The 43204-nt window shown below is 37.5% G+C and carries 37 protein-coding genes and 1 other RNA gene (1 of these 38 only partly in view); 25 read left to right on the top strand and 13 right to left on the bottom strand.

The genetic code is table 11. The features are described 5' to 3' along the window. Positions 1-33: 33 nt before the first annotated feature. Together AC2SLL_RS06880 and AC2SLL_RS06875 are read right to left on the bottom strand one after the other, a co-directional pair. Complete coding sequence (locus AC2SLL_RS06880) at positions 34-873, bottom strand: IS3 family transposase (RefSeq protein WP_486530951.1); 840 nt, start codon at positions 871-873, stop codon at positions 34-36. Then, positions 861-1379 carry a helix-turn-helix domain-containing protein gene (locus AC2SLL_RS06875; protein WP_486530417.1) on the bottom strand — a complete coding sequence of 173 codons (519 nt, stop codon included), beginning with the start codon at positions 1377-1379 and terminating at the stop codon, positions 861-863. Before AC2SLL_RS06875 ends, AC2SLL_RS06880 begins: the two co-directional genes overlap by 13 nt. A gap of 271 nt (positions 1380-1650) precedes the next feature. On the opposite strand from AC2SLL_RS06875, the gene AC2SLL_RS06870 reads away from it, so the two are divergent. The 3 genes from AC2SLL_RS06870 (at position 1651) to AC2SLL_RS06860 (ending at position 4172) form a co-directional block, all read left to right on the top strand. Continuing rightward, positions 1651-2292, top strand: a complete 642-nt coding sequence (locus AC2SLL_RS06870) for a peroxiredoxin (RefSeq protein ID WP_486530940.1) — start codon at positions 1651-1653, stop codon at positions 2290-2292. Between the two features lie 341 nt (positions 2293-2633). Then, positions 2634-3269, top strand: a complete 636-nt coding sequence (locus tag AC2SLL_RS06865) for a glutathione S-transferase family protein (RefSeq protein WP_486530939.1) — start codon at positions 2634-2636, stop codon at positions 3267-3269. 72 nt (positions 3270-3341) lie between these two features. Next, positions 3342-4172 (top strand): META domain-containing protein, encoded by an 831-nt coding sequence (locus AC2SLL_RS06860; protein ID WP_486530938.1) that lies wholly within the window; start codon positions 3342-3344, stop codon positions 4170-4172. A gap of 8 nt (positions 4173-4180) precedes the next feature. Here AC2SLL_RS06860 and ruvC read toward each other — a convergent pair whose 3' ends face one another. Next, positions 4181-4765: a crossover junction endodeoxyribonuclease RuvC gene (gene ruvC / locus AC2SLL_RS06855; protein WP_486530937.1), complete on the bottom strand. Its 585-nt coding sequence runs from the start codon at positions 4763-4765 to the stop codon at positions 4181-4183. Between the two features lie 239 nt (positions 4766-5004). Between ruvC and AC2SLL_RS06850 the strand changes: the two genes are divergently transcribed. Beyond that, entirely contained in the window at positions 5005-5640 is a 636-nt protein-coding gene (locus tag AC2SLL_RS06850) for an FxsA family protein (RefSeq protein WP_486530936.1), read from the top strand. 231 nt (positions 5641-5871) lie between these two features. Here AC2SLL_RS06850 and ssrS read toward each other — a convergent pair. Beyond that, positions 5872-6066: non-coding RNA, 6S RNA (ssrS, locus tag AC2SLL_RS06845), on the bottom strand. A 540-nt stretch (positions 6067-6606) separates the two neighbouring features. Between ssrS and gpmI the strand changes: the two genes are divergently transcribed. Both gpmI and AC2SLL_RS06835 read left to right on the top strand, forming a co-directional pair. Next, entirely contained in the window at positions 6607-8202 is a 1596-nt protein-coding gene (gpmI, locus tag AC2SLL_RS06840) for a 2,3-bisphosphoglycerate-independent phosphoglycerate mutase (protein WP_486530950.1), read from the top strand. A gap of 125 nt (positions 8203-8327) precedes the next feature. Further along, a complete protein-coding gene (locus AC2SLL_RS06835; RefSeq protein WP_486530935.1) occupies positions 8328-9923 on the top strand; it encodes a S41 family peptidase in 1596 nt (531 codons plus the stop codon). Positions 9924-9943: 20 nt separating this feature from the next. Here the strand turns inward: AC2SLL_RS06835 and AC2SLL_RS06830 are convergent, their stop codons facing one another. From AC2SLL_RS06830 to AC2SLL_RS06820, 3 genes are all read right to left on the bottom strand, one after another. Then, the gene (locus AC2SLL_RS06830; RefSeq protein ID WP_486530934.1) at positions 9944-11662 is read right to left on the bottom strand and encodes a sigma 54-interacting transcriptional regulator; all 1719 of its coding nucleotides are present in this window, start codon (positions 11660-11662) and stop codon (positions 9944-9946) included. An 88-nt stretch (positions 11663-11750) separates the two neighbouring features. Further along, positions 11751-13481 carry a sensor histidine kinase gene (locus tag AC2SLL_RS06825; RefSeq protein WP_486530933.1) on the bottom strand — a complete coding sequence of 577 codons (1731 nt, stop codon included), beginning with the start codon at positions 13479-13481 and terminating at the stop codon, positions 11751-11753. Positions 13482-13596: 115 nt separating this feature from the next. Next, a complete protein-coding gene (locus tag AC2SLL_RS06820) occupies positions 13597-14232 on the bottom strand; it encodes a response regulator (RefSeq protein WP_486530932.1) in 636 nt (211 codons plus the stop codon). Between the two features lie 372 nt (positions 14233-14604). Between AC2SLL_RS06820 and AC2SLL_RS06815 the strand changes: the two genes are divergently transcribed. Beyond that, on the top strand, positions 14605-15627 hold the full coding sequence (locus AC2SLL_RS06815; protein ID WP_486530931.1) for a serine hydrolase: 1023 nt from the start codon (positions 14605-14607) through the stop codon (positions 15625-15627). Between the two features lie 116 nt (positions 15628-15743). Here the strand turns inward: AC2SLL_RS06815 and AC2SLL_RS06810 are convergent, their stop codons facing one another. Beyond that, entirely contained in the window at positions 15744-16073 is a 330-nt protein-coding gene (locus AC2SLL_RS06810) for a TraR/DksA family transcriptional regulator (protein WP_486530930.1), read from the bottom strand. A 546-nt stretch (positions 16074-16619) separates the two neighbouring features. On the opposite strand from AC2SLL_RS06810, the gene AC2SLL_RS06805 reads away from it, so the two are divergent. From AC2SLL_RS06805 to ruvA, 3 genes are all read left to right on the top strand, one after another. Beyond that, positions 16620-17825 carry a phosphoglycerate kinase gene (locus AC2SLL_RS06805; RefSeq protein WP_486530929.1) on the top strand — a complete coding sequence of 402 codons (1206 nt, stop codon included), beginning with the start codon at positions 16620-16622 and terminating at the stop codon, positions 17823-17825. Positions 17826-17967: 142 nt separating this feature from the next. Beyond that, the gene (locus AC2SLL_RS06800; RefSeq protein WP_486530928.1) at positions 17968-18456 is read left to right on the top strand and encodes a hypothetical protein; all 489 of its coding nucleotides are present in this window, start codon (positions 17968-17970) and stop codon (positions 18454-18456) included. 276 nt (positions 18457-18732) lie between these two features. Then, complete coding sequence (gene ruvA / locus AC2SLL_RS06795; RefSeq protein ID WP_486530927.1) at positions 18733-19371, top strand: Holliday junction branch migration protein RuvA; 639 nt, start codon at positions 18733-18735, stop codon at positions 19369-19371. 261 nt (positions 19372-19632) lie between these two features. Here the strand turns inward: ruvA and AC2SLL_RS06790 are convergent, their stop codons facing one another. Both AC2SLL_RS06790 and AC2SLL_RS06785 read right to left on the bottom strand, forming a co-directional pair. Then, a complete protein-coding gene (locus AC2SLL_RS06790) occupies positions 19633-20820 on the bottom strand; it encodes an acetylornithine/succinylornithine family transaminase (protein WP_486530926.1) in 1188 nt (395 codons plus the stop codon). A gap of 41 nt (positions 20821-20861) precedes the next feature. Next, complete coding sequence (locus AC2SLL_RS06785; RefSeq protein ID WP_486530925.1) at positions 20862-21053, bottom strand: DNA gyrase inhibitor YacG; 192 nt, start codon at positions 21051-21053, stop codon at positions 20862-20864. 390 nt (positions 21054-21443) lie between these two features. Here AC2SLL_RS06785 and AC2SLL_RS06780 point away from each other — a divergent pair, with 390 nt between their 5' ends. Together AC2SLL_RS06780 and AC2SLL_RS06775 are read left to right on the top strand one after the other, a co-directional pair. Further along, complete coding sequence (locus AC2SLL_RS06780) at positions 21444-22280, top strand: class I SAM-dependent methyltransferase (protein ID WP_486530924.1); 837 nt, start codon at positions 21444-21446, stop codon at positions 22278-22280. A gap of 57 nt (positions 22281-22337) precedes the next feature. Continuing rightward, the gene (locus AC2SLL_RS06775; RefSeq protein ID WP_486530923.1) at positions 22338-22835 is read left to right on the top strand and encodes a GIY-YIG nuclease family protein; all 498 of its coding nucleotides are present in this window, start codon (positions 22338-22340) and stop codon (positions 22833-22835) included. 118 nt (positions 22836-22953) lie between these two features. Here AC2SLL_RS06775 and AC2SLL_RS06770 read toward each other — a convergent pair whose 3' ends face one another. Continuing rightward, on the bottom strand, positions 22954-24384 hold the full coding sequence (locus tag AC2SLL_RS06770; RefSeq protein WP_486530922.1) for an ABC1 kinase family protein: 1431 nt from the start codon (positions 24382-24384) through the stop codon (positions 22954-22956). Between the two features lie 203 nt (positions 24385-24587). Then, positions 24588-25868: a phosphoribosylamine--glycine ligase gene (gene purD, locus AC2SLL_RS06765; RefSeq protein WP_486530921.1), complete on the bottom strand. Its 1281-nt coding sequence runs from the start codon at positions 25866-25868 to the stop codon at positions 24588-24590. A 414-nt stretch (positions 25869-26282) separates the two neighbouring features. On the opposite strand from purD, the gene AC2SLL_RS06760 reads away from it, so the two are divergent. From AC2SLL_RS06760 to zapE, 12 genes are all read left to right on the top strand, one after another. Beyond that, on the top strand, positions 26283-26489 hold the full coding sequence (locus tag AC2SLL_RS06760) for a DUF2905 domain-containing protein (RefSeq protein ID WP_486530920.1): 207 nt from the start codon (positions 26283-26285) through the stop codon (positions 26487-26489). Between the two features lie 358 nt (positions 26490-26847). Then, entirely contained in the window at positions 26848-27603 is a 756-nt protein-coding gene (locus tag AC2SLL_RS06755; RefSeq protein WP_486530919.1) for a methionine ABC transporter ATP-binding protein, read from the top strand. A gap of 2 nt (positions 27604-27605) precedes the next feature. After that, on the top strand, positions 27606-28289 hold the full coding sequence (locus AC2SLL_RS06750; RefSeq protein WP_486530918.1) for a methionine ABC transporter permease: 684 nt from the start codon (positions 27606-27608) through the stop codon (positions 28287-28289). A 206-nt stretch (positions 28290-28495) separates the two neighbouring features. Continuing rightward, positions 28496-29380 (top strand): MetQ/NlpA family ABC transporter substrate-binding protein, encoded by an 885-nt coding sequence (locus AC2SLL_RS06745; RefSeq protein ID WP_486530917.1) that lies wholly within the window; start codon positions 28496-28498, stop codon positions 29378-29380. A 537-nt stretch (positions 29381-29917) separates the two neighbouring features. Then, on the top strand, positions 29918-30793 hold the full coding sequence (locus tag AC2SLL_RS06740; protein WP_486530916.1) for a hypothetical protein: 876 nt from the start codon (positions 29918-29920) through the stop codon (positions 30791-30793). Positions 30794-31065: 272 nt separating this feature from the next. After that, on the top strand, positions 31066-32226 hold the full coding sequence (gene serC, locus AC2SLL_RS06735) for a 3-phosphoserine/phosphohydroxythreonine transaminase (RefSeq protein ID WP_486530949.1): 1161 nt from the start codon (positions 31066-31068) through the stop codon (positions 32224-32226). Between the two features lie 52 nt (positions 32227-32278). After that, the gene (locus AC2SLL_RS06730; protein WP_486530915.1) at positions 32279-34129 is read left to right on the top strand and encodes an extracellular solute-binding protein; all 1851 of its coding nucleotides are present in this window, start codon (positions 32279-32281) and stop codon (positions 34127-34129) included. 82 nt (positions 34130-34211) lie between these two features. After that, entirely contained in the window at positions 34212-34991 is a 780-nt protein-coding gene (gene gloB / locus AC2SLL_RS06725) for a hydroxyacylglutathione hydrolase (protein WP_486530914.1), read from the top strand. A gap of 205 nt (positions 34992-35196) precedes the next feature. Next, a complete protein-coding gene (locus AC2SLL_RS06720) occupies positions 35197-36267 on the top strand; it encodes a microcin C ABC transporter permease YejB (RefSeq protein ID WP_486530913.1) in 1071 nt (356 codons plus the stop codon). Between the two features lie 3 nt (positions 36268-36270). Next, positions 36271-37317, top strand: a complete 1047-nt coding sequence (locus AC2SLL_RS06715) for an ABC transporter permease (protein WP_486530912.1) — start codon at positions 36271-36273, stop codon at positions 37315-37317. Positions 37318-37429: 112 nt separating this feature from the next. Next, positions 37430-38095 carry an alpha/beta hydrolase gene (locus AC2SLL_RS06710; protein ID WP_486530911.1) on the top strand — a complete coding sequence of 222 codons (666 nt, stop codon included), beginning with the start codon at positions 37430-37432 and terminating at the stop codon, positions 38093-38095. Positions 38096-38459: 364 nt separating this feature from the next. After that, on the top strand, positions 38460-39575 hold the full coding sequence (gene zapE, locus AC2SLL_RS06705; RefSeq protein WP_486530948.1) for a cell division protein ZapE: 1116 nt from the start codon (positions 38460-38462) through the stop codon (positions 39573-39575). On the opposite strand, the gene AC2SLL_RS06700 is transcribed toward zapE, so the two are convergent. Further along, entirely contained in the window at positions 39572-40072 is a 501-nt protein-coding gene (locus AC2SLL_RS06700) for a hypothetical protein (RefSeq protein WP_486530910.1), read from the bottom strand. The two genes, zapE and AC2SLL_RS06700, sit on opposite strands and share 4 nt — an antisense overlap. A gap of 1042 nt (positions 40073-41114) precedes the next feature. On the opposite strand from AC2SLL_RS06700, the gene aceE reads away from it, so the two are divergent. Further along, a protein-coding gene (aceE, locus tag AC2SLL_RS06695) for a pyruvate dehydrogenase (acetyl-transferring), homodimeric type (RefSeq protein WP_486530909.1) crosses the window boundary here: on the top strand, positions 41115-43204 show its 5' portion. The gene runs 736 nt beyond the window's last position; 2090 of the gene's 2826 nt are visible here — the first part of the coding sequence; its start codon is at positions 41115-41117; its stop codon lies beyond the right edge, outside the window.

The raw sequence follows: 43204 nt of genomic DNA, 5'->3' as shown, positions 1-43204 counted from the left end.
TGAACTGACCCCCAAAAGTTGGACGGTTTAAGTCTATCTCAAGGACTGAATTCTGTACTTCACAGGACTCAGTCCTTTAAGTTTAAGCTGAATACGCTCATGATTGTAATAATGAATGTACTCATGAATTTGCTTTTCTAGTTCATCAATAGTTTTAGGCTTTTCAATATAGATGGTCTCACACTTCAGTGTGCCAAAGAAGCTCTCCATTAACGCATTATCTATGCAGTTGCCTTTTCTACTCATGCTTTGTCTTATCTTATGCTTTTTAAGCGTCTTTCTAAAAGGCTTCATTTGATAATGCCAGCCTTGATCAGAGTGAAGCATTAACTTTTTATGACGACTTGTTTTCGTCTTATCTAGCGCAAAATCTAGCATTTTACTTACCACATCATAGGTTGGTCTTTTAGATAAGGTATAACTGACTATTTCATTATTATAGCAATCAAGAATCGGAGATAGATATAATTTATTGTCACCCACCTTAAACTCAGTAATGTCTGTTAACCAGCGTTTATTGGGTTTACCAGCATGGAAGCGACGCTTTAAATAGTTCTTTGCTATTTTTCCCTGTTGACCTTTATAGGATCGATACTTCTTTCTTCTGATCTTCGCATTAAGATTTAACTGCTTCATAAGCTTGGCAATAAGCTTATGGTTATGATGCATGCCTAACTGCTTTAATGCGGCTGTGATTCTACGATAGCCATACCGACCTTTATGTTGGTAATATAGCTCGATGATACGCTGCTTTAAATCAGCGTATTTGTCTTCAGCATCAAACTGACACCTATGGTAATAAAAGACACTTTTAGGCATATCAGCTATCTTAAGTAAAGCTGATATGCAATATTTATCCCTTAGTCCTTCGATGAGCCTTGCTTTGTCTCGGCTTGTTCCCTCTCCCTGAGCAAGGCATCGAGCTTTTTTAGGTAGGCATTCTCCGCACGAAGATATTCATTCTCACGTTTCAGCTCTGCTAATATCTTTTCATCATCTGGTTTGTCTGTGATAAATGGTTTGCTCATGGCCGCTCTACCTTTACGTTTAGATATGAGTCCAGACATACCCTGTAGTCGATAAGCTTTGTGCCACTGGCTGATTAAAGCTGGTGAGCTGATGTTATACCTTAGAGCAACTTCCAATTGACTTAGGCCTTGGGTAAGCATCGTTGTTAGTACGTTAAGTTTAAACTCACTACTGTATTTGGCTTTGCTTGTCTTTGGCTTAATAGCCTTTATACCACCGCTTTGATATTGCTTGACCCATTTACTTACAAATCTTGGATTCACTTTAAACTTCTTTGCTGTGGCATGACCGGTATGTCCTTGCTTATAGTATCCTATGACTTTGATCTTAAAATCTAGATTGTAACGCATAAAAATACCCCATAAGTTGTGTCCAACTTTTGGGGGTCAGTTCAAAAATGAGGCTCTTTTTATGTGAGATACTTTTTGTATTAGATTCATCATGAAAATGCTATAAGTCATATTATATTTACATTTGCCCATGGTCTAAAAAGAATTGTTTTGTTAGTATAACTATAAGTGAGTGAACTAAGAGTGCGAGATTTAAGTTGACCGCACAGTGATGTGTATCTAATAATCAAAAACAGTAATAAAATCATAAATTAAATAAGGAATAAAAACTATGGCACATTTACGTTTAGGCGATACTGCTCCAAACTTTGACGCTCAAACCACAGATGGGGATATTAATTTTTATGAGTGGGCAGGCGATAACTGGGTAGTATTCTTTTCTCATCCAGCAGATTTTACACCGGTATGTACAACTGAACTTGGCCGTGCAGCTGCCTTAAATGGCGAGTTTCAAAAACGCAATGTCAAGCCGCTTTGTATCTCAGTAGATAGTTTAGAAGATCATAAAGCATGGGCAAGTGATATTAGCGAAACTCAGGGTAGTCAAATGAACTTTCCAATTGTTGCTGATCCTGAAAAGAAAGTTGCTGAATTATATGATATGATCCACCCCAATGTAGCATCAACACATACTGTTCGTAGCGTATTTTTGATTGATCCAGCTAAAAAAATTCGTTTGATCTTAACGTATCCTGCTAGTACTGGTCGTAACTTTGATGAAATCATCCGAGTTATCGATGCCATCCAACTGTCTGATGAATATAATATTGCCACACCAGTAGATTGGAAAGATGGAGACGATGTTATTATTCCACCAAGCATTAAAACTGAAGATATTTCAGAAAAAAACTATCCCAAAGGTTTTACTGAAATAAAGCCGTATTTACGTACCACACCCCAGCCTAATAGATAAGGCTAGATGTATCAACTTGCTAAATTAACCCGTTGGCTATTGTAAATATATATGCCTTAGCCAAATGATTTAAAGCCTTACAACATTCGTTGTAAGGCTTTTTTATATCCGTCAATTCACGATAATTTTAAGATGTATAGATGTATAATAGATAAGTAAAAGGGTATTTTTATTTAACTAATAAAAAAACAATGACACTATGGCAGAACAAAACTTTATATCGCAATTTCTGCTCAATTTGATATTATAAAAATGATGTATAGGTAATGACCTATAAAGTCTTATCATTGAGAAAAATATGTTTAAGAACATTAGCGGTTAGACAACTAAAGGAATTAGTTATGAAAAAATTATATTTAGCAAGGAAAGCGCCAAACCCACGTAAAGTTGTTATTTTGATGCAGTCAAAGGGCATTGATATCGACAATTTGGATGACTTAGAAGTTATTGACATTGATATGTCTAAAGACGAGCAATTAACAGAAGAGTTTGCAAAAATTAATCCGTTGAAACTACTACCTGTCTTAGTTTTAGATGATGGCACGGTGCTAAATGACTCACAAGCAATCTGTGAATACTTAGATCGAGTCTATGGGGAGCGTTCGGTAATGGGGAATGATGTTGTGCAAAGAGCACAAGTATGCTCGATGCGCCGAATTGCTGAGCTTGAGGTATTATACAACTATATGCTCGCATTTCAGCATAGCCATCCTTCAAAAGCTGCACGAGTTGACCAAGTACCTGAGTTTGCAATTAAGTCAGTTGAGCGAGGCATTAAAGCTCTTCCATACTTTGACAACGTACTAAAACAAAATAATTATTTAGTCAATAACCAACTAACTTATGCCGATATAGTTCTATATATTGCATTAGATTTTGGGCGTTTATTAAAGGTTGATCCTAACGCACACGGCGAGGGTATTTCTCGTTTCTATAAAGCTATGAATGAGCGATTTGGGTTTAAAAAAACCGCTTAAAATTAAGAACAAAGTATATGCAACTCTGCGTATTTACCTGTTTTAATGAATTTATCCTTATAAGGAGAATCAATGTTACTGCTTCGAACTCTGCCACTATCTGCGATGATGAGTGCTTTTATCCTCATTGGGTGTCAATCTAATAACACAATGACCGATCATAATGCTTATACTTCACCTAATATTAAAAACAGTGCTGAGACTAAAGCTATCATTAGCAATAAAGGCTTATCGAATTATAGATGGCAATTGGTAAGCGCAATTGATAGCAATAAAAATAATTTGACTAAGCTGGTAAATATTAAAGATAAGGTTGAATTAAGCTTCAATGTTAATGATAGCCAACGCAATGTTAATTTTGGCGTTGGTTGTAATTCGATGAGTGGTCACTATACGCTGAAAGATAATGAGTTAACGATAAGTGAGGTTATAAGCACTCAAATGTTATGTGAAACTGATATTGATGCAGCTGAAAACATATTGGCAAAGTCTATGTATGGAGCAAGTCAGTTAACCCTCACGGCTAATGACGTGCCTCTGCTAACTCAAATAACCAATAATGGATCTGTTTTAGTTTGGAAAGGTGTATTAACCCCAGAGGCTAAATATGGGGTAAAGCCAGAAATTGTATATTGGCAGATTGCCTCTCAAACACAGCCGTGTCCTAGTAATACTACTCAGACATGCCTAAAGGTTAGACCTATTGTTTATAACCAACAAGGTATTAAAACAACGCAAGGTAAGTGGCGTTTATTTAACAGAAAAATCGAGGGCTATACTCACAATAACACTCTTGATCAGATATTACGGCTAAAACGTTTTACTATTGATCCGGTTGACGTTAAAGGAAAGCAGAGTGTATATGTTTTTGATAGGGTTGTAGAAAGTGGACTCGTTGAATAATTGAAGTATTAACGTAGATTAATTAAGTCTTCTTCATTTAAACGCCAACGCCCTTTCTTTTTGGAAGAACTACGACTGCGTATGGTCGATCCTGTCAGTAGTTTATTCATTGAGTGACTAGAGTGAGCGTGACAAATAGCGCAAGCAAGTCCATCTGCAGCATCTGCTTGTGGGGTAATATCCAATTTTAAAATGCGGCAAACCATCTCCTGAACTTGTTGTTTGTCAGCGGCACCATAGCCACAAACAGCTTGCTTGATTTGTCTAGCGGTATATTCAGATACTTCTAAATCTAGTGATACTAATGCAGCGATAGCTGCTCCACGAGCTTGGCCAAGCTTTAGCGCAGAGTCGGGGTTATCTGCCATAAATACTTTTTCAACAGCTGTGTTAATAGATTCGTCTGTATATTTAAGGTGGTGTTCGGTAATGCGTACAATGCCATTGAAAATACGCTTTAAACGTTCTGGCATCTCTTTAGTCTCAGTACGTATTGTTCCTGAATCAAGGTAGCGTAGTGTATCGCCCTTTTGATGAATGATGCCATAACCCGTCATGCGTGAACCCGGATCTATTCCAATAATAATTGCCATATCTATTTCGTACCAATGTAATTTGTACTAATGTAAAGTGAATACTTATCATGCACACATTTTCACAAAGCCCTTTCATAAGGCTTATAAATTTTATTTAATGATATTAAGAATAAATTTAAAAAGTTTATATTTATAAAATTTGATCATATGATTTGATAGTATAGCAAGCTATCCCCATATACATAGGCACAAATCAAATTATTTAAATTTTTAAAGATAGAACAGGGATATAAGTTATGGGTGCAGTTGTTGGCATTGCCATTGTATGGTTTATTATTGAAATGCTTTTATGGTACTTAGTTGCCCAATTTATTAGTGGCTGGTGGGTATTTATATGGTTTATTGTAGCCGCAGTTATTGGTATCTCTTTGCTTCGCCGTGGCATGACGACACTCAATCCAATGGCTCAGCAAATGAAGACTGGTGGCATGATGAATCCGGCAATGCGCCCACCAGAGCAGACATTGATGAAAACCATAGCGATGGCTGTGGCTGGTATTTTGTTGTTAATCCCAGGATTACTGTCAGACATGTTGGCACTTTTAGTAATTTTGCCTCCGATACAGAAAAAGTTGAAAGACATGGCAAATAACTATGTCATGAATAATCAGCAAAAAATGATGGAGATGATGGCAAAACAAATGGGTGGGCAGAGCCCCTTTGGCGGTATGAATAATGCGGGTAATCATTCACAAAACCCTTTTAGTAAAGCGAATCCTAATCCTTTTGGAGAACAGACTCCATTTGGTAATAAATCTGGATCTAAAAGCCCATTTGGGAGTGTGTTCAAGCAAAGTACGACGGTAGATGGGACTGCAAAAACAGTGGTCAAAGATGTTAAAAAAATCCAGAAGCCCGCTAATGATGAGTAGTTGCTGAAAGGTTTTTTTAGAATAAAAGAAGCCCTTTCAATATTGAAAGGGCTTCTTTTATATGATCTAACTCAGTTATACAATCTAGCGACAAGAAAATAAATTATTAGCTGAAAGTATTGAATGACTAGGATAAGTAGATTGATGAGGTAGTTTTATTTGCAGTAATATTGTTATTAATAATAACTATTATCATGAAATAAAAGTAGGTCAACTAAAAGATAATAAAAAAGTAAGACCGAAGTGCCGCTGTAAGATGGGTACCCATGAACCGTGAAGTTCAGGGCGGACACGTCATTGCCTCCGTAGGTTTCCTGAAACACTGTAAACAGTGCAGGTATACGCATGAAGACAATAGGTAGCGTATCCATTTATAGCATTATCGGCTCAGGGAATAACATCCACTGGCGAACACTTCAGATACCATTTATGGTATCTGATACTTAAGAAATTTGCAAATAAAATTAAAAATTCATAGAGAGTTTAGATACTTGTATATCATACGCTTATTGACTTTAACCATAAAAATTAACTAAAAACTGGCTTATATGATAGAATTGCTTGCATTATTTTAAATCTTATATGTATGTTTTACCCTCTAAAATTTTGAGAGATTGATACGTTTAAGCTATGCAAAACATCCTTTGATAGAATATGAAGGACAACATTGAGACTTAATGCTTATCGATTAACTTAACTGCTTTAAGCTTACTAAAAGCGCTAGTATGCTGTTTTAAAAGAGGTTAAAAGTTGCTTATTAGAAAGGTACTATTTGAAATGCTTGATGATTTACCAATATCGCATCGACTATGATTGTCAAAGCTATTAGCATTTAATAGAAGTTTATCTAAGTTATAATCTTATCATACATTTAATTGTTGTTCTGGCGCTACTAACTAAATATAAAACGAAAATTCTAACATGAATCTTAACATGAATCTTAAAGAGTCACTGGAGAGTAAGTTAATGGCAGATGCAGATCAAAATAAGAAGATTCCACACGTATTAATGATTTTAGATGGTTTTGGACATCGGGAGGATGAGCGAGATAACGCAGTTGCTGCAGCAAACACCCCAAATCTAGACCGAATTTATCAAAAGTATCCACACGGTCTGATCTCAGCGTCTAGTGAAGATGTTGGATTGCCAGAGGGTCAATTTGGTAATTCTGAAGTAGGTCACATGAATCTTGGTGCAGGGCGTGTACTCTTTCAAGACTCCACTCGCATTTCTCGTGATATTAAAAATCGTGATTTTTACAAAAACCCAGTATTTAAAGAGGCCATTGAAGCGGCAAAAAACGTGGATGGTAATGTACATATTATGGGTCTTCTATCTGATGGTGGGGTTCATGCACATCAAGATCATATTGAAGCTATGTGCCATTCAGCTGTCATTCATGGTGCTAAAGGGGTATTTGTTCATTGTTTCTTAGATGGACGTGATACACCGCCTAAGTCTGCTGATAAATATGTGAAGCGGTTAAGAGATTACCTCATAGAGTTAAATAGCTATTATGATAGTCATGTTCAAATAGCGAGCATTATCGGTCGCTATTTTGCGATGGATAGAGATAATCGTTGGGATAGAGTGGAACAGGCTTATAACTTATTGACTCTAGGTAAAGGGGATCGCATGGCCACCCGTGCAGATGGGGCAGTACAGGCTGCTTATAAATCGCGTGAAACAGATGAATTTGTTAGCCCCACAACCGTCATTGAACATGGAGAGACACCCATTACAATTGACGATAATGATGCGGTTATATTCATGAACTTTCGAGCCGATAGGGCGCGTGAATTGAGTCAAGCATTCGTTTTACCTGATCATGAGTTTGCTGGATTTGCACGAAAAAAACAGCCTCTATTATCAGCCTTTGTCATGATGACTCACTATTCTGATGAATTGGCTAAACACCCAAAAACATCAATAGCTTACAAACCAACGGCACTACATAATACCTTCGGTGAATATCTTCAAAACAACCACAAAACCCAACTGCGTATTGCTGAGACTGAAAAATATGCTCACGTGACTTTCTTTTTTAGTGGGGGTAGGGAAGAAGAGTACGAGGGCGAAACACGTATTTTAATACCTTCACCTGATGTTAATACCTATGATTTGAAACCTGAAATGAGTGCGCCAGAAGTTACCCATAAGCTTGTTGAAGCTATTAATTCAGGACAGTATGATGCGATCATTGTTAACTATGCCAATGGCGATATGGTAGGTCATACAGGCATATTTGAAGCAGCAGTTAAGGCTGTCGAGGCGCTTGATGAGGCTGTTGGCAAAGTTGCTGAAGCGGTTGTTAAGTCTGGTGGTCATTTATTGATTACAGCCGATCATGGCAATTGCGAACAAATGCAAGACTATGAAAGTGGTCAAGTGCATACCCAGCATACTACTGAATTAGTGCCATTGATTTATGTGGGTAACAAACCAGTAAGGATCCGAGAAGGTGGTAAACTGAGTGACATTGCGCCTACTATCCTTGATTTAATGGGGCTTGATGTGCCGAGTGAAATGACAGGCATCAATTTACTTGAGTCTTGTTACTAGAATCTTATCTTAGGAATAGCTTTTTTTATAAGCTAATAGGCTTTGTTTAAGTATTCTGATTTTAAAAATTAAACGTTATTCTAGATCTAGATGTTATTTTCGATCATTTTCGTTATGAGTCTATTATGAGCAAAAATCAGTTTTATTTTAAACATAATTTACTCAATGGGACTCCGTCAACTTTAGTCTCATACAATAAAACTACCATTGATCTACACACCACTAAAGCAGTTGTTTTGTTTACTCTAAAACAGCTATCTAAAGTTATAGCGGTTTCTACTTTCATATGTTTAGGATCAGGATGCGCAGCAGCAATGTCCGCACATGCTGCTGCTCCGTCTTCATTGATAGAACCAAGAGTGCCTGATTTATTACCAATTTCAACTATTACCTCTGACGCTGATGTTTCTTGTGATGAGTCATGTGATGATATAGATGCAGTAGTTGATGAGGATGCATTCAGTTCTGAAGAACCTATAGATACTCATATACTACAAGATGATAGGTCAAATGATTATCTAGAATTAGATGATCAGAAACTAGATAAGCAGAAGTCAGAAACGCAAAGAGATCAGTTGAAAGTCTCTCAATTAAAACTAACACCAGATGCTGTTCCTCTCAATGCAATATCACCAAAAACAATTGCAACCTTTGTTGAGATAATAGACATTATTCGTCACGATTATTTCAAACCCGTAAACGATGAAGCTTTATTTCAACATGCTATCCGAGGTATGCTGGAGAAGCTTGATCCTCATGCTGAATATCTGACCCCTGCAAAGTTTGAAAAGTTGCGTAGCTTTACTGATGGAGAAATTGGACAAGTTGGCTTGAGCGCCAAGTTTGATACTTTAAATAAAGTTTGGGTTATAGACAAAGTGTTACCGAGATCATCAGCTAAAGAATCTGGTCTTAAAATAGGGCAGAAATTGTTGCGTATCAAGGAAGTTAAGCTGACTGAAGACATGCGTTCTCAAGATATTGAGCAATTGCTAGCGGGTGTTGCAGGTTCTCAAGTTCCAGTCACGGTAGTTGACGATCAGGGTATTAAGAGGGATATCGTTTTGCAGCGTAACTTATCTCAAATTAATAAGCTTACTGTCGATATCAAAAATGGTATAGCTATCGTCAAATTGCCTATATTTCAAAATAGCTCTAGAACACAACTCATTGATGCCCTCCGTGAGAAAGGAGTACCTATCACTGGTGTGATCATAGATGTGCGTAATAATCCAGGTGGTGTATTGTCCTCGGCTATTGATATTGCAAGTTTGTTTGTGGGGGATAAAAATTTGATTCAAGTTAGAAATCGTGCTAACAATAATCAGGTTATTAGCGCAAGGGGTACTCCTTTTTTATCAGATCTTCCTATAGTTATCTTGCAAAATAAATATACAGCCTCAGCAGCAGAAGTATTATCAAGCAGCTTACAAACCAATAAGCTCGCAAAGATTATTGGTGAACGAAGTTTTGGTAAAGGAACCGTCCAAGAGGTTGTTCCTTTAAAGTCGGGCGGGGGATTGAAGTTGACAGTTGCTGAATACCGTAGTGCCACTGGTGGTATTATTGATGGATTTGGTGTCCAGCCAGATATTACTTTAGTGAGTAATGGGCAGGATTGGATGGATCAGGCCATTTCTATTATATTATCTTCAGAACGTCCTATAGGAATAAAATTTGATGATAATAAGGGCCCTATTTCAATAGCTAATGACTATTGATTCATTTATAACATACTGGACTAATCGATATTGCCATCCCTAGATTCGTCAATTTTTAACTTTTGCATTCTATAACGTAGCGATCTAAATGAGGTTTTAAGAAGCTCTGCCGCCTTAGTTTTATTCCAGTTGGTTTGGTTTAGAGCGATAATAATAAGTTCACGTTCTTTATTAAGTAGATAAGACTCGAGACCATCCTCTGGCAGTTCAGCAAAAGAGTGATTATCAATAGAGCTGGATGATTCGTGATTAATCACTTGATCTTTTTTATTATTTGATAGATTCAGCTTATTGTCAGGGTTTTGAGCTGAGGATTTACTATTAATATTCAATACTCTATTTTTAAGACTCTTTGAAAATGATATACCCGAGCTGTATGAAATACCGCTGAATTTATTATTACTTTCTTTAACTGCTAAATTAGGTGCAAATTTTGGCAATGTAGATGTGCCTTGGCTTGATTTGTTATTTGATTTAGGACGAGATGTAACTTCTGGGGCGGGATTATCTAACTCATTAGATTGTTGAGTTAGGAATTTAGATAATGAATGGCTCTTTTTAGAAGGTGATAAGCCTAAATGCTCAGCTTTAATTAAATTGGAGTCTGTTAAAGTAACCGCACGTTCGAGAATGTTGCGCAATTGACGCACATTTCCGTCGTATTGGATTTTTGTAAGAGAATTGATGGCCTGATCGCTTAAACTAAATTTATCTTGTATCTTCCACTCATTAGCTATCTCGTCTAAAAAGAAGTTTGCTAATTCTTTAATATCCTCTTTACGCTCATTAAGTGTTGGCAGTTTTAACTCAATAACATTAATTCTATAATAAAGATCCTGACGAAACTTCCCTTCTTGGACCAATTGATCTAAGTTTTTATGCGTTGCAGATAATATTCTTACATCAACAGGGTTCTCCTGAGTGTCACCAATGGCTCGCACATTCTTCTCTTGAATAGCGCGCAATAGTTTTACTTGCATGGAAAGCGGTAGGTCAGCTACTTCATCTAGAAATAAGGTACCACCATCTGCTTGTTGAAATAGCCCTTTTTTATCAGAATTCGCCCCAGTAAAACTGCCTTTTTTATGTCCAAAAAACTCCGATTCCATCAGCTCTGAAGGAATAGCCCCGCAATTAATTGGAACAAAATTGCCTTCACGTCGAGGGCTTAGATCATGAATTAATTGAGCCACCACTTCCTTCCCAGTTCCTGACTTACCCCATAGAAATACAGGAGCTTGAGAACGAGCGAGTTTAACAATTGTTTTTTTCAAGTTTTTCATCACAATTGATTGGCCAATTAGCCTTTTGTCTAGAAGTTGTTGGGTAAAATCAATCTCATCAGTGGTCTTTAAAGATAAATCATTATTATCAAGTGCTACTTTTAGCGTTTGCCCCACCAACTGCCTAAGCCTTGGCAGCTCTAAAGGTTTGTTGACAAAGTCAAAAGCACCATATTTTAATGCTTCAATGGCTAAATCCATGTTCCCATGCGCTGTTATAACTGCAATGGGCATTTTGCTCCCTTGTTGATTTAGCTCTTTAACCAAGTCAATACCTGAGCCATCAGGAAGTCTCAAGTCTGTTAAACAAAAATCATATTTTTTATCTGCTAACAAACGACGAGCTGAAGATAAGTTATATGCTACATCTGCATCAATATTCATTTTTCTGAGAGTAATTTGCATTAAACGGCATAAATCTACTTCATCATCAACTATTAAAGCAGTATTAGTCATATTGCGGCTCACATAAAAATAAAAGGGGCTGGGTGTTTAGCTTAAGTCCAGCGTGGTAGTACTGATATATTGGACATTATAATTTATGTCATTCGTCTTCTATAACCCTAGGTATTAGTAACCTAAAACAGGTATCAGGATGATCTTGCACATAAACGAGTCTAGAATTATTAGCTAAAGCGAAAGACTGAGATAGATATAATCCCAAGCCAGTACCATCAGAATCTGTCGTAAAGAAAGGATTGAATAAGTCAAGTTGGTCACTTTCAGCGACGCCTTCTCCACTATCTATGATATCGATTATAACATCGTTGTCATTGTAATCGGTTTCAATTTTAATATGAGCACTGGAATCAATTTTTCGGCTAAAACGTAGGCCATTATTGATTAAATTTACTAAAATTTGCTCTAATTGACGTTTATCGAAGTTAACCTTTTGATCACATGAAGTAGTGATTACAACGTCCTTACTGTCAAAGTTGTCTTGAACAAATTCTTCTAACCAGTTTGATAGCATAAATGTTATTTGATCGGGTTTATCTTGCTTCGATAGTTTAAGAACATCTTCAATGATTTGATTAACCCGTTTGGTTTGATTATAAATCATTCTATATAATTCTATATCTGATTCATCGAGCATATGAGTGGCTAATTTTCTGTCGATATTTGCGTCAAAATTTATGTTCTCTTGGTGCTCATTAAGTGTCTCAGCATCTTCAATGAGCAATTGGCTCGCCTGAGATATCGCCGCTAAAGGATTACGAATTTCATGAGCAATGCTGGCTGTCAATTGACCAAGAGATGCAAGTTTTAATTGTTGGGCGTTTGTTTGTTCACGATGTATATCTTCGATAATTACCAACAAGCTTCCTTCTTCTAAAGGCGTTGTGGTAAAGCGAAGTTGTGAAGTTTTTAAAGTATTCTGCGAAAGTTCATAATTAAAAGTAGCCTGAGTTTTTTGGGTTACTTTTGTCAGCCATTCAAGTAGTTTTGGATGCTGCAGATTAATCTGCTGCATAAAAACAAAGGCTGAGTATTTATCGTTATTAAGTTTCCTGACGATATCCTTGGGTAAATTTAAATTTAATAGAGTTAATGTGGACCTATTTGTAAGTTGCAGGATTAGATTCTTATTAAATACCATAACCCCATGTGTCATATTACTGATCACTTGCCTGTTAATAATGTTCAGCTTAGCAACCTCTGTAGCTTGTTCATTAGCAATTTTTTCTATACGTGCTAAACGCTGCGATACAAACCAACTCAAATACCCAACGGCTACAAAAGTTAATGATATTAATAAAGCATCTCCTATATCAGTTAACCCCATTGTATTGGTAATGGCATATAAAAAATTTTGATAAATAACAAATATAATAGCCATTAATGTAATGATGACTGACTGATAAGGAGGAAGAATTATAAAACTGGCACTAACAACTACCAGATATAACATAATGAGCTGTATGTCAGGGGCACCAGTAGTATATAAAAGTAGGCTGATGATAATGACATCAAAAGTTAAACCAATCCCCAGTTGTCTCACTATCTGTCGAGGTATAAAGTAATATAAAGTCAATAATAAGAGGCTAAAAAAACAGTAAAACAAAAGGGTTATTTGTTGCAAAAAGGAAGGTAGGTTTATGGTTGACGCTACTGTGATTTTATTAAAAGTGAGTGCATAACTAGATAAAAAAAGGAACAAACTAATGATGACACGGTAGGTATTGTAAATGAGTCCCATTTTTCGGAGCTGAAGAAGAGGCAATTGAGTTTGATTATGCTCCTTTTTTAACTTATCGATGAACCCATTTAGCATTAAAATATTCCAGTTTTGTTGACTAATCTTAAAAGAGGGGAATCTTGGAGATACTAAAAAATATAAACAATTGAGTGCTGAAAAATAAATCAGTATTTGTTGTACTGAGCTAAAATTATGGCGTAATTAACCCATGGCGCATAGCAAGATGCGTTAATTTCACATCACTATCAACGCCTACTTTCTCAAAAATACGGTAGCGATAAGTATTTACTGTTTTTACGCTGACAAATAGTTGATCAGCTATTTGTTGTGGACTTTGACAGTTCACCACCATCATCGCAACTTGCTTTTCACGTTCACTTAATCGTTCGAAAGGAGATTCTTCTTTATCGGTTAATAACATATCTGCTAATTGTTCAGCAACATCACTACTAAAGTACTTTCCACCTTGATATAGTTTTTTTATTGCCTTTATCATATCTTCAAGCGGTGTGCCTTTAGTAATGTAACCATTAACACCTGCTTTTAATAACATCGAGGGATAAGGTTGAGTCGATACACTGCTTACTGCAAGAATTTTAACCGAGTTATTAAAGTGTCTTATCCGCTTGGTTGTTTCAACACCACCTATATTGGGCATGTTTACATCAAGCAATATCACATCTGGGATCGTAGATTTGACCATTTTAATTGCCTGCTCACCACTATCTGCTTCACCAATGACTTCAATGTCAGTATCATCAGCTAACATGCGACTGATACCCATTCTAACTAAGTCATGATCATCGACAACTAATACTTTAATCATATGTATTTATCCAGACTTGTCTAAAAATTAATAAACCTCGAATTTGTTACGGTATCGTAAACCTTATGTTGTTAATTGACAATATACCTTAGTATCCTTAACGACTTATAATTATTTACTTAACGATAAGACTCAATGATGATATTATAAATATAAAACAAGTTACGCTATATTTCATTATTAATACGTTATTTATAGTTTTGAGTGTTATTCATCACCAGTTTTACACATGTTAAATCTAAATAATTATGTATATAAAACTGATAGTTTCTTTTTTTTTTGATGATAACGAGTAATCTATAGGTATGGGAACTGTTTCAAACGTATTTATTTTTCTAAGATTTAATTTTAACGCTTCTATCGGGATGCCTCATGAACTTAAAAATATCATTTAAAAACACCCTCATTTTTTCATCTATTATTATAGGGTTAGGTTCGGTATCATCTTTGTCCAATGCGGCTCTGACTATTTCTGAACAGGGTAAAGATGGCGCAGCTAAAATCAGTTGGGGTGGGGCCGATGGCTTATCCCAAGCGCGAACTATAATGTATTCTAATAAGAAGAGTTCGTATGGTAGCACACCATCATTCACTCCTAATCATTATGGTTCAAGTTCAAGCTATTATGACACCCTACCTATTTCTACTAGGTCAAGTGGTGTTTTAGTCATGGATGTTGAAACCAACAAGCCTTTATATTCTAAAAATGCTAATATTGCCAGACCTATTGCTTCAATTACTAAGTTAATGACTGCCATGGTAGTTTTAGACGCTGGTCTAGATATGCGGGAAGAGATTATTTTAAAGCCTATTGATTTCGTTGGTCCTAAACGTGCTAGTTCAAGACTGAAGTCTGGCGATAGGATGAATCGTGCAGAGTTATTATTAATGACACTGATGAAATCTGAGAACCCAGCGGCTAAGTCTCTTGCTCGTAATTATCCAGGTGGGTACGATGCCTTTATGCGTGCTATGAACCGTAAGGCTCAATCGTTAGGGATGAGTAGTGCATTTTTTGGTGATCCAACAGGTCTTGATAAACGTAATGTTGCCTCTCCCATTGACTTAGTTAAGATGGTTAAAGCAGCTGGTGATTACGAAGTTATTCGCAGGTTTTCTACCACCAAAGATTACGATTTTTTTGTAGCAAATTACTCTGCAGGTAATCGTACTTATCCGGCACGTAATACAAGTTATTTAGTGCGCAGTGGCAGCTATCCAATAGGTATCTCAAAAACAGGTTTCATTAACGAGGCGGGCAGATGTGTCGTTATGGAAACACGTGTGAATAATCGTCCAGCAGTCATTGTTATTTTAGGGGCTAACTCGTCTTCTACTCGTTGGAATGATGCAGAGACCATTTTAAATGGTTTGGCTTCACGTCGATCTATTTAAACGTGTTGTATTTTGAACAATAGGTTTTTTGCTTATTTATTAAGAAGTTGTATACAAAAAAGATTGTTCTAGTAACAATCTTTTTTTGTATACAACTATTTTTAAAACATTAAAACTTAGGAGGCATGCTTAATGCATAACGTTGCATAAGGCACGGCCTTTAGTCTCTGGTCTTCAATCTCTTCACCGCATACCTCACATTCGCCATAATTACCACTCTCTATACGGCTTAAAGCTGCGTTGACATAAGTTAAGCCATGTTTGGCCTCTAGCAACAAAGTCTTGCGCATTTCATTATCGCGCATGGATACTGCTTGGTCATCCCAATGTTCATTTAATTCATCTTGCGGGTTATGAATATGATCCTCAATTTTAGCAATTCGAGTACTATACTCATCTTTAAGTGTTAAAAGTTGTTGTTTAATCTCAGTAAAATCTCTGTTCATGGTAACTCTCCAAAATCAAAACTCTCATATTAAAGAGAAAGGGTATAAGAGGCTAAATGTATTTAATACAATGATAACATTTATTAAGGAATATAGCTGTTCAGGTGCCACTATTTGAATAGCTTATTTATTCATTTTAATTTGCTTTATATACGCTCCTAAAAAGATAGACAGTCATAAAAAGTTAAGCGATAAACTGAAAATAAATATACTTACACATAAAAGTGGTTATCTTAAAGGATATATAACATTTAGCATTGTGCTTTAAATTCCTTTATTTCTAACTTTATAGCCTTTAATTAAAAGGTAGCAGATTTAGATAAGGCTTTTTATCGGGTAATAACGCCTTTAGTAAATATGAAGCTATATTTATTAGTAATACAGTATTTAATAAGGTAATACCGAGTTTACTAATTATTATAAAAACAACTGAATGGCTCTAAAGGTTGGAAATTTAGATTGTCCGTTGTCTAATATGCTAAAATTTGACGTATTTAGTTACATATTACTTCCTTTTAACAATGATAAATATTAGAGGATATAATCATGAAGTTTGCCACAATGAAAGATGAAGATCTAAAGGGTAAAACAGTTTTGATTCGTGAAGATCTCAACGTGCCTATTCAAAATGGCAAAATCACTAATGATGCACGCTTGCAATCAAGTTTACCCACTCTTCGACTGGCGCTAGAAAAAGGAGCGGCTGTCATTGTTTGCTCTCATTTAGGAAGACCTACAGAAGGCGAGTATGAAGAGCAGTACTCTTTAAAGCCTGTTGCGGAATACTTATCTGAAAAGCTTGGTAAGCAAGTGGAATTAAATAACGATTATTTAAATGAGCGGGTTAATGTAAAAGTCGGTAATGTTGTATTGTTGGAAAATGTTCGTTTCAATAAAGGCGAAAAGAAAAACTGCGAAAAATTATCCCAAAGTTATGCTAGACTTTGTGATGTCTTTGTGATGGATGCCTTTGGCACAGCTCATAGGGCTCAGTCTTCTACTGAAGGCGTTATTAGTGCTGCAGCACAAGACGGAAAGAAGGTGTGCGCTGGGCCACTGCTGACAAATGAACTGGTTGCGCTTGAAAAAGCATTACATCAACCAAAAAAGCCATTAGTCGCTATTGTTGGTGGTTCAAAAGTATCTACTAAACTTGATGTATTAATTAGCTTGGCTAAAATTTGCGACCAAATAATTGTGGGTGGTGGTATAGCCAATACTTTTATTGCGGCTAAAGGTCATTCAGTAGGCGCTTCATTGTATGAGCCTGATATGATTGATACTGCCAAGCAAATTATGAACCAAACTGAAGTATTGCTTCCTGAGTATGTGATAGTAGCGGATAAGTCTCAAATTAATTTTGATGATTTTATAGGATCCTTAGAGTCTGCAACACCTTTGAAAAGACGCGTATCTGAGATTAGGAATAATGAAATGATTTTAGATATCGCCGCTGATAGTGCTGATCATATTTTTGATTCGGTTAAAAACGCAGCAACCATATTATGGAATGGCCCGTTAGGTGTATTTGAAGTAGAGGCATTTAGTGAGGGAACTCGTAAATTGGGAGAAGCGATTAAAGCAAGTGAGGCCTTCTCGATTGCTGGTGGTGGGGACACCCTAGCAGCCATTCATAAATTCAATGTAGAATATGGGGTAAGTTATATGTCTACAGGCGGTGGTGCATTTTTGGAGTTTGTGGAAGGCAAAACTTTACCTGCAGTTGCTGCCCTTGTAAGTAATTATAAGTAATTGATAACTATATAAATTTAATAATTATTAACTCGTTCTGTAATATAACTTAACCTAAACTTTCAATTAGTTACTTGTTTTTATAAATGTTTATTTATAGAATTCAATCGTTGTTAATTATCTTTATATGTAAGGAAAAAATATGTTGAAGCGTAACATTTTAGTAGCAAGTTTAATTGCAGGTACTTTCGCAGTAACTGGCTGTAGCCAGCAAACTGAAGAAGCTGCCGATAAAGGAGCTGTTGAAGAAGCGGCCGAAAATGCAGGCAATGATATTGCTGAAAATGCAGATAAAGCTGTGGATAATTTAGCTAATGCGGCTGGAGACGCGGCAACGGCCACTGAAAATGTGGCTGCTGATGCTAGTAATGCGGCTAAAAATGTTGGAGAGTCTGCTATAGATGGTGCTAAGACAGCAGGTGCTGTTGTATCTGGTGCAGCCATAAATGCTGGTGAAGCAGTTGCAGAAGGTGCTAATAAAGCAGTCGAAGGTACTGCCAATGCCGTTGGAGACAGTGCAAGTGCGGTTGCCGATGGCGCTAAAAATATTGCAAATAACACCAAAGATAATGTAGATTTACAAGCTGATCCAAAAGTTTCTGAAGCTGTCTCTGAAGACCAACAGTATTAATATTAAATCGTCATAGTTCGGCTTTAATTTTTTGTTGATATAATGCTGGATATAAAGAACCCTAACCTATGTTAGGGTTTTTTTATTTTTGCATATTTCAAATTCATGCTTAACTTACCAACTTTGTTCTATCTAGTTATTTATTGCTGAAAGTAATATTAGTTATCTCATTTTTAAGCGTTTATTTAGTGAATAGATAAATTCTTAATTATTACAGCATAAATACGAATGTTTGTTATACTTTAACAAACTAAACTTACACATTAAAAGATAACTATGATCGGAATTATTGAAGGTAGAGTGTGTCATCTTTCTGCACCAGTAACATGTATAATGACTGCGGCTGGGGTAGGGTATGAGGTTGAGTTGCCTTTACCAGCATTTTGTCAACTTAGATTAGAGTCGACTGTCAGTTTATGGACGCACTTACAGGTGCGTGAGGACGCCCAACTTCTTTATGGCTTTTTAGATAAAAGTGAACGTGATGTTTTTCGTCAATTAATACGTATTAATGGGGTTGGCGCAAAAATGGCATTAGCAATGATGTCTTCACTGTCAATTAGTGACCTTAAACATTGCGTTGAATCAGGTAATGAGTTGGCACTTATTAAAGTTCCAGGTATTGGAAAAAAGACAGCACAGCGTTTATTAATAGAACTAAAAGGTAAGTTTGACGGTATTATTAGCGATAGCTTGCTTTCTTTAGACGGCTCATTGACTCATTCTGGACCTTCACCAACAGATACTGAAGGCGTTGTATTAGCCGAAGTTGAGTCTGCTTTAATTAGTTTGGGATATCGTGAAAAAGAAGCGCAAAGTGCCATGAGGGCTGCCAGAGAGTCAGGTAATGAAGATATGATACTGGACACGCAAACACTACTTAAATTAACGTTGCAACAATTATCCAGCTATTAATGATGTTTAGCTATTAATTATAATAGTTATATTAATAATTAACCATAGCTTAGAGCAACTACGCAGTATAAAGGTATCAGTATAAAGGTGTCAGTATAAATTACTCAATACAGGGTCGTAAGCACCTGTACTCTCGCTTAACTATTTCTTAGCATATAACTTCTTAGCAAATAACTTCTTAGCAAATAACCCTAAAACCAAAAAAAACTAAAGCCTAAATTCACATTTCTGAATGAAGCTTTAGTTTTTGTATAGAGAAATTTATAATCTGGTCTTAATAACTCTGATTAACTTATCAAGAAGTTGCTCGCTCTCATTACGTGATAAATTTAGAGGGGGTAGCAATCGAATGACATGAGTCCCAGTAAGGTTTAATATAAGTTTTTCCTTCTCGCGGGCATCATCAACCAGTGAGCTACAGTCTACATGACTAGGTAAAACCACACCAATCATCATGCCGTAACCGCGCGTTGATACATCGTAGCAACCTAACTCTTGCTGGACAGATGACTGAATATAATTACCTTCGGTAGTAGCGTTATTCATAATATCTGTGTTGCGTAAGACATCATACACAGTATGTACGACACGGCTACCCAGCGGGCTTCCTCCATAGGTTGATCCATGGTTACCTACTTTAAATAAGCCAGTGGCTTTGCCACTAACCATACAAGCCCCAATAGGGAATCCATTGCCAAGCCCTTTAGCGGTAGTTAAGACGTCAGGCTGAGCATTACTGTATTGGAAAGCAAAAAACTTACCAGTACGTCCATTGCCGGTTTGCACTTCATCTAGCATAAATAACCAATCGTTATTATTGCAAATATCTTGAACCCGTTCCAAATATACGAAACCTTCTGAGGGCGTATTAAGCCCACCCTCGCCCTGAATTGGCTCTAGTAAAACAGCAGTAATTTCATTATGCTCTGCCGCTGCTTTGTTGATTGCCTGCACATCACCAAATGGAACACGAATAAAGTCATCGTCTAAAGTATAAAAGCCTTCTCTTGCTTTTGGATTTGCAGTGGCAGAGACAGAAAGTAAGGTACGACCGTGGAAGGAGCGTTCCATTACAATAACCTTTGGCTTTTTATAACCTTTGTTATATCCGTATAATCGTGCCATTTTAAGTGCTGCCTCATTGGCTTCTGCACCACTGTTTGCAAAAAAAACGCTGTCCATACCCGCAGCTCTGCAAAGGGCTTCTGCTGCTTTTTCTTGCCATTCGATCTTGAAAAGATTGCTCGTATGAACAAGGGTAGAAGCCTGTTGAGTTATGGCTTCAGTAACCGCTGGATGGCAATGACCTAAGCCACAAACAGCAATACCAGTTAATGCATCTAAATATGCAGTGTTATTTGCTGTATATAGCCAGCTTCCCTGCCCATGTGAAAAACTTATGGGTTGTGGACTATAGGTTGGCATGATATATGAATGTGATGTTGGCATGATTATCCTAATGTTATATACAAATTATTAAACAATTTACATTACTCAAGCTCATTGGTAAATGGATCGTTGTGAGCGGGGACACGATAATCTTCATTTGCCCACGCACCCAAGTCAATCAGTTTACATCGCTTACTACAAAATGGCTTATAGTCATTATTATCCCATATCGTGGGTTTTTGACATTGCGGGCAGGGATACGTTTTAGTGGTAGAAATATTATTATTTTGCATACATAACAAATTATTAAAATTAAGTGAGTTTAATTGACTGATATAATGAATAACGCTGGCTAATCTTAGAGTGATTTAACAGTTGAGATTGGATTGCAATTAGATTACATTTACGCAGACATTAAAAAAGATATGCAGAGAAGGTAGCGCTGAATATTTTTAGTTATTAACATGAGTTTCCTGCATATATGATTTTTCAATTTAAAATTAAAAGTCAGATATACAGTCTCTATATCTATACGCAGTAGTGTCAATATATCATAGTAAAACGTGCGTCTACATCAACTCATTTACTAATATTATAAATGAATAAGATCATAAGCCAATAAGTAACGTTATATATTATTTGCACTAACTATTCTACCCATTTAATTAATAGATAAATATTTTATGCAACTTTCAATACCCTCGAGTTTACAAGCAGGTCTTCAGGACTCTCTTACCCATAATAATTGTAGAGTTTTTAAACCAGATAAATTAAGAGAGCCACGTGACTTTAAACTCCCTAAGTTTATCGGGCAGCGCCAAGGACACATCGTTACTATTAATGATGATGTTGGGACACTTATTGATGCTGGGTCACTTATTAATGATTCAGATAGCACTGAGACATATAGCACAGAGCGACTCAACAAAATGAGACCTTTAATTGTTGAGATTGGTGCTGGCAAGGGAATGCACGCATGTCTTTATGCAAAACAGAATCCTGACCATGATATTATAGCGATTGAACGTACTTTGAATAAGTTTTCTGTGTTTTCAGCGACTACGCAGGCTTTAAAACAAAAAGATGATATTCAAGACAATTTATTGCCAGTGCATGCTGATGCCATACCGTATTCTGTATTTGCCTTTGCGCCAATGAGTATCGATACATTTTTTCTTCTCTATCCAAATCCGGAGCCTAAAAACGCCAATCAGCAGTGGTTAAATATGCCGTTTTTTGAGTTTTTATTATCACGTCTAAAGCCGAATGGTAAAGTTATATTGGCAAGTAATATTGAAAGTTATATTGAAAATGCTTATAAACAGTCCTGTGATACCTGGCAACTTGATACAACAAAATTTAAAATCCCTAAACACAGTGCAAGAACTCATTTTGAAATTAAATATTTAGCTCGAAATGAAACATGCTGGGAAATCCAAATGATAAAACCTGAGTACTATAGAACTAGATTTGATGGCTGGTATTCTCATTATTTGAGAGATTTATCGCAGGTAGTTTGAACATTCATTGAGGTCTGAATGTTGTCTGCGCCCAAAAATAATATTCTGGATACGTAAATGGAAGTTTTACCTCATAAAGTGTCTGATTTAATAGCTCAAAAAAAAGGTTTAAATAGGGTGGAGTGGATTGATGACTCAAGCCTATTACCCAACAAATCAGGTGTATATGCATTAAAGCTAGAATTAGATAGCGCAAAATCAATCGATGTAGGTGCGCTTGGTGCGATATATTTTGAGTCCGGTTTTTATTTTTATATTGGTAGTGCAAAGGGTGCAGGCGGATTAGCAGCACGTATTGGACGTCATTTTAATAGAAGTGACTATAAAAAGAAACGTTGGCATATTGATTATGTGAGAGCAGAAATGACAGTATTAGGTTGCTGGATAATTGAAAGTAAACCTTTTAATTCTAATGATACCAAACAAGATATGACTGAAAACGTGCTAGAGTGTGAGCTTGCTCAAGCGTTTATAGATACAGGCTACTTACCCTTTGAAAAAGTTGGAAGCTCTGATTGTCAATGTATAGGACATCTGATGAAGGTGGCGGATTAAGCGATTCCTAAAGTGTTTATATCCACAACTCATGGATAAAATATAGGTTTTTTCTAGGTAAATCCTCAACTTTGGATGGTATATTGACCTTCAGATACCCAGATATCAAAACACTTGACTACTCACTGGGTACAAATTTACTAATTAAATCTTGAGATTTGGTTCGCGCATCAAGAACAGTCAAGAAAGTATAGGCACCAATAAACTTGCGACTTATAAACATAAACTCTTTTGGTGGGAGACTAAACTCGCGTGACTGTATGGCACTACCAGAGCTTTCTATTAGCCTTTTATGCAAGTCACTGGCTGCCCAGTGATAGTAACCCTTATCAGTAACATGGTCATTAGCGGTATTATCTAGTAGAGTAGGTGCTCTGAATGGTTCTGTCGCTAGTAAGAATATGTCTGCCACATTAGATTTAACATCATTGCTCATCGTATCGAAAAACCCATAGCCTGTCATAGAGTCAATCATTCTCTGCTTGTCATAGTGATAACCTGCTATCATTAGATTGCGTGCAATGGTAAGCATTTGATTATCAAACTGGCGCATTGCACCAAAATCTAATAAAACTAACTTGTCTTGGCCGTCTGGCTTATCTGTAGGCTCTGAGCGAATTAAATAATTACCAAAGTTCGGATCCGTCTGCATTTCTCCCCAAATGAAAATTTCGTTCAGCATGATATCAATTGCTGCTTTACCTAACCTATCACGTCGGGTTTGCGATAAACTTTGCAGGTTAGCATCTGTAACTGGCACACCATCCTCAAAGCTTAAACACAGGATTTTATCATTAGAATAGTTCTCTATCACTTCAGGAACGATATAACGCTCATCATCTTTAAGGCGTTCATAAAACCGTTGCGTAGTTGCTGCCTCGGTAATGTAATCAACCTCGACTTTTAAAAGGTCTCTAATTTCAATAAACCAAGCATCAAGTGCTTTGGTCTGAGGCACTGCATTTGTAACAGTTAATAGCCGTTTAAAGAGACTTAAGTCTGAGTCAATAGCATCAGCAACACCGGGATACTGGATCTTTAACACCACTTGTTGCTGGGTAGACTTGATGGTAGCACGGTGTACTTGCGCTAATGATGCTGTTCCGATTGGGGTGCGATTGACTTCTAGATCATTTAGCGCATTACCTAACTGAGATTTAAGAGCTTGCTCTACAATAGGCCACGATAAACTGGCAGTACTGTCATTAAGATTATGTAAAGCTTTGGTAATCTCTGGATGTAAAAAGTGCTCACCATATAAGGCAAGCATTTGACCAATCTTAACTACTGAGCCCTTGAGCTTACCCAGTTCCTGAGCTAAGTATTCCGCTTGATCCTTCATAAACTCTTGATTACGAGATGCTTTTGCTTCTTTACTTAAAAATAGACCACTAAAGCTATTACCAGCCCAACGTCTACCAATGTTCAATGATGTTTTGGCAATAGATAAACGACGATCAAAACGAGATGTTTTTAGCTCATTTATCTCATTATTAAGGGCGTCAAGGTTTGAGTGTTGAGTTGAGCTTGGAGGTGCTGAATTAGCCATGAATAACCCATAATAAAATTAATACAGTGTGGGTTGAAGGTATGTCGATAAGGCGATGAGTGATACCAAATTTATTTAAATTCATCAACCTCATTATATCCACATTTAATTGAGTTTGCTTTCACTTTATCGTTATGACGATGTTTGGAACTAGCATACCACCTTAGCGACAGTATGCAAAAGAGTGAGTAATGTGAGTGTTATTAGTCTCGTTTTATGGCTCTATAACCGATATCACGACGATAGTGTGCCCCCTCAAAACTAATAGCAGCAGCACCTTGTAGAGCAGCTTGCTGTGCCTGTGAAATTGAATCGCCTAAAGCAGTGACGCACAGTACACGTCCTCCATTAGTTATCACATGATCCTCTTCATATTTAGTGCCAGCATGAAATACTTTGACGCTATTATTGTTGTCTAAAGACGGTAAGCCTGTGATGACATCACCTTTTGATGAACTTTCTGGATATCCTTTTGAAGCGAGAACAATACCCAATGCAGCACGGCTATCCCATTCTGCCTTATTCGGTAACTTACCCTCAATACCTTTTTGAATAAGTTGAACCAATGAAGATTGAAGGCGCATCATAATGGGCTGAGTTTCAGGGTCACCAAAGCGACAATTAAACTCAATAACATACGGGTCATTATTTTCATCAATCATAAGACCAGCATACAAAAATCCAGTATAAGGATGACCTGCATTTTTCATTGCTTGAACGACTGGCTCAATCACTTGCGTCATTACTTTTTCATGTACTTCGTCAGTAACTACTGGGGCAGGGGAATAAGCGCCCATACCGCCAGTATTTGGGCCAGTATCGCCTTCGCCAATTCGCTTATGGTCTTGGCTAGTCGCCATAGGTAAGATATTCTCTCCATCAATCATACAGATGAAGCTGGCTTCTTCACCCTGTAAGAACTGTTCAATAACGACACGGTTACCTGCCTTTCCGAACTTATTATCACCCAACATATCTTCAATAGCGCTATGTGCCTGCTCAATTGTTTCGGCTACAATAACTCCTTTTCCAGCCGCTAAGCCATCAGCTTTTACTACAATAGGTGCCCCATTTTTAGTAACATAGGCTTTTGCGGCTTCAATATCGGTAAAGGCTTGGTATTTAGCAGTAGGAATATTATTAGCTTGCATGAATTCTTTAGCAAAGGTCTTTGAACCTTCTAGTTGTGCACAATACGCCGTTGGACCCCATGTGGCAATGTTTGCTTTGGTGCAGTCATCAACTAATCCTGCTACTAAGGGCGCTTCAGGGCCGACAATTATCAACTCGATGGTGTTTTCTTGACAAAATCTGATTATCTCATCATGTTTGGTGGTATCAAGGTCAATATTTTGGCATTTTGGTTCTTGCTCAGTACCAGCATTGCCATTGGCAACATATACTGTATCGACGTGTGCATCTTTAGCGCATTGCCATGCTAAAGCATGCTCACGACCCCCTGAACCAATAATTAAAATATTCATAGATATCCTTTGTTAGCTTAATGTTTTATGTGGTTGATGTATAATAGGTCATTGAATCGAATATATCGTTAAATGGAGCATTAGCCTTAGTTCTAAATGGCTTATTGTTTTAAATAGTCAGTGGCTTTAGTAGCCACTAAAGTCTAACCGCTATCCATATTTAAACAGAAATTCAGCCATTTTATCAAAATATCCCCAACAGGGGCAGTTTTCTTACTCTGTTATTTAAAATTAACATTTAATTTATTTAAAAGACGTCACATAAATAATATTGAGTTTTTTTCAATAGCCAGCATATTATATGGTCAACTATTGAATACATGTTGTCGATTCAAGAATTATAAAGACAAGATTATAAAAATGCGCACAACCATCGTCACACTGACATTAAATACAATATTAAAGGAGAAAACTGTGCCCAAGGTTTTAATCGCTATTGGTATTTTTCTAATTGTTATTGGCATTATTTGGACAATGTTTCCAAGTGCTCTATCTTGGTTTGGTAAGTTACCGGGAGATATTCGTTATGAAACAGGTAATACCCGAATATACTTTCCAATTGTGACTATGATCGTCGTGAGCATCGTTCTAAGTGTACTGCTTAATTTATTCAATCGTTAACCCAAGTCCTAAAGCTTCCTAAATCCACTAACTATTTATCCTTTATCAATGATATCTGCCGGAGGTATAGCTAAGGCTATGATGAATAAAGCGTATGCATATTGATATAAGAGCAAGCCTTGAATTTGTCCTAATTATAACTCTCTATGCTTCACTTATATTCCACAATGGCATGAGATTATCCAGCATAAAATAATGTCTTATAGGGTAGGTTATGCTATATTATTGCGCTTCCCATTTTTTTGTGTCCCTACATAGCTTTTAATTAATGTGTGATGTATTAGCAAAGGGTTACAAGTATTTAATTTTCCTTACTTTCAGTCTATAAGCTGTAAATTTAATATTTAAGACAGATGCCATGAAAGATATGATTGTTTTAGACCAAGTATATAAAAAATTTCAGACTCAAAAAGATGGCAAACTTCATTGGTTTACAGCTGTCGAACCCATTTCACTACATATCAAGCAGGGGGAGATATTTGGTTTGATGGGGTACTCCGGTGCAGGTAAATCAACCTTACTACGCTTAATGAATCTGCTTGAACGCCCAGATGGCGGTACTGTCATTATTGATGACGAGGTATTAACTGACTTAAATGCCAAGCAGCTGCGTATTGCTCGTCATAATGTGGGTATGATTTTTCAGCAATTCAATCTAATGTCTAACCTGACAGTATTTGAGAATGTTGCTTTTAATCTAAAAGTATCTGGCTATGCAAAAGATAATATTTATCAGCGGGTTATGGAATGTTTGGAAATCGTCAACTTAACCGATAGAACCAATCATTATCCGGGCCAGTTGTCTGGAGGGCAAAAGCAGCGAGTGGGTATTGCCCGTGCTATAGCGCCAAATCCCAAAGTGTTATTAGCTGATGAGCCAACCAGTGCGCTTGACCCCGACACCACCCGTGCCCTTCTTACTACCCTTAAAGAAGTCAATCAAAGGCTAGGCGTAACTATCGTTATAGTGACGCATGAAATGAGCGTTATTCGTCGTATTTGTAATCGTGCAGCGTTATTACATGACGGGCATTTACTAGAAGTGGCTGATATTGTTGACGGTCAAATTATCGCAAACACTGAAATTGGTAATGGCCTAGTTCAGGAGGACTAAAAATGTTAGCAATGACTTTTAATGATGCTAGTGCTCGCTTATGGGAACTGCGCAGAGAGATTTGGCAGGCGACTATCGATACCTTTGTCATGTTAGGTATTTCTACCACAGCGGCCATTACTATTGGGGGTCTATTCGGTATTTTTTTGTTTTTAACCAGCGATAGGCAGCTGTTACAAAACAAATCACTATATGGTGTTTTAGGTGGTATTACCAACTTTATGCGCGCCTTTCCATTCGTTATTTTGATGATTGCTATGAGTCCTTTCACAAAGTCACTTATTGGCACCAGTATTGGGCCAGTTGCCGCTTCGTTGGTATTAGCCATTGCTGGGTCTTTTTACTTTGCTAGATTAGTTGAGCAAAACTTACGTGAAGTTCCGCGCGGCATTGTTGAGGCTAGTGAATCCATGGGTGCCAGCCCGTTGACTATTATCAAGGTATTATTAACGGAAGCGCGTTCAGGATTAGTCTTGTCTATCACGATACTTTGTATTAGTTTACTTTCTTACTCTGCTGCAGCTGGCATGATTGGTGGTGGCGGCTTGGGCGACTTAGCCATTCGTTATGGCTACTATCGTTATCAAACAGAAGTCATGATATTTATCGTGATTATGTTATCTATTATGGTTATTGCAATTCAAGGTATTGGTAACCTGTTAGCGACAAGATTGGACAAGCGTTAGTTGAGTGGTTCGGGGAGGATGACAGTGAATTTAACTCATAATAAACTCTAAATTTTTCATGATAATTAGTCAAATGAATAGTTTACTATGATGTACCCAATATGACACTGCTAATGTCATTTATCTACCACAGTATCAAATTATCACAGTATTAAATTATTTAGTGATTAAGTTTTAAATTATTTTTTAAATTAAAGGAACACGGTATGAAATTAACAGATATTCGTAATAATGTCTTAGCTGCAGCAACGGTAGCGGGAATTTCAGGTTTGATGTTAGTGGGCTGTAGCAATAATACAGCAGAGGAAAATACATCAGCTAATGCATCTGCAGCACAAGAAAAAACCACCATTGTCATTGGTACTACTGAAGGCGACTTTGCCGATATGGTTCGTGATGAGGTAAAAAGTGAATTAGAATCTCAGGGTTATAAGGTAAAGTTAACAACATTTACTGACTATGTTCGTCCTAACTTAGCGCTGGCTGAAGGTGATTTGGATATTAATATCTTCCAGCATAAGCCCTATCTTGATACTTTCAAAGCAGAAAACAATCTAGATTTGGTAGAAGTATTCCAAGTGCCAACGGCCCCTTTGGGAATTTATACTGGTAAAAAAACCAGTTTAGATCAGACATATGATGGTATGAAAGTATCTGCGCCTAATGATCCGAGTAACTTTGCTCGTGCGTTAGTGATGATGAGTGATTTAGGCTGGATTACTTTAAAAGACGGTGTTGACCCATTAACCGCTTCCAAATCTGACATTGCTACTAACCCTATGAACATTGATATTATTGAGTTAGAAGCGGCTCAGTTACCGCGTGCCCGTGATGAAGTTGATTTCGCTGTTATTAATGGCAACTATGCAACTGATGCAGGTATTAAGTTGACGGATGCTTTACATCAAGAAAAAAGCTTTGCCTATGTCAATTGGTCTGCTATTCGTACTGAAGATAAAGATGCGAAATGGGTAAAAGACGTTACTGAAGCTTATAATTCAGATAGTTTCAAAAAGTATGCTCACGAAACTTTCCCAGGCTATAAATACCCAGCAATATGGGAGGAGAAGGCGGAAACAGCAGTACAATAATCAATTAGAACCTGTATTCATGAGCAAAGTTAGGGTTTTTTTAGAATGAAATGAGCCTATACGTGACAAAATTGGGTTGAATGGGTTGAAAAAGTCATTCCATTGAATCCTGATTTAACGATGTATTGGCTTATTCTAGGCTAAAATAGCCAATTGTAGATTGAGAATACAGGTGTTTATCTCGACTATACTGTGTTAAAAACGCTCAAGTTGCTTCCCATTAGTGACTTTGAGCGTTTTTTGCTCTATCTAATATTTGCTTTATCTAATAGTTACTTTTCTGGTATTAAGGCCATTAGTATTTAGTCCATTTGTGTTTAGATTACAGATTAAGGGGCTATGACGGTTGAAGGTTTAATTAAGGCAATAACGAGCTAAATTAACGAACTGAATTAACGAACTGAATTAAATAGTATCGAGCTTTACCTTAAACTTTGCTAAACTGGAATTGATTCAATTTTGAATGGTTATGTATTTTTAATCTTTTGAATATAACGTATGATCTTGTGACCTCTTCTATAATAATTCGATGAAATTATGATTAACCCAAGTACACCGTCTCATGTAGTTTCGAATGATATGAAGGTAATCATTCAGCAGCGACAGATACTGTCACTGATGGGGGTAGAGGTTTGGCTACAACGACATACACCAACCGTTGTTGTCGATTATAATGCAGTAGCAGAAGGCACTTCTATTCAGTTAATACCTGAGGTTGCTAGTGTTGATAACCATTTTAATGAGTCTGATTTTAATGAGGCTGAACAAGATCATGAACCGGCTAAACCCAATGTGTTGAGTAGTGGAGTAGAGAGAGTTCTATCTAATGATTCTGAAAATAGTGAGACTTTATCTACCTTAGCAGGTGGCGTTAATGACCTAAGCGATCTACAGGGTTCTGACAACATCCAGCACGTGGCTTTGAATTCTTTATCAGATAAGCCTTCATTAGCAAATGTATCATTGAGTTCAGGTATTGAAGCGCCAACACAAACAATGCAGCAAGAGGTTAGTGCACCCGTTAGACAAGAAACTCACTTCGAGCACGTAAATCCATTTGAGTTACTTGGGGCGCGTTACGGTGATTGGGTAATACTAGCAGAGGGCCACGCTTTAAAAGATGAGCAGACCTCAGCGCTTTGGCATAACCTATTAAACGCTTTATCATTGACCGCTGAAACGTTAAAATTCCCAATTTGTGAAGGTATCAGTGATAAAGAGTCTGCAAATGCTAGTGTTGCTGGTTTTATTTTCCGATTAGCCAAAAGGGATAATGCCAAGTTAGCGGTAGTGACGCCATTACCAGAAGGTATCGATCATAATCGATTGATTAGAGTGCCATACTTAACTGAGATGTTAGAAGACAGTCGTCAAAAAAAGCAACTTTGGCACTTGCTATCTGGTAACTTTTAATTGACGTATCGTCACTGATATATGCATATTTACTGTTTTTACGTTACTGGCTACTTCAAATTCGAAGAGTAATTATTAGATAACAACGTTTAGATAACAACGTTCCATTAGCTGTTAGTGATGACATTATATTTAAAATATAATGTGATAACTAACGTGCTTTAATAATGCGTTTGCTCGGTTACCTAAAAAGCAGACCATTATAAAGTAATCTATTAATTTATCTGTTTTTTGCACCATATCTTAATGAGTATGTAGGATCGAATATGACAATGAATACGGCAACTCACGCCAATAAGTTACACCGTTTGCATAATTTTTGTGCTGGACCAGCCGCCTTACCAACCGACGTCTTATTGAAAGCTCAAGCTGAAATGCTAGACTGGGAAGGTAGGGGTGTATCGATTATGGAAATGAGTCACAGAAGTAGTGACTATGTGGCAGTGGCAGAGCGTGCTGAGCAAAGTCTACGCCGTTTAATGCAGATACCTGACAATTATAAAGTGTTATTTTTACAAGGGGGGGCAACGTTACAATTTTCAGCCATTCCCCTCAATCTGCTTTCAAATGGTCAAGGCGCTGAAACCGAAGGTTTAGAAAACCAAGGGAGCGGTACGGCTGATTATCTGACAACAGGATCATGGTCTGGCAAAGCGATTAAAGAAGCCAAACGTTATGCTAATTTAGGGCTGGGTAGGGTTAATGAGGTGGCGTCAAGTAAAGCGTCAGACTTTACCACTGTACCTAAGCGTAGTGAATGGCAACTCACAGAGGGGGCTCAGTATTTTCATTACTGTGCTAACGAGACCATTCATGGTGTGCAAATATTTGACACACCTGATGTTACTACGCCAATTATCGCAGACATGTCGTCTTGTATTTTGTCAGAACCTATTGACGTATCAAAGTTTGGTATGATTTATGCGGGTTCCCAAAAAAATATAGGTCCTGCTGGATTAGTTATTGTTATTGTGCGTGAAGATTTAATAGGGAAAGCGAGCGAGTGGTGCCCCTCTGTGCTTAATTACGCCAATCAGGCAAGTAAAGCCTCTATGCTAAATACGCCCGCTACTTATTCTTGGTATTTGGCAGGACTGGTATTTGAATGGTTAGAAGCACGTGGCGGGCTTGAGGCGATGTCTAAAATCAATCGTCAGAAAGCACAGCTTTTGTATCAAACAATTGATGATAATGATTTTTATACCAATAAGGTAGATATGCGTTATCGCTCCATTATGAACGTGCCATTTACTTTAAAAGACAGTAGCTTAGATGGTAGGTTTTTATCAGAAGCTGAGCAAGCGGGGTTGCTTAATCTTAAAGGACACCGTGATGTAGGCGGCATGCGAGCAAGCCTTTATAACGCTGTTAGCCTAGAATCCGTTCAAGCCCTTTGTGACTTTATGACTAAATTTGCCAAAAAGTACGCCTAGTTTTTAAGTTAATGGATATGCCTTAGCCTGCATACTGAAGTTTGGGAAACGCATGAATAGTTGGTTTAACCGTCTCAAAGGCTCTGTCATAGCCACAACTGTCTTAGTTGGGGCTCTAAGTTCAATCCCATCTGGCGCTTTGGCCACCCCTATTACAGTGACAACATTGGCTCACAATAGTGAAGCCATGTATGTTAAAGCCGATCATCTCCCGTATGCTAATCCTGAAGCACCTAAAGGGGGAACATTATCATTATCTGCTTTAGGTACATTTAATAGTGCCAATCCGTGGATGACGACAGGGATAGCGATGAGTGGTACAGGATATCTTTACGATACCTTGATGACGAGCTCATTAGATGAGTCCTACGTCCTGTACCCGCAGTTAGCAGAAAAAGTAACTTATGATCCTGACGATACTAGCTGGGTTATATATCATGTGAATCCCATAGCAAGGTTTTGGGATGGCACACCAGTGACTAGTGTGGATGTGAAAGCCACATTTGATGCGCTATTAAGCAAAGGTCCAATGCATATACGCAGTTATCTATCATATATAGATAATATTGAGGTTGTTGATAAATATAAGGTTAAATTTAATTTTAAATCTGATGATAATAAAGAGGTTTTATTGACGGTGGGGCAGTTTCCTGTTTTTGCTAAGCCATCGATTGATAAATTTTTTGATATTTTGACCCTAAAGCCGTTGATGGGCAGCGGCCCCTATAAAATCTCGAATATTCAAGAAGGTCAAAGTGTTACTTATATGAGAGATCCTAATTACTGGGGTCAAAGCATTATGGCAAATAAAGGTCGATTTAACTTTGATATAATCAAGTATATTTATTATGGCGATGAAGAAACGACACTAGAAGGATTTAAAATAGGTCAGTTTCAATTTAGACAGGAAAGTAGCGCTAGAAAGTGGGCAACCGCTTATACCTTTCCTGCTGTCAAAGCAGGACTTATAAAAAAAGAAGAAACTGTTACTAAAACGCCAGTAGTCATGCAGGGTATTGTCATGAATCTGCGCCATAAAATATTTAATGACATTAGAGTGCGTCAAGCTTTGAGCGAAGCATTTGACTTCGAGCTGATGAATAAAACTTTATTTTATGGGCAATATGAGCGTCTTAACAGTTACTTTCATGGCTCTGAGCTAGCAGCCACAGGTAAGCCTAATGCTAAAGAGATGGCTGTATTAAACCCTTTATTGCCAAAGCTTGAACCCATTCAAAGACAAAAGGTGCTCAGTGAATGGCGTCTAAGCCAGTCAGGTGGGCAGGGGTATCACCGTGAGGCATTACTACGAGCCCGTCAAAAGCTTTTAGAGGCTGGTTTCTATTATCAAAATATGAGGCTTTATCAACCGGATGGTCAACCTACTAAGATTGAGATATTAATCTCCGATGATAAGTTAAGCCGTGTCTTATTGCCTTATATCCGCAATCTTAAAAGGCTTGGTTTTAATGCCTCCATTCGTTTGGTAGATGGACCTCAATATCTTGAGCGGCTACGACGATTTGATTATGACATGATTATAGGTGGCTTTCCACAGAGTTTATCTCCTGGTAGTGAGCAGAGTTATTTATGGGGCAGTGCTGCTGCGGATGAGTTAGGCAACCGCAATTATAGTGGTATAAAAAACGAAGCGATTGACGAGGTGATAGCTAAACTTACTGTTGCCAGTAATCGAGATGAGATAGTGTTATATACCAAAGTGCTAGATAGGTTGCTTCGTGCAGGATATTATATGGTACCAATGTACGGTACGACGCGTACTCGAGTAGCGTATTGGAATAAATATCGTCATGTACAAGATTTACCCGATAATGCAATAGGTCTTGATTACTGGTGGGTAGATCAGTCCGCTGAAGCCAAAGTTAGCAGCTATTTGTATTAATTTCATCTCAAATAATCTTCTGTAGAATAAAAGAGATATACGAGAATAACGCCATAACTTATTTTAGATTACAGGAAGCGGTATGAGCTTAATTATCACACCTATTAAAGCATTTACGGACAATTATATTTGGGCATTGGTTAATGATACGAATAAACAAGCCATTGTCGTAGATCCAGGTCAAGCTCAGCCAGTAGCTCGATATTTAGAAGAGTATGGTCTTGAGTTAATGGCAATTTGGATTACTCATCATCATCATGATCATACTGGCGGCGTGGCAGAGCTGCGTGAGATTTATCCGATGACCCATGTCGTTGCAGGCGCAGAGCACAATGTGAATCCTGATCAGGTAGTCAAAGAAGGTAGCACAGTAAATATGTGGGAGTATTCGGCACAGGTCTGGGCTGTACCTGGACATACCGAACATCATTTGGCTTATATTTTTGAAAAAGACAACGTAAAACAAGTATTTTGTGGTGATACGTTATTTAGTGCAGGATGTGGGCGTGTATTTACCGGCACCATTGAGCAGCTTTTTGAAAGCTTTAAACGGTTTAATAAACTTCCTGAAGAGACATTATTTTATCCTGCACATGAATATACATCGAATAATTTAAAATTCGGTTTAAGCATTGAGCCGAATAATCAAGTAATGCAACAAACACTATCTCAAGTAGAAGCGCTAACAGCAGCTGGTAAAGCCTCACTACCAGTGACACTTGCCCATGAAAGACAGGTAAATGTATTTCTACGTACTATGGAAGAGAATGTGATTCAAGGGGTAAGTGTACATCATAAGCTGCCTAATACTAAGCCATTAACCGTATTTAGCACGTTACGAGCACTAAAAGATAATTTTTAATGTCTCTCTCGTTAAATAAATATATTTTAAAAAGAAAGGTTTTAATAGCTATAGTTATTAATAATGATAGTTTTAGAGTATCAATCAAAACACATCAGTCATGGATTTAATGTCAATAGTTGTGTTTGAAGTTAATAGATTGGTATAGCGTTAATAAATCGGTTTGCAGTTAATAGATAGGCAATATTAGGTAGGGTTAATCGCTATGGGTCGTTATATTTTAAAACGTATATTACTTATTATACCTACCTTGTTCTTAATCTTACTTGCCAATTTCATCTTAGTACAAGCCGCACCTGGTGGCCCAGTTGAGCAGCAAATTGCTCAAATTGAGCAGGCACCGATAACTGGCGATTCTACTGCGGTAACGTTAGGCAGTAGCACTATTATAGAGGATAGTAGCTATCGCGGTTCAAGGGGTCTATCTGATGAAATGGTACAAGCCATCAAAGAACAATATGGGTTTGATAAGCCTGCACCTGAGCGCTTTTGGCTGATGATTAAGAGTTATGCGGTTCTTGATTTTGGTCAGTCTTTTTTTAAAGGAAAACCAGTGACGGAGCTCATCTTTGATAAGCTGCCTGTGTCTATATCACTGGGTTTGTGGAGTACACTTCTAATCTATCTCATTGCCATACCGCTGGGTATCTACAAAGCCATGCATAACGGTTCCAGTATAGATAAGACAACGGCCATTATGTTAGCAGTTGGTCATGCGATACCTGTATTTGTGTTTGGGATTATATTGCTGGTTTTGTTTGCAGGCGGCAGTTATTGGCAAATATTCCCACTGCAAGGGCTGGTCTCTGAAAACTTTGACCAGCTGACTATGCTTGGTAAAATTAAAGACTATTTTTGGCATTTAGTATTACCATTGACTGCTAGTACAATAGGTGGCTTTGCTGGCTTAGCCTATCTGACAAAATTCAGCTTTATAGAAGAACTATCTAAACAGTATGTATTGACGGCAAGCGCTAAAGGCTTAAGCCGTAATCAAGTCCTTTATGGTCATGTGTTTCGTAATGCAATGCTAATTATTATTGCTGGCGTGCCGGCTGCCATTGTCGGTATATTCTTTACGGGCAACTTTCTAATAGAAATTATATTTAAGCTCGATGGTTTGGGTCTGCTCGGATTCGAAGCTATTCTACAACGTGATTATCCGGTCATCTTTGGTACTCTATTCATCTTTACCTTGGTCGGACTTCTGCTCCAGCTTATCAGTGATGTTAGCTATCATTTGATTGATCCTAGAATTGATTTTGAGGGGCGTTAAGTGATGGCTGTAGATGATAATACGCTAAAGACTGGCTATTTAAATCCTATTTGGCAAGCCAGATTTAAACGGTTTAAAAAGAATAAACAGGGTGTGCTATCCCTCGGTATTTTCCTTATTTTATTTGTTGTTTGTATGGGCGCCAATTTTATTGCTAATGAAAAACCTTTAGTCGTTAAATATCAGGATAGTTTGTATTTTCCTATCCTTAAAGCCTATCCTGAAACAACCTTTGGCGGGGTGTTTGAAACTGAGGCAAACTACAAAGATCCAGCCGTTAAATCGCTTATCGAACAAGATGGGTTTATGCTCATGCCTTTGATTGAGTTTGCGGATCAGACCCCAAGTGTAGAAATTAATATGCCATATCCTGCCCCGCCTAATGCTAGTAACTGGTTAGGTACGGATGATACTGGCCGCGATGTGTTAGCACGTATCTTGTATGGGATGCGTATCTCACTTGTATTCGGTTTGGCTTTGACAATAGCTGGGTCGCTGATTGGTATTGTTGTTGGCGCTATACAGGGATATTATGGTGGTTGGTTTGACCTGATAGGTCAACGTTTTATGGAGGTTTGGGCAGGTCTTCCACAGCTGTTCATGATTATTATTTTAGTCAGCTTATTTAGTCCAAGTATAAGGGTATTGTTTGCGCTCATGTTACTGTTTGGTTGGATGAGTTTGGTGGGGCTGGTAAGAGCTGAGTTTTTAAGAGCGCGTAACTTCGATTATGTGCGGGCAGCTCGCAATCTTGGCGTATCCGACTTTAAAATTATGCTAAGGCATATTCTACCAAATGCCTTAGCGTCAAGTCTTTCTCAACTACCTTTTATTTTGACGGCTAATATCGTCGCATTAGCTGCATTAGACTTTTTGGGCTATGGTTTACCACCAGGATCGCCGTCACTGGGAGAGTTGATGACTCAGGGGAAAAACAACCTCGATGCGCCTTGGTTGGCTTTATCTGCTTTTTTTAGTTTAACAATTGTATTGTCGTTACTGATTTTTATCGGTGAGGCACTGCGTGATGCTTTTGATCCAAGAGGTTAGTCACTTCATTTATTAACTATCATTAACATATGAGCTATGAATGACGCTGTGTGTGTAATACACAATTGTTTGTAAAACTTAAAAAGATTTAAATTAACTAGTTGTGAGTATTATGAGCGTAAAAACGGAAAAACACTTAATAAACGGGCCTGCAGGCAAGCTTGAACTAGAAGCCTTATGGCAAAATGGTAATCCTCAGGATCAGCACACTGATACGATTGCCCTAGTATGTCATCCTAATCCTCGTCACGGTGGTACCATGAGTAACAAGGTGGTAACCACAATGTATCGTTTTGCAAGGGATGAGGGAATGCATGCGGTACGGTTTAATTTTCGCTGTGCTGGGAACTCAACAGGCGAACACGATTTTGGTCCAGGCGAATTTGAAGATGCAATGACGGTATTGCAGTGGTTAAATAGTCAAACCTCGGCCTGTAAGTTATGGCTTGGCGGTTTTTCATTTGGGGGTTATATCACTGCAAGAGTGGCAGAACAAATGATGCTAACACCGCACATTTGGGGTCTTACTGATTTAGAGCTGTTAAAAGTTGTACTTATTGCACCATCCGTGGTTAATAATGATGTGTCTGATTTGGTTTTGCCAACTAAAAAAACAATTCAGATATATGGCAATGTTGATGAAGTTGTTTCCCCTGATAGTATGGCTGCCTTTGCCAGAAAAATGCATATTGAAACGCATATTATTGAAGAAGCAGGTCACTTCTTTCATGGCCGATTAGGCGAGTTGAAAAATTTATTAGAAAAGCATGCCTTGTAATTTAAAGTGTGTACTCTAACGCTTGGAATTATAAGCATGGCTGCTTAAAAGAAGCTTTTAAAAAATCTCAATTAGTTTGAAAATAGCAACTTTAAGCATGATTCTACGGATTAAAATCTGAGTATGACAATTTAACGCTTAGCGATTTAAAGAAAGCATAGTCATAAAAGCGCAGTCATTAAAAGCCTCTTAATTAAAAGTTAATCAGGCATTTTACGATTGTATATTTCTAGCTCATAGTCAGTGATAGGTTGTAAATACAGGTTCTAAGTACATTTTTGTGGCTTAAATTATCTGTTTTCATCCTGCTTGAAGATATGTAATAATCCTATTCCTTATACGTACAGATGATGAAATGACCACAATGAATCAAACTCCGTTACAACGTTACGACGCTGCAATTGCAACAGGCGACTTTAAGTATGATGATATTCAACATAAAGCAATGGAATATCTGGATGCAATTTATCACGAGTTAATAGAAATTTCTGCTGAAAAAAAAGGGCTTCTAGGATTCTTTAAGTCCACTCCTAAACCACCAAAAGGACTATATATGTGGGGTGGAGTAGGCCGAGGTAAGACATGGATGATGGACATGTTTTTCGAGTCGATTCCTATTAAACGTAAGATGCGCATGCATTTTCATCATTTCATGCAACGTGTTCATAAGGAGTTAAATGCTCTACAAGGTAGTAGTGACCCTTTAGAAAAAGTGGCTGATATTATTAATGAAGAAGCCATACTCATTTGTTTTGATGAGTTTTTTGTGTCGAATGTCTCTGATGCCATGATATTGGGCGATTTATTTACCATGCTATTTAGGCGGGGTATTACTTTAGTAGCAACCTCTAATATTGAACCTTCTGGGCTCTACAAAGATGGCCTGCACCGAGACAGATTCTTACCTGCTATTGCAGAGGTGGAAAATCATACTAAGGTAATGAATATAGATTCAGGGATTGATTACCGCTTACGATTATTGCAACAAGCAGAGCTTTATATGTCGCCATTAACTGAAGACAATCAGCATTGGTTAGCAAATCGCTTTTCTGATTTAGCCGGTAACCAAAAAATTTATCAAGAACCTATCATTATTGCAGGGCGGGAAATTGAGATTAATGGAAGAACGGAAACCGTGTTATTTTGTGATTTCAGACAGTTATGTATGGAGCCACGTGCAGCATCGGATTTTATTGAAATTGCAAACCGCTTTACTACTGTGTTAATAGATAATGTTCCTGAACTATCAGATCTTCTACGAGATCCGACCAGACGCTTTATTTATCTGGTAGACGAGTTTTATGATCGTCGTGTTAAGCTATTAATTAGAGCGCAGCAAACTATTTTAGAATTATATCAAGGGGAAAAGTTAGCCTTCGAGATTGAACGCACTCGTTCTCGTTTGCTTGAAATGCAATCTGAAGATTATCTGAAACTAGAACATAGATTAGATAATGCAAAATCTGAAGTATCGAGCTAATCTACCAAAGCATTTAGACTCACAGTCGCCGCTTTTTTAACGGGTAAGTACTTAATATGCCAACGTAAAGAGTTGTATTCAGAATAAGGAACTTCAACCAGTCTGATGCCTTCTCGACGCATGAGGGGCATGTCTATAAAATTATTACCATCAATAGAAGCCTGAGCACTTGGCGGATATACCTCACCTGTGAAGGTCATTCCCTGAGGTATAGGTAAGGTTACCATCAAGTTATAAATAGGTCGCTGTTTCATATTAACATAAGTTGCTTTGTATTGAATAACAGTACCAGATTTCGCTGTATTAACTGGAATGTACTTAATATCTCCATTCGATAGACTGACCACTTTATTGGCTTGAAGCTTCATTAGCAAACCATCGTTTGCATGACATGATAAAGTGATTGAAATACATAAACCTGCAAATAAAGAAGCATAGCTTAACCTCTTCGAATAAGGCATTATGCTTGAGAATTGATGCAGACTAATAACAGACAAAGCAAACTCCTTGAGGTAAAAGATTGCTTTCATAAATTTCATTAGAAACCTTTTTCATTAGAAATCTTTAAAAGCACTCAGTGCCATCACTTTAGTTTAAATTAAATCCTTAATAATTATATAGGTAATTTGCAACTACAGTTATTCACTACTGTAATAAATGATATTCTCCAATAAAATAGGTTGAAATCAATTATATATTGTAATTGTGTTAATCGTGCTCATTTTATACGCACTAATGAATGGCTTACCTCTGCTCGGAGTTATATGGCGCTCGGAGTAGTATAGGGAGGTAACTAGGCACCTGCAATTGAATATCATAACCTAGAAATGTATCAGATTTACTACTAGAGAACTTCTTTAAAAACCAATAACGCTTTTAATATGAATAAAAAACGCTAACTTGCTAACTAGTAGTTAGTATGGTGCTGTGATATCTGAACATTTAGTTGTGAGCACAATTAATCAACGATTGTTGAGTAATTAATCAATATGATGGCCAACTTGTTATATAATGATAAATATGCGGGGCAAATTAGCAATTTAATAGGCTTGTTTAAATTATAAAAGATACCTATTAAATACGTTTATACATGCGTTTTTTGCAAATAAAATAGGACGATCTATATGAGTTATATTTCGTCCGCCATATTTAAACTCACATTTAATAGCTATATATTAGCTACAAAGCTTAAATATTTTTTGACAAAAATAGCTATTTTAATAAAGTTGTCAATTGTTAAAAATAAGTAAAGTATCGAATCTAGTAAAAGTATATATTCATCATTTAGTATCTAAATAGTCTAGCTGTAATCATTTCTCTGTAGTGATAGCTGTGCATCTGACATGTCGCTATACTATCAATGGTTTAATATAGTCTACAACTGTATTTCTTTTGGATTTATTGCATACTCATATAATTATTTTAATAAATAAGTTATATAAAAGAAATTGTAGATAGATGAAGTTTCAAATAACTTGTTTCATTGCTCAATTTTATTCATTTTAAAAATCACATCAGTCAAATATAAGGATAAACATTATGAATTATTATAAAGATGCGGATGGCATCGAAACGCAAGAGTGGTTAGATGCGTTTGAATCTGTTATTAAGCATGCAGATAAAGATCGTGCCCAATTCTTACTCAAAGCACTTTATAATATGGCTGTACAAGAGGGCTTGCCGTTTAACCGGTTAGATACAGCGTATATAAACACCATTCCAGTTGAAGATGAGCCAACTTATCCAGGTGACTTAGCAATTGAGCGTAAAATCCGTGCACTCGTTCGTTACAATGCCTTGGCAATGGTAATGCGGGCAAACAAGAACGATGATGATTTGGGTGGTCACTTAGCGACATTTGCTTCCAGTGCCACCTTATATGAGACAGGTTTCAACCACTTTTTCCGCGCGGCCAGTGATCATTTTGGTGGTGACATGATTTACTATCAGGGTCACTCTGCACCGGGTATTTATGCCCGCTCATTTTTAGAAGGTCGTTTGACTGAAGAGCAACTAGACAACTTTCGTCGAGAAGTAGGTGGCAAAGGTTTGTCAAGTTATCCACACCCTTACTTGATGCCTGATTACTGGCAGTTTCCCACTGTGTCAATGGGCCTTGGTCCGATAATGTCAATTTACCACGCTCATGTACACAATTATTTGATTAACCGTGGTTTATTAGAAGATGAAGGACGTAAAATTTGGGCATTTTTAGGTGACGGCGAGACTGACGAGCCTGAGAGTTTGGGTGCCATATCGTTAGCGGGTCGGGAGAATTTAGAGAACCTTATTTGGGTGGTAAACTGTAATTTACAGCGCTTAGATGGCCCTGTACGTGGTAATGGTAAAATTATTCAAGAGCTAGAATCAGTATTTCGAGGCGCTGGCTGGCGGGTGATTAAGGTCATTTGGGGTGGTAAATGGGATACCTTGTTAGCTAAAGATCATACAGGTGTGTTAAAAAAACGTATGGAAGAAACGGTTGATGGCGAGTATCAACTGTATGAAACACGTGATGGCGCATTTACTCGCAAAGAGTTCTTTAACAAGTATCCTGAACTTGAAGAAATGGCCAATGAGTTAACTGACGATGACATCATACGTTTAAATCGTGGTGGTCATGATCCTATAAAAGTGTATGCTGCATTTAGTGAAGCAATGAAAACAAAGGGTCAGCCAACAGTTGTGTTGGTTAAGACTGTAAAAGGTTATGGACTTTCAGATCAAGCGCAAGCAGTAAATAAAACACATGGCATCAAAAAACTGGATAAAGAAGGACTTGTTTACTTCCGAGATCGTTTTGATCTGCCCTTTACAGATGAAGAATTGGAAACACTGCCATTTTACAAGCCAGATGAAAATTCGGCAGAAATGAAATATCTTCATGGTCGCCGTGATTCTTTAGGCGGACATCTCCCTAACCGCCGTAGTGGTCATATTCCGCTAGAGATCCCTGATCTATCCATTTTTGATAGAATCTTAAAAGGCAGTAACGGTAAAGCCCAATCAACAACAATGGTGTTTGTGCGCTTACTCTCAGCAATGTTAAAGAACAAAGAGATTCAAGATAGGGTTGTGCCTATCGTGCCTGATGAAGCGCGTACATTTGGTTTAGAGGGTATGTTCCGCCAGCTAGGCATTTATTCAGCTGCGGGTCAAAAATATACGCCTGAAGATAATGATGCGCTTATGGGTTACAAAGAAGCTAAAGATGGACACATGCTTGAAGAGGGGATTAACGAAGCAGGTGCAATGAGTGCTTGGATTGCATTAGCAACCAGTTATTCAACTAATGCATTACCTATGATTCCTTTGTATATTTACTATTCAATGTTTGGTTTCCAACGTATTGGAGACTTAGCATGGGCGGCTGGCGACTGTCAGGCACAGGGCTTCCTACTTGGGGCCACTGCGGGTCGTACTACACTCAATGGTGAGGGATTACAGCATCAAGATGGGCATTCACATATTTTATTTGGTACAGTACCAAACTGTGTATGTTATGACCCCTGCTTTGGTTACGAGCTTGCGGTAATCATCCATGATGGCTTACGCCGTATGTATGGTAATGGTGAGCGAATTTACTACTATATTACCCTAATGAATGAAAACTACGAACAGCCTGAGAT

It is taken from the genome of Psychrobacter sp. CX97, assembly GCF_057396285.1.
Note: the sequence above shows the minus strand (reverse complement) of the source record. Positions and strands in the feature narration are given on the sequence as shown.

Bases quoted from the DNA above. Each gene is read 5' to 3' on its own strand.
- AC2SLL_RS06875 (WP_486530417.1), bottom strand. From the start codon at position 1,379: ATGCGTTACAATCTAGATTTTAAGATCAAAGTCATAGGATACTATAAG.
- AC2SLL_RS06870 (WP_486530940.1), top strand. From the start codon at position 1,651: ATGGCACATTTACGTTTAGGCGATACTGCTCCAAACTTTGACGCTCAA.
- AC2SLL_RS06865 (WP_486530939.1), top strand. From the start codon at position 2,634: ATGAAAAAATTATATTTAGCAAGGAAAGCGCCAAACCCACGTAAAGTT.
- AC2SLL_RS06860 (WP_486530938.1), top strand. From the start codon at position 3,342: ATGTTACTGCTTCGAACTCTGCCACTATCTGCGATGATGAGTGCTTTT.
- ruvC (WP_486530937.1), bottom strand. From the start codon at position 4,765: ATGGCAATTATTATTGGAATAGATCCGGGTTCACGCATGACGGGTTAT.
- AC2SLL_RS06850 (WP_486530936.1), top strand. From the start codon at position 5,005: ATGGGTGCAGTTGTTGGCATTGCCATTGTATGGTTTATTATTGAAATG.
- gpmI (WP_486530950.1), top strand. From the start codon at position 6,607: ATGGCAGATGCAGATCAAAATAAGAAGATTCCACACGTATTAATGATT.
- AC2SLL_RS06835 (WP_486530935.1), top strand. From the start codon at position 8,328: ATGAGCAAAAATCAGTTTTATTTTAAACATAATTTACTCAATGGGACT.
- AC2SLL_RS06830 (WP_486530934.1), bottom strand. From the start codon at position 11,662: ATGACTAATACTGCTTTAATAGTTGATGATGAAGTAGATTTATGCCGT.
- AC2SLL_RS06825 (WP_486530933.1), bottom strand. From the start codon at position 13,481: ATGCTAAATGGGTTCATCGATAAGTTAAAAAAGGAGCATAATCAAACT.
- AC2SLL_RS06820 (WP_486530932.1), bottom strand. From the start codon at position 14,232: ATGATTAAAGTATTAGTTGTCGATGATCATGACTTAGTTAGAATGGGT.
- AC2SLL_RS06815 (WP_486530931.1), top strand. From the start codon at position 14,605: ATGAACTTAAAAATATCATTTAAAAACACCCTCATTTTTTCATCTATT.
- AC2SLL_RS06810 (WP_486530930.1), bottom strand. From the start codon at position 16,073: ATGAACAGAGATTTTACTGAGATTAAACAACAACTTTTAACACTTAAA.
- AC2SLL_RS06805 (WP_486530929.1), top strand. From the start codon at position 16,620: ATGAAGTTTGCCACAATGAAAGATGAAGATCTAAAGGGTAAAACAGTT.
- AC2SLL_RS06800 (WP_486530928.1), top strand. From the start codon at position 17,968: ATGTTGAAGCGTAACATTTTAGTAGCAAGTTTAATTGCAGGTACTTTC.
- ruvA (WP_486530927.1), top strand. From the start codon at position 18,733: ATGATCGGAATTATTGAAGGTAGAGTGTGTCATCTTTCTGCACCAGTA.
- AC2SLL_RS06790 (WP_486530926.1), bottom strand. From the start codon at position 20,820: ATGCCAACATCACATTCATATATCATGCCAACCTATAGTCCACAACCC.
- AC2SLL_RS06785 (WP_486530925.1), bottom strand. From the start codon at position 21,053: ATGCAAAATAATAATATTTCTACCACTAAAACGTATCCCTGCCCGCAA.
- AC2SLL_RS06780 (WP_486530924.1), top strand. From the start codon at position 21,444: ATGCAACTTTCAATACCCTCGAGTTTACAAGCAGGTCTTCAGGACTCT.
- AC2SLL_RS06775 (WP_486530923.1), top strand. From the start codon at position 22,338: ATGGAAGTTTTACCTCATAAAGTGTCTGATTTAATAGCTCAAAAAAAA.
- AC2SLL_RS06770 (WP_486530922.1), bottom strand. From the start codon at position 24,384: ATGGCTAATTCAGCACCTCCAAGCTCAACTCAACACTCAAACCTTGAC.
- purD (WP_486530921.1), bottom strand. From the start codon at position 25,868: ATGAATATTTTAATTATTGGTTCAGGGGGTCGTGAGCATGCTTTAGCA.
- AC2SLL_RS06755 (WP_486530919.1), top strand. From the start codon at position 26,848: ATGAAAGATATGATTGTTTTAGACCAAGTATATAAAAAATTTCAGACT.
- AC2SLL_RS06750 (WP_486530918.1), top strand. From the start codon at position 27,606: ATGTTAGCAATGACTTTTAATGATGCTAGTGCTCGCTTATGGGAACTG.
- AC2SLL_RS06745 (WP_486530917.1), top strand. From the start codon at position 28,496: ATGAAATTAACAGATATTCGTAATAATGTCTTAGCTGCAGCAACGGTA.
- AC2SLL_RS06740 (WP_486530916.1), top strand. From the start codon at position 29,918: ATGATTAACCCAAGTACACCGTCTCATGTAGTTTCGAATGATATGAAG.
- serC (WP_486530949.1), top strand. From the start codon at position 31,066: ATGAATACGGCAACTCACGCCAATAAGTTACACCGTTTGCATAATTTT.
- AC2SLL_RS06730 (WP_486530915.1), top strand. From the start codon at position 32,279: ATGAATAGTTGGTTTAACCGTCTCAAAGGCTCTGTCATAGCCACAACT.
- gloB (WP_486530914.1), top strand. From the start codon at position 34,212: ATGAGCTTAATTATCACACCTATTAAAGCATTTACGGACAATTATATT.
- AC2SLL_RS06720 (WP_486530913.1), top strand. From the start codon at position 35,197: ATGGGTCGTTATATTTTAAAACGTATATTACTTATTATACCTACCTTG.
- AC2SLL_RS06715 (WP_486530912.1), top strand. From the start codon at position 36,271: ATGGCTGTAGATGATAATACGCTAAAGACTGGCTATTTAAATCCTATT.
- AC2SLL_RS06710 (WP_486530911.1), top strand. From the start codon at position 37,430: ATGAGCGTAAAAACGGAAAAACACTTAATAAACGGGCCTGCAGGCAAG.
- zapE (WP_486530948.1), top strand. From the start codon at position 38,460: ATGAATCAAACTCCGTTACAACGTTACGACGCTGCAATTGCAACAGGC.